Source organism: Exiguobacterium antarcticum DSM 14480 (assembly GCF_000685865.1).
Taxonomy (GTDB): domain Bacteria; phylum Bacillota; class Bacilli; order Exiguobacteriales; family Exiguobacteriaceae; genus Exiguobacterium_A; species Exiguobacterium_A antarcticum.
The window spans coordinates 1-55,999 of the sequence record NZ_JMKS01000006.1 but is presented as its reverse complement, the minus strand read 5'-3'; the positions used below and the strand labels follow the sequence as shown (position 1 = coordinate 55,999).

Here is a 55,999-nt window from a genome sequence, read left to right as displayed (position 1 = left end):
TGGTTGATCATGACATCGCGTCGAACGTCCTGACGTTCGAATTGATCCCGTGCCCGGACGAGATTGCCCAAAACGTCGGTTCATCACCCGGTGAGATGGTCTATTACATCAAACGGATCCGCTACATCGACGGCAATATCCTCTGTCTCGAGGAATCGTATTACCGTCAGGCAATCGTGCCTTACCTGAACCGGGAAATCATCGAACAATCGATCTTCGAGTACCTCGAGACGGCACTCGGACTGAACATCGGCTTCTCCGACATGTACATGCACGTCGGTAAATTAACGGCATCGATCGCCGGGCACTTAAAACTAGAAGCTGGTGATCCCGGACTGACGATCGAGACGGTCTTTCATTTAACGAACGGTCGTCCGTTCGACTACTCCGTCATCACCTATCATTATGAGCACTCGCAATTCGTCGTTCAGGCGAACGGGCTGTATCTCTAACTACATGATCAAAAAGGAGACGAATATGATGCTGAAGACCAGCCGATTACGTCTAATTCCATTCACCGATGAATTGACCGCTCTTGTTGAAGCACAACATTACGATAACGGTCCTGAACTTGATCATCACTTGACCAGACTGGCAGAAAATCCTACCCTTCTCCACTGGGGCAGTTGGCTCGTCATCCACCAAGCCGACGGTAACATCATTGGAGACATCGGCTTTAAAGGACTCCCTTCCGCCAATCGGACAGTTGAGATTGGGTACGGGTTGCTGGATTGTTATCAAAACAAGGGCTATGCAACGGAATCAGTTCGTGCTCTCGTCGATTGGGCATTGTCCCGACCGGACGTTGCGACTGTCTCAGCAAAAACAACGGCAACGAACAGTGCCTCGATTCGCGTTTTGGAGAATATCGGCTTCAAAAAAATAAGGGTATCTGACACCTGGATCCACTGGTCTTGCCGTGATCCTGACTGATTGCATGATGCTCACTCCTCTAAAAAAGGACGTGACTGAATGAATTACGAGATTGCTACCTATTTCGTCATCTTCGTTTTAGGTGTGTTGTTTGTATTACCGGCCTGTTATTTTCTTGTGATTCAATTTGGCAACAAGCAGTATCCGTTCTTCAAAAAGCTCAAATGGACAGTTGTTCTGTTGCTCGGGCTGCTGTGTCTATGGATGACGGTACCCAGTTTCACCACTGAGATGGTTTTCCGCGATTACCGGGTGTCAGAAGGTACGTGTATTCTAAAATCCGTTGAGTCCAAGGGCACGGCAATCGAAATCACCTTATCGGAAACAAACAAAACGTTTTCCTTCCGTAATGCACTGATTTTAAAATCGTCGGTAAAACACACCCGTACTACTGTCGGGTGACGACGACACGAAATCAAGCATTCGAGATCGATTATCAGGTCTATGACAGCAAAACCCAAAAATTGCTTTATGCCAATTGATTACAGCAACAAGCGGTGTCCCTTCTTCCCCGGGACACCGCTTGTTTTAGTGATTCATTCCCGCCTGTGTCGCTGACTTGACCGACAATTCGTCGTCAAACGTCGTCAGATCAATCAGTACGATCTTGTTCGCCGGTGTGATGGTCATCATGATTCCGTTCGCTTCCTTCTTCGGGAAACTCAGCGACACAAAAACCGCTCGCACCGGCTTATTCCCTGACAGCGGTCAGCGTGATCAGCTTCGTCACGTTCTTCTTCAAGAATACATCGAGCAAGGCCTTAAAAGGTTCTCATCCAACCGTCTCGACAGAAAAAGAATTGCACGCCATCGCGAAAAACTGGAAGATGCCTTATGGTGGGCGGAATAATTACATGATTACGCAAAAAAACGGTCCCTTGAATGAGAGACCGTTAATTTTAATTATTCAGAATAACACTTAGTTGAGTTAACAGACAGTAGTTCACCGTATCTTACAATACGATTTCTTCCATCCAAACAGTAGACACTTGAAAGGCGCATTTCACTTTTTGCTTCTTTTTTAATCAAATTGCAAACTATATCTTGAGCATCCTAGCATTCACAGCGACAATAATCGTACTCAAGCTCATCAGTACCGCTCCGATTGCCGGAGACAGAATGATACCATAAGAAGCTAACACACCTGCTGCGAGCGGAATCGTAATAATATTGTATCCAGCAGCCCACCATAAATTTTGAATCATTTTATTATACGTATTTCGCGAGAGATCCAGAATAGAGAGTACATCATTTGGATTACTTCTGACGAGGACGATATCTGCTGTCTCTACTGCTACATCAGTACCGCTTCCGATTGCTATACCTACATCAGCTTGTGCAAGGGCTGGTGCATCGTTAATGCCATCTCCTACCATACCTACTTTTCTTCCTTCGGCCTGGATAGTTTTTACTTGTCTCGATTTATCATCAGGTAATACTTCAGCATAGACTTCATCAATACCAAGCTGTTTAGCGACCCACTGTGCCACTTTTTCATTATCACCCGTGAGCATGATGGAGCGGATGCCTCTATTTTTCAACTCAGTGACTGTATCCTTGGCTTCTTCTCGAACCAAGTCAGCTAATGCAATCATTCCTGATAAACGTTCATTCTTCAAGACAAAAATGACAGTCTTCCCTTCCTCGGACAACTTCTCAAATGTTTCTTCATCGATTGCTAGTTTTTCTTGACGAACATATCGAGGACTCACAACACGAACCGACAGTCCATTCACTTCTCCTTTCAATCCTACTCCTGTCATAGAACTAAAATTTTCAACTGTTGGAAAAGAGAGATCAAGTTCATTTGCCTTTGCAAGTATCCCTTGTGCGAGAGGGTGTTGCGATGATTGCTCTACAGCTGCAGCAAGTCCTAGTAATTCATTCTGAGAGGAATCCTGGACAGGGATGATATCTGTGACCCCGAAGTTTCCCTGCGTTAAAGTTCCGGTCTTATCGAAAATAATCGCATCCAAACGACGTGCCTCCTCAAACTGCGTACGGTTTCGAATTAACAATCCTCGCTTAGCCGATATCGCAGTAGACACAGAAACGACGAGAGGCGCTGCCAATCCTAATGCATGAGGACATGAGATAACCATGACCGTCACCATCCGCTCAATTGCGGTACTGACTGAGTACCCTAGTGCTAACCAGATAATGAACGTCAGAATGCCTGCACCAACTGCAACGTAGAAGAGCATTTTTGCTGCACGATTTGCTAAATTTTGTGTTTTTGATTTTGATTCCTGTGCTTCACTGACTAAATCAATCACCTTTGAAAGGTAAGTACCTTCACCAGTATCATTGGTTTCGACTGTCACACTTCCTTCTTGGTTGATAGAACCAGCAATCACCATGTCACCTTTTTGCTTTTCGATCGGTAACGATTCGCCTGTCAACATCGATTCATCGATCGTCGTCGTCCCCTTTATTATCTTTCCATCTACGGGGACTTGTTCGCCTGGCTTGATGAGAATCGTATCTCCCGTATTTAGTTCGGATACAGGAATATCTTCTACCTCATCTTTATTGATACGATGCGCGATACTGGGGAGTAGCTTCACAAGTTCTTGTAAGGCATTGGAAGCACCCATGATTGACTTCATTTCAATCCAATGTCCTAGTAACATAATATCGATAAGTGTCGCCAGTTCCCAAAAGAAATCATGTCCTTCTCCAAATCCGAGTACGATTGCAACACTGTAAAAATAGGCAACACTGATTGCCAAAGCAATCAACATCATCATGCCAGGATTTTTGTTGCGAAGCTCATCCAAACTACCTTTTAAAAAAGGCCACCCTCCATAAAAATAGACTATCGTAGACAATGTAAGTAACACAAAGTCATCGTATAGAAAATTAATGCTTAGACCGGACCATTCTTGAATCATTTTTGACAATAGCAAAATTGGAATCGTTAAACCTAACGATACAAAAAATCGTTTTTTAAAATCTTCAATCATCCCTTCATGCCCTGCATGTTCATGATGAGAGGAATACGTAGTATTTTCATTATCATGATGCTGATTATGTTCCATGAAGAACCCTCCCTGTAGCTAGTGTATAGAGAAGAAACAGAATCCTGCCTAACGCTTACTACCTTTTTAGACAATCAACCAAAAGACATACAAAATATCTAACAAGATTCTGTGAAGCATCGTTTTATTCTTGGAGAATTTTTTTTCATTCCTCTCCTTCAACCCATCGATATCCACGTCCCCAAATGGTTTTCAGATGACGATCGATTGGATAATTTAAATCTCTCAACTTTTCTCGAATCATCTTAATATGAGAATCTACCGTTCGCGGATCCGATTCTGAAGTATAGGACCAGACAAAGTCATAAAGTTCTAATCGATTAAATAACCGTCCTGGATGTTGGAGAAATAGTCGCAACAACGCATGGGCTTTAGGAGTAAAATCAATCACATTCCCATCGAGTAAAATGAAATCGTTGTTTTCATCCAGTACCAACCCTTCATACATGACATGTTCCTTCGGCTTTCGCCGCATGACCGAACGGACTCTCGCTAATAACACCTCTCCATTAAAAGGCTTCGAAACATAATCTGTCGCTCCCGCGTCTAATCCCTTTACGATGGATTCAGCATCGTCTAAAGCAGTGATCATGATGATTGGAATATCTGGATGGGCATCCGTTATTTTTTTACATACCTCAAAACCATCGTACAAGGGCATCATGACATCAAGTAGAATGAGATCAAATGATTCTTTCTTCACCTTCTCAAGCGCCTCGATGCCATCATGCGCTGTACTACAGTCATAGCCAACCGGTTCTAGGTAAAGCTTTAAGAGTTGTCTCATTCTGATCTCGTCATCAACAATTAAAATTCTATTCATTTTCTAGCCCTCCTCTCAATTCAAAATATAAAATTTTTTCAAAAAAATTTCACATTTTCTTTTTATCATTGACTTAAACGATTAGAAATGGAGTTGAAACCATGAACCTTCTTTCAAAAATTTTGCTCGTCATTTTATATGTATCACTTTTTTCATTCTCAGTAATGTTAGTATATCGAGCCTATGAATTTTTTCATCTTTAAGTCAAACTTCCCTTTTGAATAGAAAAAAATGCCTACACTAATCATATTCTTTTGATTGGTATAGGCAGGTTTTCTATCTTTCTAATCGTCTACGCAAGAATTTTTTGACATTTACTTACACATTCTGTACATGCTTTTGCACATCTTTGGCAGTGTTCATGATCATGTTTTGAACACTCATCCGCACATTTCCTACAAATTTCTACGCAACTTTTAGCGAGAGCACTAAGTTGATTACTATTTCGAGAAATAGCTTGTACCAGTAAGCTGCAGATATCTGCACAATCTCGATTCAATCGTATACAGTCTGTCATCGAAGATACATGAGACTCCTTTAAACAGGCGTCAAAGCATTCATTACAGAATTTTTGAGCGGGAAAGCCCACTCCTTTAGGGGTGGGATGAAAGCTCGGTCGGATACGGAGTGCCCACAAAGAAGCCGAAGGTTCTGGCACTTCATGTATCCGAAAATCTTTTTTTGCGTTGCAGTAAGTTATTTGAAATGATACATTGTAAATATGAAAAACAACTATCGAAGAACCCAGACCACCGTTTCTCTGATCAATTATCATTTCGTTTTTTGCCCTCGATATAGAAGGAAAATATTCCGTCGAAACGATGTAGAAGGACGTTTCAAAGAATTGGTGCATGAGATATGTGAAAGCTTAGAAATCAATACAATCGCCTTAGAATGCGATCAAGATCATACACATCTGTTCCTCAATGCCCCACCAACACTCAGTCCTGCTGATATTATGGCAAAAATCAAAGGCGTGACATCTAAAAAATTAAGAGCGGAATTTCCTCATCTTCAACACTTGCCAAGTCTTTGGACGCGTTCCTACTTCGTTTCGACCGCCGGAAATGTGTCGAGCGAAACAATCAAGCGTTATGTCGAGCAACAAAAAACAAGGGGGTGACACCTTGAATCAGACATTAACGGTGAACATCAAACTTCGTCCTACCAAAGTACAACAATCTATTTTGAAGCGTATGATGGGAACTTATATCCACACGGCCAACCAACTTGTCTCAGATATGGTAGAGGCAGAAACGATGCTTAAGCTGACGAGCAAGAATGTCCAGTCTCATTTGCCTAGCGCCGTCAAGAACCAAGTCATCAAAGACGCCCAAAGCCTCTTCAAGAAAGTCAAGAAATCCAAATTCAAAATCATCCCTATTCTCAAGAAACCCTACTGCACATGGAACAACCAGAACTATTCGTTCGATTTCGAGTCGATTTCTCTCCCGATCATGATGGACGGTAAAGCAAAGAAGATGGCAATCAAAGCAGAAATGGTCGATAAACACAATCGCAATTTCTCACTCCTGAATAATAAGTTGGGAACGCTACGCATCACGAAGAAGTCGAACAAATGGATTGCCCAGATCGCTGTCACGCTTCTCACGACCGAGAAGACCGGCTCCAAGGTTCTCGGTGTGGATCTGGGTTTGAAAGTCCCGGCAGTCGCAACGAATGATGGCGACAAGGCGAGGTTCTTCGGGAACGGACGCGAGAACAAATACATGAAACGCAAGTTTCGTACGAGACGGAAAGAGCTCGGTCAAAAGAAGAAGCTGAACGCAATCAAGAAACTAAATAATCAAGAGCAACGCTGGATGAGAGACAAAGATCACAAGGTAAGTCGTGCGATCGTTTCATTTGCGAAAGAGAATAACGTTTCTGTCATTCGCCTAGAAAGACTGGCGAACATCCGGCAGACGGCAAGAACAAGCCGTAAAAACAATAAGAATCTGCATACATGGTCGTTCTATCGCCTAGCAACATTCATTGAATACAAAGCAAGTCTGGACGGAATCAAGGTCGAGTATGTCAATCCGGCCTATACATCTCAGACATGCCCTTCTTGCGGTAAAAGAAACAAAGCGAAAGATCGAACCTATTTTTGTCCATGTGGATTCAAAAAGCACAGAGATTTAGTCGGTGCGATGAATATTAGATACGCACCTGTGGTTGATGGTAATAGTCAATCAGCCTGAGAACCTTTAGGGTCTGTCTCAGGAGGGGTGATGGCACCCCCTCATCTGAAGGCTTGAGCAAAACAGAAATGGACTGCGCTCGCATAAGCACTTCAGAATCCCACTCATCCCGAAGGGGGAGCTTGCGGCTTTAGCCGTGGGAGTGTCAAATGTTATTATGCATTTTTGTAAGGCTTTAATGATTTCATTGTTTTCATGGGCCATCGCAATTCCCTCCATTTATCCATCTTACTTATTTTGATACACAAGAGTTATTTCCCCCATTTGTGAAAAAAAGATGAAAGTTAGCAAGTGTCACTTCAGACATCTTTAATTTCTTCCTCCATTAATCTACTTTTAATTGTCCCATCATTCCATTTTCCTCATGTTCAAGTATATGACAATGATACATGAACACTCCTTTTTGCTTGAATGTCATTCGAATTTTAACTCGTTCTCCCGGTTTAACAGCTACAGTGTCTTTAAGTCCTCTCTCTTGACTATTGGTTTGCACACCATTTCGTTCTAATACAACAAACTGGACCCCATGTATATGAAATGGGTGAATCATTCCACCCATCATATCTTTTTTGTTGTATATTTCCCATGTCTCCGTCCGATTTTGTTTTACCTTAATATCAATTCGATTTTCATCAAATGTTTTTCCATTTATCTCAACCATTTTCCCCATTCCGAAAAGCGTTAGTCTACGATCAGGTTTTAAATCCGCATCATTCAGTTTTGGCATCTTTTGAATGACATTGGTTATCTCCGAATTTCGGCCTTGCTTTTCTTTTAGTTTAAACTTGGTAATCGTTACTCCATCTGTTATCAGGGATACCTGTTCTCCTATTGAATGTTTTGAAAAATCAAGTAGAATCTCAGTTCTCTCACCTGGGCTTAGCGCAACCGACCGAACTTTTTCAGGCTTGGAAAGATAACCGCCATCACCTGCTATTTTTTCGAAGCTTGCACCATCTGATAACTTCACTACATAGTTACGCGCATTAGATCCGTTTAACAGTCTCACTCTTATTTGAGAGTACTTTACGTCAAAATACGGATTGAGTGTGCCATTCACGACCAACGTATCACCTAAAGCCCCATCCGATTTTTCAATATCATCATAATTCATGCTATTCTCTTTATTAAACTGTCGATCCTGTAAAATTAAGGGGATATCATTTTTACCATATTTTTGAGGAAGATTGGTTTTTAGATTGACCTCTTTTACATATAACAATCCTGCCAATCCTTTATACACTTGACTGGCTGTTTTTCCCATTGGATGGGGATGAAACCAAAGTGTCGATTCATTCTGTTCTACTTTAAAGGTTACGTCTTTTGACTCACCAGGGTTCACGATTTGATGGGGACCACCTTCTACTTGTGAGGGTACGACGAGCCCATGCCAATGAAACGTAGTTGGCTCACCAAGTTGATTTATCGTGCGTATGCTGACAGTTTTTCCTTTTTTCAATTCAATCATAGGACCTAAATAATTTCCGTTGTATCCTAACGTATTTGTTTGATCACCGTTTGCAAAAAAGCGTGTTGTTCCCTCTCGAGCGACGACCGTGTAACGCATCGACTCTTTATCCTCTTGATCGGGTTTTAATACTTTAGGCAAACCTAAAGGATTCTCCTTTTCAGTAGAATTCTTCAACTTTATATTCGTAGCATGCCCCATTCCGCCGTTTTCCATGCCCATCATGGTATCGCTTGAAGATTCATTTGAAGAATTCATCATGGAGCCCATGCCCCCCTGATTCAGATTTCCCACACCTATGCGTGATAGAAAAAAGAAGGAACCTATACTGCCAATCAACAATAATGCCAGCACACTTCCGATTACGATAATCCATTTTCCTTTCATAACACTCATTCCTTCCTGTTTGATATTAGCTTCACTGTAAAGGATGATTGTGAAAAAAATGTGGTTTTTACAGAATGGCATGATGTGTTAAGCGGATGATGATTAAATGAGACAAAAAGATTTTTCGAATGTGCTTTTTTATGACCGTCTGCAAAGTTTCTGCAAATTTTAATGTTACAGTGTATACCAAACACTACAACATTACCGGAGGCGATACTTTATGAAATTCAACAAAAAGCTCTTAACGACAACGATGGTGGCTTCTCTCTCTTTAGCACTCGCAGCATGCGGAAGCAGTGGGGACGATACTAAGTCGAATAGTAACATGGATAAAAATATGGATGGCATGGACCATTCAACAATGGATATGTCCGGTTCTAAAGAAGTTCCAAAAGGGTTAAACGATGCTAAAGATCCAAAGTTCAAAGTTGGAGACATGGCGATGATTAAAGAGGCCCATATGGAAGGGATGAAAGACGCCGAAGCAACCATCGTAGGAGCATACGATACAACGGCATACAGTATTTCTTATGATCCAACAAACGGTGGAAAACGTGTGACAGACCATAAATGGATCATCCAAGAGGAAATTGTAGAAGCGAAGTCAACACCTTATAATGTTGGGGATGAAGTCAAAGTAAGTGCGGATCATATGAAGGGCATGCAAGAGGCTACCGCAACGATTGATTCAGCCAAAGAGACGACTGTTTATATGATTGATTTTGAATCGACGTCGGGTAAACAGGTGACCAATCATAAATGGGTCACAGAAGACGAACTAACCGCTGAATGACACTTTTAGAAACTAAAAAAGCGTGGGCACATGCCTCCGCTTTTTTTAGTATGAAGTCCATTTGTAGCCGATTCCCCAAACTGTCTGGAGGTGTTTCTCAATCGGAAAACCAATTTTTCTAAGTTTTTCCCTTAAGTTTCGAACATGAGAATCTACCGTTCGCTCATCCGTCCATTCACTGGCCGACCATAAACTTGCGAGCAACTCCTCTCTTGAATACACTCTACCAGGATTTTTTAATAGTTTACCCAGTAGAGAAAATTCCTTCGGTGTGACTTTCACTTGACGACCAATATAAGATAATTCATGAGATAATTCATCCCAAACCAAACCGGAACACTCAATTTTGTTATCGATTTCTGCAGATGTCCGCCTAAAAATGGATTGAATTCTAGCTTGTAACTCTTCCTCATCAAATGGTTTAACAATATAATCGTCTGCACCAAGGCGTAATCCTTTTACGATTTTTTCTTTTCCATGGAGAGCCGTCAACAGGATGATCGGTACATTCGAGACCTCGCGGATCTTCCGACATGTCTCAAATCCGTCCATTACGGGCATCATGACATCTAATATGATCAGTTCTGGTTCGTCTGTTTCAATCAAATCCAATACGTCTTTTCCACTGTTAAGTTTGATGCAATTATAGGTTGGTTGGAGATAAAGTTCGATCAATTCTAGCATTCGTTTTTCATCATCCACCAGCGCGATTGTTTTCATACCGGAATCCTCCTTAAATCGATGACAACCTTTAGTCCGTTTTCCACATTAACAGCGGAAATACTCCCATTATGGGCCTCGACTATTTCTTTCGTAATGGCTAATCCAAGACCTGTACCACCCGTTTCACGATTTCTTGAAGAGTCTACTCGTTGAACTACCTCCACCTACGCTTTGCTTAGAGGTGGAGGATTCCTGAGTTATCCGACCTAACGGTCGAAACCTGATCAGGCTAACCCCGTCGTCCCGACGGTTGAAGAAGCTAAGATGCGTTCTGCTTCTTGTTTGAGATTCAGTCCTGCGTTCACATCACGATCGTGGTGGATGCCGCAAATCGGGCATGTCCATTCACGCAAACCAAGATGTTTCACGTCTTTGTGTTGATGTCCGCAACTGGAGCATAGTTGGCTGGAAGCAAAGGTCTTGCCGACTTTCACGACGGTCTTCCCGTACCAGTCTGCCTTGTACTCCAGCATGCGGAAGAACTCCGACCAGCTGACGTCCGAGATGGCCTTGCTCAACTTGCGATTCTTCTGCATGTTCTTCACCTGCAAGGTCTCGATGCCGATGACGTCGTGGTTTTTGACGATCTCGGTCGACACCTTGTGCAGGAAGTCAGTGCGCTTGTTGGCGATCTTCTCGTGGATGCGGGCGACCTTCCGCTTCTGCTTCTGATAGTTCTTTGCCTCGGAAAGTTTTACTTTCTTGTTCAGGGCGATGAGTTGACGACGGGACAACGTTCGTTGTTCACGTGCGAGCTTCTTCTCAAGCGTTCGGAAGTAACGGTCATTCTTGTACACCGTGCCGTCCGACAAGATGGCAAAGTTCTTCAACCCGACATCGACGCCGACGGATGAGCCCTTCTTTGGCATTTCATTGATCTCCTGCTCGACGAGCAGGGAGACGAAGTATTTTCCTGAAGCGTTACGTCGGATCGTGGCGTTCAAGATGCGTCCTACTACCTGCCTCGAGTTGGCGAAACGGATCCACTTCAACTTCGGGAGTTTTAACTTGTTGCGGACAATCGAGACTTCGGGAAGTTGGTTCTTCTTCTCGATATTGGTCTTGTAGGATTGGACGGGATTGCGCTTCGATTTGAAGCGAGGCCGTTCGTTCTGCTTCTTGAAGAAGCGGTCATACGCATCGGTCAGGTGTTTGACGCTCGATTGAAGCGAATGGCTATCGACTTCTTTCAGCCAGTCGAACTCCTGCTTCAGCATCGGGATTTCTTTCGAACAAGAACCGTAAGAGAGTCCTTTACCTGTCGCTTTATACGTCTCATCCCACTTCGCCAAGAAGTGGTTGAAGACGAAGCGCGAACAACCAATCGTCTTCGCGATGAGGATTTTCTGCTCTTTTGTCGGGTAGATTCTGAATTTGTAGGCCTTATGCTTCAACATGATTTTCACCTCCTTGAAAGGTATTATACCCGAAAGGGGGGGGGCGATTCACCTCCCACTTTCACTTCGTTTAGAAGTGGGAGTACTCTCGCCTAATTTAGATAGAACCGATCAAATCAACACTGACGACATCAGTTTCAGTTCATAATTCAGATGCAAAGCCGCCCCTTGACTCAAGGGGCGGCTTACTTGTTAGGATAACTGTTTCAAGACTAGTTTGACTTGCTGAATCTGATAGTTTTCGACATGCAACAGTTCCAAGTCATACGTTTCCGTCGCAAGTCGCTCACCAACTTGATAATCCGTCCCTTGCGCCTGGATGAATCCACCAATCGTATCGATTTCATCCGCATCAGCAAACGACAGATTAAACCGTTCTTCCAGGTCTGACAATAAGACCGTTCCCGCTATACGATATTCCGTCTTCGAAATCGTCTCGATGTCAGCTTGTTCATCTTCGTCGAATTCATCTCGAATTTCACCGACGATTTCTTCAAGCAAATCCTCCATAGCAATCATTCCGGCAGTCCCACCGTACTCATCGATGACAAGTGCGATATGGGAGCGCGTCACTTTCATCTTCAGTAACGTTTCCTGAAGCGGTGTCATCTCAGAAACGGCAGGAATCTCCTTCATATACTTTCGTAAATCGCGTTGCGTATCATTTGCTTGATCGGTCAAGACTTCCTTGACGTTGACGTACCCGATGATATGATCCTTATCAAAATCCTCAATGACCGGATAACGCGTGTATTGATTGTCCGTCATGATTTGTAAGACTTCCGGCCATGTCATGCTGAGCGACAACGTCGTCACGTTCATCCGGGGAACCATGATATCCTTTGTGACATGTTCGTCAAACGCAAAGACGTTTTGCATCAAAGCGAGTTCCGTCTGATTGATCTCACCGCTCTTAAAACTTTGTGACATGATGATCTTCAACTCTTCCTCTGAATGGGCTTGTTCATGCCCGGCCGGCTGAACGCCGAACAGACGAAGGAAGACACGGGCTGAACCGTTCATCACCCAGATAAACGGATACATGATTTTACCGAAGACATACAGCGCTGGTGCGAGGAGCAATGTCATGCGTTCCGCATACTGGATCGCCAGCGTCTTTGGTGCGAGCTCTCCGATGACGACGTGCAGGAATGTGACCGACACGAAGGCAATCGTGTACGACAGAATCGTCGATAGGGCTGCTGCGACACCAAACTCATCAAAGACCGGTCCAAGCAACTTTTCGACGGTCGGCTTCCCGAGCGCCCCAAGTCCCAGTGCCGTGATCGTAATGCCGAGCTGACAGGCTGACAAGTAGTAGTCCAGGTCACTGGCGACTTTTTTTGCCAGGACCGCCCCCTTGTTTCCTTCCTGAATCATTTGATCGAGCCGTGACATCCGAACCTTCACGACCGCAAACTCCGATCCGACGAAAAACGCCGTCAACACGATCAACAATACAAGCAACGCCAAATTCAATACCAACAATATGTCCAATTCATTCCCCTGAAACAGGGGGTCACCTCCGAGTAATATAATTTGAATCGCAAAAATGATTCCACAATCTAAAACCGTACAGTAGAACGTTATAGTTACAATCATAGCGGACGGTTTTCTGAATATCAACTGTTTTGCCTTTGGCAATGACATGATTATTCTGAATAATCTGGTTAAAATAGTAATGAAATGTATAGGCGGAGGTCCTCTCGTGGCCTTTGGCTTTTTTTGTTTGACAATCGTTTTTAATCCGTTAGACTGTTAACTAACGACCGTTAGGAAGGTGAACACATGAAAGCTACATTATTACTCCACACCGCGCTGCGTCATTTTGCCCAACATGGTTATGAAGGAGCATCCCTACAGGAGATTGCGCAAGACGTCGGCATTAAGAAACCATCGATTTATGCCCATTTTCGGGGGAAAGACGAATTATTTCTCTCGGCGATGACGTATGCGCTTGACACGCAAAAAATACATCTTGCCACCTACTTCATCTCAACCCGGCATCTTTCACTCGAGCAGAGTCTGAAAGGTTTTTTTGAGTGGTTTCTTGAAGAAAGCACCCAAAACGATCAGTTGAAATTCATTTTACGAATCTCCTACTTCCCGCCCGTCAAACTCGAACGGGAAGTGACCGACTTGATCAATCCGTTTTTTGATTCGCTGCACCGCCACCTGACTCGGTTACTACGAGAACGGGACCGGACGGAACAGCTTCTTTTTTCAGATGATTATGCTAGTGCCGCCCTTGCCTACTTGACGGTGACGGAAGGCACGATGACGGAGTTCGTCTACAACGGTGTCGAAGCCTATCAACGACGTTTCACCGCCGTCTGGCCAATTTTTTGGCGGGGACTCGTCCGGTAACAAGTCAAATTAGAAACAGAGGATGGTAACATGCAAAATAACAAATTAATCTTAGGTACCTTATTACTCAATCTTTTCATCGCCTTTTTAGGCATCGGGCTCGTCATCCCCGTCACCCCGACGATCATGAACGAACTGGCTATTTCCGGTTCGACCGTCGGCTACATGGTCTCGGCGTTTGCCTTTGCCCAGCTGATTCTCTCGCCGCTTGCCGGTCGCGCCGTCGATAAATACGGTCGGAAACCGATGATCATCATCGGTCTGTTCATCTTCAGCATGTCGGAACTGTTGTTTGGTCTTGGTCAGACGGTCGAAGTATTGTTTGCGTCTCGGATTCTGGGCGGGGTCAGTGCCGCCTTCATCATGCCGGCCGTCACCGCCTTCATTGCCGACATCACGACGAATGAAACGCGACCAAAAGCACTTGGTTATATGTCGGCCGCGATTTCGACCGGTTTCATCATCGGTCCCGGCATCGGCGGATTTTTAGCCGACATCGGCACCCGCGTCCCATTTTTCTTCGCCGCAGCCTTTGGACTCGTCGCGATGATTTTGTCCGTCTTCACGTTACGGGAACCGGAACGCCACTATCATGAAACGTCGACGGTCCAACAGAAAACCGGGTTCCGGAAAGTTTTTTCACCACTCTACTTCATTGCTTTTATGGTCCTGCTGATTTCTTCCTTCGGACTCGCGTCGTTTGAGTCACTGTTTGCGCTGTTCGTCGACCGGAAGTTCGGCTTTACGGCAAAAGACATCGCGCTCGCGATTTCACTCGGCGCGATCGTCGGTGTCATCGTTCAGGTCGGACTGTTTGAACGCCTGACGCGTCGGTTCGGCGAGATTCGTCTGATCCGTTACAGTCTGATTGGCTCGACCCTGCTCGTGCTTGTCATGACCTATGTGACAAGTTACCTCTCGATTATTCTCGTGACGATGGTCGTCTTCGTCGGTTTCGACTTGATGCGCCCTGCCGTCACGACATATTTATCGAAAATCGCCGGAAATGAACAAGGTTTCGTCGGCGGAATGAACTCGATGTTTACGAGTATCGGGAATATTCTCGGACCAATCATCGGCGGAATCCTGTTTGACGTCGATCTCAACTATCCGTTTTACTTTGCGACCGTCATGCTTGCAATCGGCATCGCCTTGACCTTCGTCTGGCGGGAACAAGAGCCGGCTGACGAAGCCATCGAACAAAAAACATCGTAATGAACGAAGCCCGAACGTCTTGTGTATCCTAGTCGGAATACGCGAGAGGTTCGGGCTTTCTAATTTAATCATAAGCGTTAGTCGAAAACTTTTAAAAGCTTCAATTTCATGTTTTGTGAATAACGAGTAGTTTTCCTTCATTATACTAGATGCCCAATGTACCAAATGCACGGTGGACGGATGATATTTCAGTCATAACAGCTCGTCCCTCCTATTGGATTATATCGATTGCTCGCTTAGCCATCGTTCCACCGATTGCAACGCCCCTTCCAAGTGTCCACCGAATGTCGAATCACTTTCTGTCCCGAGCAGCGTGACATGTTCACGCCATGGCTCATCAAGGAGAATCGGTCGATACGCGGGGAAGTCTGTTAATGGATCAGCATCCGCAATCGTCGCGGTCTCCGGTTCATTTGCCCAGTCCTGATAAAAAACGGCAATCGGATGACCGGCTTCCTCTCCGAATAAACGGGTCATCTGCGCCACGGCTTGTTGCTTTAATTCCGCTTCGCTGAAAGCCTTGCGTTCTGATGCCGTCAGACGGAAAAATCCGAATAACGCCCCGGGTCCGGTCAGAGGGGATGCGTCATGGACTTCCTGCAAAACCCCTGACCAGCTGATGGCAAAACCGGACCGACCCGCTTGCCGCCAAAACGGTGTTTCGTAAACGACAACGACTTTCGCCTGTCCGGCCATCCAGGTAGGGGTTTCATCCAGTTGACGATGGACGGATTCCGGCAATTCTGGGAACCATGTGAATTGAGAAGCAATTCGGGGCGGAACGGTCAACAGGACATGATCAAACGACTGTTGCATCTGTCTCCCTTGATGCTCGATCGTCAGTTCGATCTGCTTCTTTTTCAAAATAGTAGTGATGCGGTGTGACAGACGAATCGTATCCGGAGCAAGTTTTCCGGCCAATGCATTCGGCACACTTTCCATTCCATTTACCAGTCGATGCGACAAGACCGTTTGCCCGTCCGGTAACTGATGTTGTTCCACTTGTCCCGGTGATCGTTCGAGCATCATCGTTCCTGCCGTCGCCTGGACGAGTGTCGGAAGTTCTAAATTCTCCACGAGCTTCGTCATCAACGATTCCGATTCCGGCCAATACCAGGTCGGTCCGAGATCAAAAGCATACGCTTGCCCTTCGTAAGACAACGTTTTGGTCAGAATCCGTCCACCAATCCGGTCACGGGCTTCAAAGATGGCCACGTCGTATCCCGATTTCTGCAGACGCCAAGCGGCATACAGACCGGTGATGCCGGCACCGATAATTGCGACTTGTTTCATGATAAGTTCCTTCTTTCCAGTGATTTCCTTCTCAGTGTACCGAAAAACAATTCGACCGCCTACTCTTTAAAATAAGCAAACAAAAAAACAGAGCGTCATCCGACACTCTGCCGCTCCATCTTAAGATGATTGCGCATGCTGCCAATCGTCTTCATCGAAGACCGACTGGACCCATTCTTGGGAGACAAATAATGATTTCGCGATGGCTTCGTCGGATTTCCCGAGTTTACGCAACGTATGGACGATTCGAATCCTTCGCTCCAGTTCACGTTCATCAGGCAACAATTCCGGCATCATATCGGCGCCTCCTTTCTCTCTCTAAGCCAACCATCCTCGTTTTGTGTTAGTTACCCGATTATCGGTTGAATATTCCGAAAATTCAAGGGTTTCGATGATTTTTGATAAATAGTCTAAAAAAAATAACAGTCTCATCACGCCGAAATGTAAAATAAACTTTACAAAATGTAAAACAGACTATACAATCTAAGTATCAATTATTAAAGGAGACCTGCGATGAAGCTGACCAATCGGGTTAAATCGTTGCGCAGCAGCAACGGATGGACACAGGAACAGTTTGCTCAGATGATCGGTGTCACGCGTCAAACGATCATCTCGCTTGAAAAAGGAAGTTACACGCCGTCTCTGTTGCTCGCGATGCAAATTGCACGGGTATTCGAACGACCTGTCGAATCGATTTTTTATCTAGAGGAGGAATCGGAATGAAACGTGTCATCATTCAATCGTGTTTGAACATTTGTATGTATTTTTTGGGAGCTGTTTTCATTAGTTCGATTCATGATCAACTAAATGTTTTTCAAAATGACCCGCTCAACGGCACCGGTTTTAACCTGACACTGGACCTTTCAATTATTCTTCCCGTTTTATTGGTCGCAATCGGTCTTTCAATCACCGGCTACTGGATGCGGACAGATCAGAAAAGTTCTTTTTCCAAGTGGTCGTCGTCGACGACGGAGTTTTCTGATCAAGATGAACGGGAAGAAGTGATTACAGGAAAAGCAACTCGTGCCTCATATGTGACTTTTTTAATCACTTTACCCATATTAATGATTGGCTTTTTATTTGATGTTCCGCTGATGTCGGTATTTCCAAACTTTGCGTTTTATGCCATTGCACTCGTCTTAACAGCAGGAACCTTTTCCTATATGACAGCCTGGGTCTATCATTACCAACGCTAAAAGCTCATAAATACTTGACGAAAAAGTACTGGGTCTGCCCTTCCGCCGGATGATCGGCGAGGCGACCGTACTCTTCAAACCCGAGCTTTTCATAAAATCCCGGTGCCTGAAAATTGAACGTATCGAGTAGAATCTTACTGCATGATTTCTCTTCGGCAATGGATTCGATTTTTTCCATCAACTGTTTTCCAACACCGCCTGTTCGGTTTTCCGGGTCGACCCACAAAAAGTGCACCTGCAGATGATTCCACATATAACTTGCCGTAACACCGCCAAGGAGCTCTTCCTCTTCGTCCCATGCCAAAAAGCAATAGGTTTCCGTTTCTGTATAAACTGACGTCGGAACATGCTGACGATTGTAGGCAATCAGCTGTTCCCGGATCCATTGCCCGTCTTCCGTTGTACCGATAGTAATTTCCATCATCCACCCCCCCCGATTGAAAAATTTTACATTCTCATCTCATGATAACACGTCAATTTGAATATTTTGTCAAAAGAAAAAGAGGAGCCGCTTGGCACCTCTTTTTTTACTTCATGAACTCTTTTTCCGTACCATTGGCAAACTCAATCTCGACTTCAAGCCGGGTCGCATCCTTGATGTCAAATACTTTCTCGATTTCTGCAATCGCGTCATCATTTGACGTATTGGCATCCATGTTGAGTTCGTCGAGCTTCGGATCAAGGATCTTCATCGCTTCATTGCCTTGAGACCGTTCACCGTCCATTTTGTAATCTGCTTCCGTCCCGTCATTGTCCCGGTCGTAACTGATGTCGACCATATCCATCATATCTGCCGTGTCTGCCTCGACCGACAGACTGACGAATCCGTAATCCTTGTCGGCATTTTCCGTCACCATATCTTGATCTTGTGTACCCGACGAATCATCCTTCATCGTGCTGTCATCATTCATCGAATTATCATCCGTCGTGGTCGTTTCTTCAACTTTTTCCGTTTCCTGATTGTCCGAGTTGCCACATCCTGCCGCGAACAAAGCTAACCCAAGAACCGGTACGAGGTACGTTTTTTTCATTTCATGCCCCCTCTCTTTTTTTGACTATCCCCGAATGAAAAAGTTGATAATCGTTTGGATATGCGCGCTGTTTATCCATTGAACAAAAAAATAGGGCTGACTTTTGAGTCAACCCCGATCTTTTCAACCGTAATTTCTTACCAGTCATTCCCTAGAACCCGCATGCTGTCGAATCAGTTTGCCAGACATTTCTTGATGTGTTGGTAATTCTTATTCCCGCCGGATAAGTTACAGACATCCGTAAATCCAAGATTTTTTAAGACGTTTTGAGCGGCGTTTCCGGTCACCCCTTTGTTGCAATAGACGATCGTCGGCAACGTCGGATCAAGTTCCTTCGCCCGTGTCCGCAGTTCACCGAGCGGAATATGAATCGCGCCGTCGACATGATTTTTTTCGAACTGGGCTTTCGAGCGCGTATCGATGATTTGGAACGACTTGCCGCCGGCGACCTGTTCCATCAATTCATTTGGCGTCAGCAAGCGTGCTGTTTTTTTGATCGCATTGTCAAGTGCCATCCCGGTATAGAGAACCGGATCCTTTGTCGTCGAAAATGGCGGCGCATAGGCGAGATCGAGATGGAACAGATCCTCTGCTTTTGCTTTGAAGGTGATTGCCGTCGCGAGGACATCAATCCGCTTGTCGACCCCTTGCGGACCAACAATCTGTGCTCCGAGTACCCGTCCCGTTGCCCGGTCAGCAATCGCTTTGATGACCATCTCTTTTCCACCCATGTATTCCGGGCGATCCGGTTTGATGTTATGGAGAACTTCGATATCATATCCGGCTTCCCGCGCTTCTTTTTCCGTCAAACCGGTCTGTGCGACCGTCAAATCAAACGCTTTGAAGATACCGGTTCCAAGAATCCCGCGGTGTTCCGCTTCTTCTCCGGTGATGACCATACCGGCAATCCGCCCCATCTTGTTGGCGGTCGAGCCAAGCGGACGGTAAATCGCTTCCCCGGTAATGACAGAGAAACTTTCCGCGACGTCACCGACGGCATAAACATCGGTCAGATTCGTCTGCATCTTCCGGTTAACGGCAATTGCACCCGTCTGACCCATCTCAACACCAATCTGTTTTGCGAGTTCGGTATTCGGTTTAACTCCGACGGACAGGATGACGAGGTCTGTTTCAATCGATTTGCCGCTCTCGAGCGCAACTTCCGTGACGCGTGACTCTCCGTTGAATGCCGTCACCGATTCACCCAGTAACAGGGAAACCCCTTTGTCTCTTAAATGATCGGCAACCCGTTCTGCCATGTCACGGTCAAGCGGCGGCATGACTTGCGGCAGACGTTCGACAAGCGTCACCTGAATTCCGCGGTACGTCAACTGCTCGGCCATTTCAAGACCGATGAAGCCGCCGCCGACGATTGTCGCCGTTTTCGGATCATGGGCGTCGATGTACGAACGGATCGCATCGGCATTCCGGACATTCCGGACCGTGAAGACGTTGTCGTGATCGACACCCGGGAACGGCGGAACGATGCTTGACGCACCGGTCGCGAGCACCAGGGTATCGTACGTATCCGTCAATCGCTCGCCTGTCGCTAAATTAACGATGGTCGCCGTTTTCGTCGCATGATCAATCGATTCGACTTCGTGCCGGGTATGAATATCGATGTTATACCGTTTTTTGAAGAACGCGGCATCGCGCGGTGTCAATTCGTCAATGTCGGCAATCTCACCGCCGACGAAGTACGGAATCCCGCAACCGGAATAGGAGATGTCCTGATCGCGGTCGTAGATTGTAATCTGTAAGTCTTCATTATTCCGGCGTGCTTTTGCGCCGACCGATGTCCCGGCGGCGACGGATCCGATGATCAATAATTTCATGTGCATTTCCTCCTAAAAATCAATAAAGTAACAAGCTGATGTATAACCCGAGTAACGTGATGGTCAGTGTCGGAATCGTTAGAATCGTTCCAATTTTAAAGTATTGTCCCCAACCGATTTTGACACCTTTTGAGCGCAAAACGTGCAACCAGAGTAAGGTCGCCAGGCTGCCGATTGGTGTAATTTTTGGTCCAAGATCGGATCCGATGACGTTGGCATAAATCAAGGCTTCCCGAATCGTTCCGGTTGCTTGACTGAGATCAATCGCCAGCGCATCAATCATGACGGTCGGCATATTGTTCATGATTGATGACAGAATGGCGGCGAGGAAGCCCATCCCGAACGTCGCTGCCGCGAGATTCGTCGCGAAACCATCAATGACATCGGCGAGAACTTGCGTCAATCCGGCATTTTGGAGACCGTAGACGACGATATACATCCCAAGCGAGAAGAAAACAATTGCCCATGGTGCGCCGGCGATGACTTTTTTCGTCGGTACACTCGGTGAACGACGTGCCATTAACAGGAAGAATAAGGCGATGACGCCGGCAACCAAACTGACCGGAATCCCGATGAGGTCACTCGTAAAGTAGCCGACGACAAGCAATACAAGCACCAGCCACGATAACTTGAACATCCGGTGATCCTTGATTGCCGCACTCGGCGCGACGAGTTGTGTCACATCATAGGTCTTCGGAATACTTTTCCGGAAGTACAGATACAAGACAAGCAGACTGCCGATGACAGAAAAGACGTTGACGAACACCATCCGTGAGGCGTATTCCGTAAAGCCGATGTCAAAGAAGTCGGCCGAGACGATATTGACAAGGTTTGAGACGACAAACGGTAGACTTGCCGTGTCGGCAATGAAGCCCGAGGCAAAGACATACGCCAAGACAACATAATCCGGTAACTTCAGATGCCGGACCATCGCGAGGACGATCGGCGTCAGAATCAAAGCAGCCCCGTCATTCGCAAACAAGGCGGCAACGACGGCACCAAGCAGTGTCATGTACACAAATAGTTTGACACCGCCGCCTTTGGCGATCCGTGCCATATGGAGTGCTGCCCATTCAAAGAAACCGATCTCATCCAATATCAAGGAGATGATGATCAGGGCGATGAAGGTAAACGTCGCGTTCCAGATGATGCCCCAGACTGTCGAGACATCATCCAGATTGACAACGCCGGTCAGTAAGGCAATCAGTGCCATCCCCATCGCGGAGTAGCCGATGCCGAGACCTTTTGGTTGTTTGATGATTAAAAATAACGTGATCAGGAAAATCCCGATCGCAAGTAGATGTGTGCCGGTCAATGCGTTCACTTCATTTCTGTATTAAATTTCGAATTTCCGTTTAACAATTTGATGCGCCGAGGAGGACGATTTGCGGACCCTGGTCCGTCTCTTCCAGCGCAAGCGTGATGCCATGACTGACATCCGTTAAATTCCCGTCAATCGCAAGTGCCAATCCGTCAAAGTCTTTAACTTGATCACCGGTTTCGCCGGCACCGAATCCAAGTCCGAAGCTCGGTCCGCAACAGCCTTGTCCGGCTTGATAGAGACGAATGCCGGGTTCTTGTTCGTGTTCTACTTGTTCTTTTAGGTACGTGACTGCTTCAGGTGTGATTTGCATAGAATTCATCCTTTCGAAAGTGCGAGTAGGTGGTGATATCCGGAAACCGGTTCGGGTTGCCAGGCTACGACAGCCATCTGTTGGCTCAATCGGTCGACTTCTTCCAACCAAGGGCGTTCCGCTTCCGCTTTATGACCGAGAATCGGATCATGCGTTGCCGTCGCGGCAAACGATTGATTAACAATCCAGGCCATCGGCTCAATCCCGGCACGCCGTAAATCTTCCTGGAGACGACCGGCTTCAAAGACGGGTGTCGCTTCTGCCAGTGTCGTGATGATGACGTGCGTCCGGTTGGCGTCACGCAGTTGCGGCAATAACGTTTTGACCGCTTCCGGTACATCTCCGGTCGCCCGTTCCATTTCCTGATGGTAACTTTCCGTCGCGTCGAGTAACAATAACGTATGACCCGTCGGTGCCGTATCGATGACGACGTATCGGTCGTTTGCCCGGGCAACCGTATCGCCAAAGGCGCGGAAGACGGCAATTTCTTCTGTACAAGGCGATTTTAAGTCTTCTGCGAGTAACGCGTGGGCTTCATCCGTCAGTTCACCCGCTGCTGCGTAGACTTGGTCCGTATAACGGTCAATTTCAACCTTCGGATCAATCCGGCTGATTTCAAGATGCCGGTTTGCGTTCGTCTCAATCGTCAGTTCAAGGTGCGCCGCCGGGTCCGTCGTCGTCAGAACAACGTCGTGTCCCCGTTCCGTCAAAGCAATCGCAATCATCGAGGCCATCGTCGTTTTTCCGACCCCGCCTTTCCCCATCGTCATGATGACACCTGGTCCAGCTGCATCCAGTTGATCAATCAAACGAGATAACGTCGGGACGTCGATTTGCTCCCGCTTCATCGATTCCAACGGATGTTCGGTTACCGTCAACCAGTTGCGGAGCTGATCGACACCAATCAAACTTGTTGGCGCATAAGGTAAACTAAACAACGGGACTTCTCGTAAAAAAACATCCGGTAACGTCGCAAGCGCTGCTTGCTGACGATGCAAAAAGGCCTGGTAATACGTATCGTGACTCGTTGTCACCGGCAATATGCCGTTGACAATCAAACGGGCATTTTGAATCCCGAGCGTACGCAGTTCCTGATAGGCGTGGGCTGCTTCCGTCAATGTGGATGACTCCGCCCGGGCGACCAGAATTAAGGTCGTCTCTGCCGGATCGGCCAGCAGCTCTGTCGCTTCTTTATACTGTGACTTCTTCTCCGTCAACCCTGCCAGCGGACCGAGACAAGACGTGCCGGTCGTGTTCTCATCGAGGTAGACGTTCCAAGCATTTGGCAGACTGAGCAAGCGTAACGTATGTCCCGTCGGTGCCGTATCAAAAATGATATGATCGTATGTCTGTTTGGCGTCAGGTGCTGCCAACAATCCGGTAAATTGATCAAAGGCGGCGATTTCGACGGTACAGGCACCGGACAATTGTTCTTCCATCGACCGGACGGCCGTATCCGGCAAAATCCCCCGGTACGGTCCGACGACCGCTTCCTTATAATCCGCTGCCGCTTGTTCCGGGTCGAAGTTTGCGACGAACAGGTGCTCGACCCCGGGAACAGCAGCCGGTTCTTCTGTCAGTTCCATCTTAAAGACATCCTGGAGATTGCTTGCCGGATCCGTCGAGACAAGCAGTACGTGTTTCCCGAGGTCCGCCAGTTCGATCGCGAGAAGGGATGCGGTCGACGTCTTGCCGACGCCGCCTTTTCCGGTCAAAAACAAGTAACGGGTCAATTGTAGGCCTTCCAGAGTTAACGGTTCCATCTTCGTCACGTCCTTATTTTAGAGTCAGGCGAACTTTCGGTTTTTGACCATCAACGACTGCAAAACTTTTTTCTTCTAATCCTGTCAACTCCGCGATTTCCGCATTCGACAAGTAGCCGCGGCGACGGACGATTGCACCATCCACAAGCGTGATCGGCAAAATGTCGACTCCGTCCGTGATCGCTTCCTTGATCAATGAATTCAAGACGAACGCAGCCGGCTCATTCGCTAAATTAAACCGTTTAATCGGATACCCCTGTTGTTTCAAGGCATGGACGACCGTCGCCATCCGGGTCAGTTCCGGATCAATCGAAGGTCCGCATAAACCGGTCGGGCAACACATCGCCGGATCATAAATCTCAATTTCCTTCATCTTCAATCAGCTCCTTCTCTTTATATAACCAATTCGTTATATATAATATAACCTTATTGTTATGTGGGATGCAAGGGAAACTGTCCCCCATTGCTAAATAACCTCTCAGCAACTTTTGTTCGGAATCGCCGGCAATTCCATTGCGTTCAAAATCGTCAGCAGTAAGTCATGCTGCGGATGATCCGGATTGATTCGAAAATGAATCCATTGCCGTTCACGCCGCTCCAGGATGATCTGCGACTGGCGTAATAGTTTCAAGTGGCGACTGACGGCGGGTTGTGAGATATCAAACATCTCAACAAAATCACAAACACAATGTTCCCGGACGTGCAATCGTCGTAAAATTTCAAGACGTGTGCCATCGCTGAGCAGTTTTAAGAACTGACTCATCTCGTCGACACGGTTCGTTGTCTCGATCATAGATGATCCTCCTTTCAATTTCAGTTACTTGCGTCTTCTTTGGCAAACCGTTGAATTCGTTCCCCGATCTGATCACGGACACGTTGGAAAACAGCCCATTGTTCGGCTTCCGTCCCAGTCGCGCGTGCCGGATCATCGAATCCCCAATGTTCTTGGCGGACATGCGGAGGAATGACAGGACAATTATCACGCGCATCCCCACACAACGTCACGACGATTGTTGCCCGCTTTAAGAGATCCAGATCAATCAAATCGGACGTTTGCTCGGAAATATCAATGTCCTGTTCCTGCATCGCCCGGACGGCTTTCGGATTCAAGCCATGTTGTTCAATCCCGGCTGAATAGACGTCCCAGTCCGGCAAATACTGTTTCGCAAACCCTTCCGCAAGTTGGCTCCGACATGAGTTTCCTGTACAAAGAAAATAGATGACTGGTCGTGTCATAGTTTGCCTCCTTCGCTGTTTATATAACGATTGTATTATATAACCTCTTTGTTATTCAAGTTTTTTGGGGGCTTGTCGCTTGAAAAAGCGTGGATACAGTTGATTGACGATCAAAAAGTACAGGATGAACACGGGAAAGAAAAAATTGATGAAGTCGCTCAACTCATCCGTACTTAACCAAATCGATTCATCATACATCAAACGTCCTGATGCCGTGATTGAGACCGGATGCGTCGCAAGCGTCAAACCAATCAAGACAAACAGACAGACACCGAGATCATTCAGCCAGACTTGGGTACTGCCATTTGAATTACGAAACATGTCCGGTGTCTCCTTGTTGAATCAGCATGGCCCAGTCGGGTTGCAATAAAGAAAAAATCCGCCCGTCGTGCGACGTCTCCCCCTGATAGAGATAGCCGCGCAACACCCCTTCTTCTTCAAATCCAAGCCGAGTCAGCAGCTCGATCGAAGCTCGATTTTGTAGAAACGTCACCGCACCCATGCGGTGTAATGCAAGTGTCTCAAACGCATATTCCAAAACAGCTTGAATCGCTTCTGCTGCATAGCCATACCGCCAGTGAGCAGGGTCAAGCTCAAAGCCGATTTCCGCCTTTTTACTGTACAGACTGAGATGATTTAGACCAAGCGTCCCGATGAACGTACCCGCTTCCCGGATGACCATACCCCAGCGGATTCCTTGACCGCTGTCATACGTCTGTTTAAACGAGTCAATGATGTTCAAGGCATCGGATGTTTCACGTAACGGATCCATCCCGTAAAAGCGGGTGACGTCTTCATTCGACAAGATGTGGAAAATGGCTGGCGCGTGCTCGGGCATTACCTCAATGAGCCGTAAACGTGTCGTGTCTAAAGCGGGAAAAGTCATTGGTATTCCTCCAGTTACTGTGTTGGATTTTTTCGTCTTGAATGCTTCAAAATTTACGTCTAACTTGTGTCTTTTGAACAGGAATCGGCACATTTGCTAACGATTGAGACAACTTGTTCTTGCGTCCATCGCTCTATACTAAACATATAGAAGCGCGTGTTTTGTGTGATGAAGGAGTGAATGTTCATGGAAGAAGTCAATTTACTCGTCCTTGCCACGCAGTATATGTTTTGGGTCGGTTTCGTCGGAATGGCCGCTGGGACACTCTACTTTTTAGTCGAACGGAATTCCCTTGCACCGGAATACCGATCCACCGCCACCGTCGCCGCACTCGTCACCTTTGTCGCTGCCATCCATTATTATTTCATGAAGGACGCCGTCGGAACGTCCGGTCTGTTATCGGAAATCGATGGTTTCCCAACAGAAATCCGCTACATCGACTGGCTCGTCACGACGCCGCTGTTGCTCGTCAAGTTTCCCTTGCTGCTTGGTCTGAAAGGTCGGCTTGGCCGTTCGTTGTTAACGAAACTGATCATCGCCGACATCATCATGATCGTCGGGGGCTATATCGGGGAATCGTCGATCAACATCGCCGGCGGTTTCACACAACTCGGATTATGGTCGTATCTGATCGGTTGTCTCGCCTGGATTTATATCATCTATCTGCTGTTTACGAACGTCACGAAAGCTGCTGAAAACAAACCGGCGCCGATTCGTGATGCGCTGTTGAAGATGCGGTTGTTCATCCTGATCGGTTGGGCGATTTATCCGATTGGCTATGCCGTCACGTTGTTTGCGCCGGGGGTCGAAATCCAGCTCGTCCGTGAACTGATCTACAACTTTGCCGATTTGACGAACAAAGTCGGGTTCGGTTTGATCGCCTTCTTCGCTGTCAAAACGATGTCGACCATGTCATCGCAAAAAGGAAAGACGTTAACGTCTTGACTGAACTTCTGAAACAGTTTCGCCATCAGGCGGGACTGTTTTTTCCGTTGATGACTGGTTTTCCTCCAAGTGCTTAAAACTATCTTGATCATTTTTGGTTGAAAATCCGACGAACTCCACGTTTTCTTTATCATTTACAGCGTATGTATATACGGCATCCGGTTCATTGGCAAAGACGACGTCGATTTTATACGGATTGAGATGCTTATATTGTTCTTCCCAATAAGGAACAGTCATTGTCGTCCAACGTTCACCCGGATAGTTCTTCTCGAGATACATCTCGACCTGCTCAGCATTGCTCGCACTTCGTTGATCAAGATAATACGGATAGATCATCAGGTAAGCTCCATACGCGATACAGATGACACCAGCCAGGCTAAACGTCAGGACGAGTCCTCTCGATTTCGTTTTTAATTTCATGCCCAACACGATGATTGGAATCACGACAGCGAACAACATCATGGCTTCAATGATTTCATATGGTCCCATGTCGATAACCTCCTTTTCACTATTGCTATATATTACGGTTTCGTCTTAAAAACCCCTGCTTTTTCCATAAAAAAACAGGTATCCGCTGGGGATACCTGTCTGACTCCTTACACTTGAAAGCGGCTCGATAACCGTTTTAAATCGTCGGCCATCGTCGCAAGCGATTGCGAAGCAGATGAAATTTCTTCCATCGAGGCCATCTGTTCTTCCGTCGAAGCGGAGATGTTTTCCGTCCCGGCAGCAGTACCTTCCGTAACTGATTGAATCTCACGCATGACGGCAGCAATCTGTTCACTGCCGGCCGCCATTTCCTGAACGGCACCGGAGACTTCTTCGACCTGTCCGGTCACTTCCCCGATTGACTGTTCGATCGCATTGAACGACGCACTGGCTTCCCCGGCGACTTGAATGCCGTTCGTCATCTGTGCCGTCACCTTTTCCATCGAGACAACGGATTGTTCCGTTTCGCGCTGGATGACTTGAATCAAGCTTTCGATTTGTTTCGCAGCAAGGGCCGACTGTTCCGCAAGCGTCTTGACTTCCGCTGCGACAACGGCAAATCCGCGTCCTTGTTCACCGGCCCGGGCCGCTTCGATGGCGGCATTCAGCGCTAATAGATTCGTCTGTGCGGCAATGCCCGTGATCGAGTCCGTGATCTGACCGATTTCTTGCGACCGGTTTCCGAGGCCGACGATGACTTGCCCCAGTTCCGTGAAGTCGGTGTTGATCCGTTCCATCTGCTGACCAAGCTGACTGACGACTTGTCCGCCGTGGGTGACTTTACTCATCGCGTCACTCGTCGCGTCCGTCATCTGTTGGGCGTTTCCGGCGACTTGGCTGACGCCTGCCGTCAAGTCCTGAACGGTCCGTGATGCACCCGAGACTTGGTTTAACTGTTGACTTGCACCACTTGCGATCTCTTCCATCGTCACAGCGACCATTTCTGTTGCTTTGGTCGTCGCTTCCGCATTCGTACTCAATTCGTCCGATGCTGTCGCGACATGTTGTGACGTATCCGTCATCTCGATGATGACTCCATGTAATTGTTCCGTCATCGTGTTGAAGGATGTCGTCAATTGACCAAGCTCGTCTTTCGACACGTAATCGCCGCGAACAGTCAAATCACCTTCACCGGATTGTTTCATCCAGCCTTGGAGTGAACGAATCGGTTGTGTGATCAGACGCGTGATGTAAAGTGCGAGACTTACGAACAATAACAGGGCGATGACAAAAATCCCAAGCATGATGTAAAACGCCGTTTGTTGTTCCTGCTGGTTCAACGCATTGATGTCTTTTGCTTGTTTCGTCATCGTCTTCATCAAACTTTTCGCCGAGTTCGCGACGTTCTCCCGAACTTGCTCCAGGTTCTCTGAATAACTCTTATAGGCATCTTCATTTTCATTTCGTGAGGCAAAGTCTTGAACCATACTCATCCCATTATCATAGGCCAGTACATTATCCTTTAAGATTGCCAATTGTTTGCTTGATTGTTCCGTCAGCTTAGCCGTACGTTCGTATGTATCTAGAGACGACCGGATTTGGGCTTGACGTGTATCAATTTCGCCTCCCAATTCTTCGATGCGTTTCGGATCCGTCGTTAGAATCATTTCGACCAGAAACGAGTCGAGTGCCCGCGTATCGATCCGGATTTGAGCAACTTCCTGGACCGGCAACAGATTTTCCTGATACATCGCTTCCGACGCCTTTGACATCTGATTCAAGAAATAAAGCCCGGCGCTTGCCAGTAAAATCATGGCGATGATCGCTGTCGCGATCAACAGTTGAATCTTTTTTCGTACCGTTAAATTTTTCATCTTCTCATCCCTCCACCTCCTTTATCGGTAACTTATTCAAATTATTCAGTGTTTTTTCATGATTGGTATGAGCAATGTGTTGCTCCAAGCTCTTGGTTACGACAGTCGATGTCCATTTCGATATAATCAGAATCATACAGAAACCAAAGGAGTGAAAGCTGTGCAGTCTGTGTCAAACGAAATCACACAGTTCCGTGGGACCCATTACGAGTTGGGTCGCGAACAAGGCCGTTACGTCAAACGGAACGAACTGCTTCATAACCGCGAAGACAATTGGAAGATTCGTGTTCCACGTTTTCAGGTCGATCCTGTCGAGACAAAAGAGATGTTTTTGCGATATGCCCCCCACATCTGGGACGAATTACTCGGCTTACAGGACGAACTCGAATTATCCCTCGCCGATACGTTGCTCCATTTTGGTCACTACCGGGTCGAAGGACCGAAAAGTGGCTGTTCGATCATGACCGGCGATAATTTCCTCGTCCGAAACTACGATTATCACCCGATGACATACGACGGACGGTTTTCCGTCTTCCAACCGACGGACGGCGGTTCCGCCATTATCGGACCAGCGTCCCGCGTCACCGGACGGATGGACGGGATGAACGAACATGGTCTCGCGATGGGCTATAACTTCATCAACCGCCGTCGTCCGGGAGACGGCTTCGTCAGTTTCATGATCGGGCGCATCATCCTCGAGACATGTACGTCGGTCGAAGACGCGATATCACTTGTCAAAGAGATGCCGCACCGGGGTTCGTTCAGTTATGTCGTCCACGACCAATCGAACCGTTCATTCGTCATCGAAGCCACGGCACGGGACATCGAAGTCCGCGAGACGAACATCTGTACGAATCACTTTGATTTATTGCAACACGAAAATCGTTTCCATCTCGACGACTCGAAACGACGGATGATGGAACTGAAGACCCACCAGCATCTGATCCAGGATGCGGAATCGGCGTTCCGGCTACTGAACGACTCCGATAAAGGTGTCTTTTCCGACTTGTACAGTCACTGGGCAGGTACGATCCATACGTCGGCCTATTTCCCGTCCGACATGAAAGTCTGGTTCGCCCTTGGCGGTGATCAGGAACCGGTTGAGTTTGACTTTAAAGACTGGCTGGCCGGTAACGACTTTACCTCGACGCACGTCCACGGCGAAATCGAGACCGATATCCAGTTCGCGAATACCCTTCAGACATGGCGCTGAAGACAGTAAAACACCTCTACTGGTCCGGAAAACGGATCGCAGAGGTGTTTGTTTGTCAGTTCAATGTTTTGGTCATATGTAAATCCGTCGTAATGAATCCTGTCGTTTCGTAGAGATGAATCGCACGGGCGTTGTGCGCGAAGACATGTAATTTGATTTTTTTGATGTTCATCCGTCGTGCGATCTGTTCGAGCATCTCGATCGCTTGCCGTCCATAGCCTTTTCCTTGATGACCCTCTTCGATGTTGAAATCAAAGATAAAGGCCGTCCGCCCATGCGTCGATTCGCTTACTTGAAACCAGATCATACCGACGGGTGTCTGTTCAGCGTCGTCCAAAATCGAAAACAGATAATGCTGTTTCGTTTGAATCCCATCCGGCAATAGTTGCCCGTACTCCGCTGTCGAGCGGTCAACGGCCTCCACTTCTGCCCATGTTCCTGCCTTGATTTTCTCTTCGGCATATTCTTTGATGGCTTCCGGTAAATACGCTGCGTAGGCCGTTTCCGACATTTTTTCAAATTTAACCATCGTCCCTCTCCCTTTCACGTCAGTTCGAGCGGTGGCTCGTGTGTCGATCCGATACCAAAACATCTGACCAGTCCCGTGCAAGCATCGCGTAAACCGCAATATCATGATACGCCCCGTATAACTTCTCCGCATCCCGGAGGATTCCTTCCTGCTGATACCCGAGGCGTTCCGGAATCATTCGGCTCCGGGTGTTGCCGACCGCACATTCGATGATGACCCGGTTCAAGTCGAGCGTCGTAAAACAATAGTTGGTGATGAAAGCGACGACGGTCGTCATCAACCCTTGCCCGCGCCCGTTCCCGGTCAAATAATACCCGATCGAGGTTTGGCGTAACTTCTGATTGATTTCGTGTAAGGCAATCGTCCCGACGAGTTCTCCTTCAAAGTAAATCCCGCAGGCAAATCCGTTTCCGTTCGCATAGTCCGTTAACCACGCCGGAATGATCTCATCCCGGTATACGTCCGGTCCGGTCGCCGCGTCGACCCAGCCGAGCCATTCCCGTAAGTGTTCCCGGTTGGCGTCGATCAAGGCGTAGAGCACATCGGCGTCCTGACGTTCGATTAATTTCAGACTCAGTTGGTCCGTGATGTGCTGCATGAACATGTTTCGTCACTCCCTATGTACGTCTAAAGCTATACTTTAGACGTTTACACTCAAAATACCTGCTTAAGAATCTGTTGATGGCTCGATTGCGACAAATTTTTATGAATGACTTCTTTTGGTTTTGTCGTTAACGCCTGTTCGAGGAAGTTCGCTTGCGAGCGTTCACCGATGACGATGATCTGTTCCCAACCGAGCGACCGGTTCAGTTTTTCGACCTCACCGGACAGTTCCCGGTAAAACCGTTCCGCCTGTTTTTCGACCCGGTCCCGGAAATCATCGGTTTGACTGCTGCTTGAAGCCCCACTCCGGCTGCTTCGTCCTTGATAACGCCGCCATTGTCCGGTATCGAGATCCAGTTCGTAGTCATGGGTCGCGTCGACCTCACCCAACCGGACGTCAAGGACGGTTGCCGAATCAAGGTTCGTCAACACGATACCGGTTCGTGGGAACTGTTGATCGAGCACTTCGAGCTGATTGAGATTTGGTTTTGGATGATAAGTGATTTCATCCGTCACATCGAGTTGCAGGAAATAGACTTCATGCAATGAATCATCGCTCGAAACAAAAGTAACGATGCTGCGCAGTAAACTCGTCCGCTCGTTATTGATTGCTTGTTCGAGTTTCGTAAAAGCCGATTCAACATCTTTTTTATTCTCCTGCTCCATCAAAAGGCGTTTTTTCTCATTCCGTAAAATCGTTTCCCACTGGTTCCGTTTATCCGGTGCCGTACTGAGATAGACGGACAGCACGTGTGTCGAACCATCAAATCCCTTTAACCGTTTGATATCTTCTCCTAGACCCATCTGAATAACCTCCTGTTAGTAGATGAATGACGCTAAAATACCGGTGATGAAAACGGATGTGATCGTGACCGTCGAGAAGCCGGCAACGACCATCTTTGGTAAAATTTCGTCTTCGATGATCTGGACCTCGTCTTCCGTCTCCCCGATATTTTTAGCCGCTTCTTGACTGAGAATCAATGTACCTGGAAAACCATATAGTGACGTCAAACCGATTGCGATCGCCATCGGGTACGAATAACCGAGGAATTTCCCGGCAAGCATCGCGAACAACACGATCCCGAGTACACCAAGGATGAAGGCGATCAACAGTGGCACAAACAGTTCGACGAGATCCGCAAATGACGTGGTTGCGAGTGGTCCGAAGATGATCAATAGAATCGCGAGCATCATCAAACCATACGCATCAATTCCGTTCAAGACGTTTGGTTTCAAGACGCCGGTCGCCCGTAAGGCAATCCCGAGTAACAAGGCGATGACAAACGTATTGAGCCAGCCATTCGTCAAGCCGCTCAGGAACGACGAGACGATGACGACGACACCGACGACAAACAACGTTCCGGCCGTCGTTTGGAACGGCTCCGGCAAAATCGTTTGTTTTTCCGCTGATTCCGCCGGATCAAGGGCGGCTTTTTTCGTGATGCTGCCATCCCGGACGCCATCCCGGATCCGTAATGCTTCCTTGCGTAGGATGACCGACGTCAGCGGAAAACCAATCAAGCCTTGCAACGCCGCGATCAAGACCGGAAAGACAGCGACCGAGATCAATCCGGCGTTCAACGCTTGTTCCTGAACGATGATGACGGAAATCGTTCCGCCGCTGACCGCGGCAATCGCGCTGAGGACATAGTTCGTATCGAGGAACAGCCGACCGATCGTAAAGAGCAACACACTGATCCCGATCACCGCTGATACCCCGATCAGAAACGTTTTCCACTGCCGTTTAAATTCATCGAGACTGATGAGCGTTCCGAGATGGACGATGATCATCCCGACGACGGTTTGTCCGAGTGGTAGTAAGGACGACGTCGGCAAGAGGTCTTCCGGAAACAGGTTGGTCTTGAAGCCGATCAAGAAAATGATGGAAGCAACAAACAAGGAAGATAATAAGGCCTTCGTTTTTTTCGAGATATAATCACTGACCGTCCAGATGAGCATGATAATCGTAAAGGCGATAATCGGTTGCATACGGTTTCCTCCCTTTTAGACGACCGGTTGGTAGCTAAACCCGAGACCATGAACATCGGCGACATTGTAGACGATGATGAAGGAATGCCGGTCAATCTGGTGAATCGCCCGGATGACCCCTGCGTATTCAGAACGTTTCATGATAACCATCAGCATTTTTTTCTGTTCGCCCGAGTACCCGCCTTCGACTGTAAAAATTGTCATTCCCCGGTCGAGCGACGTCAGCAGATAGTTTCGGATCTCGTCCGTATGCAACTCACTTGTGACGAAGATCGCTTTTTTGCGTTCCAATCCGATTTCGATATACCCCATCACAAACGTCGTGATGACAATCGAGGCGACGGCAAACAAAAATTCTTCCAGACCAAACACAAAGATGTTGAAGACAACAATCGTCGCATCCGTCAAAAAGTAACCGACGGACGTGTTCAGCTTAAAGTATTTGTGGAAAATCAGCGGCGGAATCGTTGTCCCGCCACTTGACGCACCAAACCAGTAAAGCGTCGCGACGCCGATTGCAAAGAGGACACTGCCAAAGGCGACGGAAAAGAACCGGTCCGACATAATCATCGTCTCCGGGATGATACCGAGGGCAAGCGGCAACATCAGACTGCCAAGGACTGATTTCAAGAACACTTCCTTACCTAAAAAGATAAACGCAAATAGTAACATCAACACGTTCAACACCAGTACGACGATGGAGCGGTCAATCCCAAGCACTTCTTCGAGCAGAATCCCGATCCCGGTCACGCCACCCGCTGCGACATGGTGTGGACCTAAAAACAAATTGATCCCGGCGGCGAGAACAAAAATCGCTAAAATAATGAACACGGTTTCACGAAACAGCTTCATCGTTCTTCCCCCTTACGTTGACGGATTCGGGAAGAAAGGCATCTGCCGGACAAGCGCTTCTGCAAACAGCACGGCCTGTTCAAATTCAGCAATCGGGATATATTCGTGGACGGTGTGAATTTCTTCGTAGCCAATCGCGACGTTGACGACAACTTTTCCCTTTTCGTTAAAGACGTTGGCATCCGTCCCGCCGCCACTTCGTTCAAAACGGACGGGACGTCCCAGTCCTTCCAAACACCGTTCTGCATGCACCAGCAACGGATGGGACTCTTCGAATTGATACCCGGTGATCAATGGGACTGCCTTGAAATCGAGTGTCGCGCCGTATCGTGTCACCTCCTCGGTCAGAATCGTTTCCATCTCCTTGACTTGATCGAGACACTTTTGGTGATCAAAGGAACGGACTTCCGCGACGAGCTCGAGGTGTTCCATGACGACATTCATCGCCGTCCCCCCTTTTATCTGACCAATGTTCGCCGTCGTTTCGTGATCAATGCGCCCCAGTTTCATCCGGCTGATCGCTTGGGCCGCGACTTCAATCGCCGAAATCCCTTTTTCCGGCTCAAGTCCGGCATGGGCAGCGCGACCGGTCAGACGGATATCCAAGCGATACATCGACGGGCTCGTCGTGATGATGCCGCCGACCGGTCCCCCGTTATCGAGGACGTATCCATACGTCGCCTGTAAGGTCGACATGTCGACTGCCTTCGCTCCAAGCAACCCGACTTCCTCGCCGGCTGTCAGGATGAATTCGATGGACCCGTGCGGAATCTGCTGTTCCTGCAGGCGTTGAATCAGTTCCAGCATGATGGCGATGCCCGCCTTATCATCCGCGCCTAAAATCGTCGTCTGATCAGACGCGATCCGTCCGTCTTGTTCCTGCGGACGAATGCCCCGTCCCGGTGAGACCGTATCCATATGTGACGAAAAAAAGACCGGTTCAATTGACGGATCACCATCCAACCGGGCAATGAAATTGTTCGCACCGAGTCCCGTCTGTTCTTTCGTCGCGTCCTCGAGGATCGTCAGACCAAGCGTTTGGAACCGCTTCATCAGTTCCTGTTGAAACGGACCTTCCGCATACGATTCTGAATCGATTTGCACGAGCTCCTGAAATGTCTGGATCAGTCGTGTTGTTGACATTCGATTCCCTCCCATTCACTCCGCCCATTTGCGGTTAGCGGTAAAAGCAACGGTCAGCCATTTCGTTTGCGGCAACCAATCAAGCGCCACATCAATCTGTTCACGAATCAAATCTTGTTCGATGATCGAGTCATAGCGATAATTTTTCGGGACAATCAAATCAATTTCGATGAACATCAGACTGCCTGTCTTGGAAATCCGGAGGTACATATCATCAACTTCGTATTCATCGACGATTGTAGCGACACTCTGTTTGATGTCGATCATCAACCGTTCACTTGTCGACATCCCTAACATTTCCCGCATCGCTTGAACCATCTCCTTGACCGGATAACGGATCAAAAACAAGACGATCAGCATCAGCATGACCGGATCGACGTAACGGGCGACGTTTTCAAAAGACAACCAAGTTGCCATTCCGGCGATTCCGTAACCGACGACTGCACCGACGCCCATGATGACGGTCAGACGCCATTGTTCAACTTCCGCTGTCGCTAAAATCGAGCGTGCGGACCGGTTGAGTTGCTTCAGATGGCGGTACACGATAAGCGCAATCAAGGCACTGATCGTCAGATAGCCGATGACAAATCCCAGTTCGACCGGATCACCACCCGACCGAATGGTGTCGATGGCAGCGACAAATGCGTAAATAAGTAGGAGAAAGACGATGAGATATTGAAAGAAAACAAGAATGGGTTCCAATGATTCTTTGCCAAACGGGAAGTGGACATCATCCTTGACGGTGATGAACCGACCACCTCGAAGCGAAAAAACACTTAAGACGACACTCAACAAAGCATAAAGTCCGTCAAACAGAACAAAGGAGGAAGAAAGAAGGAATCCGGCGGCAATGCCAAACACCGATAAGAAAAGAGAACTAAAGATGGAATGTTGCAACAACCGGTCTTCGATGACCGGATCTTTCACTTGCGCCAACCGCTTCACCTCCCTTAACGGAAGTGGCCTTCAGGTTTACTGAACGATGACGGCATGACACATCTCTGAACAATGAATCGAAGTTAATTTATGATTACCCCTTTTTTGAAGCAAATAACAATTAAATGTGAAAAAGCACATATCTTTCAGAATTTTCACGCTATTTACAGCAGTTTCGGGGAAAGGATACAGCATATGGTTCATTTTCGAGGGAGGAGATACTCTTGTCCGGATTGATTTCCAATCGTTCCTTTCGTATCGGTCTGTTCATCCTACTCGTTCTCGGCATCATTTATATGGCGCGACAGGTCGACTTTCTTTTTTATCCGTTACTCGTCCTGTTTACGACGATTTTCACCCCGTTCATCATCGCCGGAATTTTATTTTACCTCTCCGTTGGTTTCGTCGATTCACTCGAACGTCGTCTCCGGTCGCGCAAACTGGCGATTTTTATCGTCTTGCTTTTGTTATTGGCCCTTGTCATTTTATTTCTCTTGACCTTATTCCCGCTGATCACGAAACAGCTTTTTGCCTTCATCAGTGCCGTACCCGGTTTTGCTGAACGGCTCTACCGCCAATCGCTGTCGCTATATGCCAAGTATGGGACGTCGATTCCGTCGCTCGACAATCAGTTTTCAACCGTCGACAGCTCGATGAAAAGCGCGACTGCACTCCTCGGGAACGTCTTTTCCTCGATTGCCGGCTCTGTGCTTTGGCTGATTCAGTTGATTGCCTCGACCGTTTTCACGTTATTCATCGCACTTTTTTTATACGTCTTCATGTTGGTCGACGGAAAAAAATTACCGAATGCGCTTGTCCAGTTCATCCCGATCAGTTACCGCAAGGAAGCCCTGCTGATTCTAAAAGACATGAACGGGACGATCCGCTCTTACGTCCGGGCGCAATTGATCGTCTGTACATTCGTCGGGAGTCTCGCGACACTCGTCCTATGGTGGCTTGATGTCCCGTACTTCTTACCGCTTGGTCTGTTCATCTTCGCGACGAATATCATTCCGTACCTTGGACCGTTCCTTGGCGCTGCGCCGGCTGTCTTGATCGGCTTCTTGGATGAACCAATCAAAGGCTTATATGTCATCATCGGCATCACGATCGTCCAGCAACTTGATGCCAATGTCATCTCCCCGCTCGTTCAGGGAAAATCCTTGAAAGTGCATCCGATTACGATTACGGTCGTCCTGCTCGTTGCCGGTCAACTGGCGGGAATTCTCGGTATGTTGCTGGCCGTCCCGTTTTACGCCGTCGCGAAGGTCACGGTGCTCAACATCATTAAACTCGCACAACTCCGTAAAATGGCGTTACGGACGGACAAACCAGTTCCGGATCGTGTCCCGGAAGATCCAACCTAACAAGCAAGACAGGATTAGTAGTCCCGGCAACAAGATGACACCGCCATGGGTCGCCCACCATGTCGAAAAGCGGTTCAACAGACCATAGGCACCGAGCCGGTTAACGAGAATCGTCCACAGCAACGCATAGACGCCGGTTCCGGCAAACGTCACGAGCACGTAGGGGCGAAACGGATAGGCGAGCAGTCCTGCCATATAATGAATCGGACGCCGGACACCCGGCAGGAAAAACGACATGGCGATGGCGACCGTTCCTTTCTCCTGCAGAATCACTTCGGCTTTCGCAAGATGTTTATTGGTCAATAACTTTTGAAAGAAGGGAAGTTCGCGAAAAATACGGGGAATGCCGTAAAACAGATTAAAACACACGAAACAGGCGGACCAGACGGATAAAAAAATCAGGATGAGTGCTTGATCCTGGCGTAACCAGCTGCTGATTTGGCGGATGACCAACAAATCATCCGAAATCGGGATGAACAAGATACTCGAGATGAACCGGATCCATTCCGACAACATGCTGCCTTCCCTCCCATCGAAGTCATTCTTTCTGAAAACGAGGTGTTCGTATTGATGGACTATACCCTAATCTTGCCGGTTTTGCTCTATGTTGTCCTGTTTGCCAACGTTGCTGCGGCAATCGCCATCCTGTTTTTCGAACGGCGTGACGTCAGTGCCACCTGGGCCTGGCTGATGATTCTCTTTTTCTTACCCGTCATCGGCTTTTTGATTTACTTATTGTTTGGCCGGTCGTTGAAACAAGAGACGTTTTATCATGTCCCGGAAGCACGCCGATTGGCGCGCGAAGAAGAGCTTGTGGCACAAGCGAACAACGAAGTCTCCCGCGAAGCAACTCTTTACCCGTATCGGAAGTTGATTCAAGCGAACCGCTCGTCAGGAGCCCTGTTGACGGAAGCGACCGATGTCCGGACGCTGTTCGACGGTCATCAAAAATTTGATACGTTGCTTGCTGACATACAGAGCGCCCAAGTCGAAATCAACATTCAATACTTCATTTTAAAACGCGATCCGCTCGGCGATCGGCTACTGAACGCTTTGTTCGAACAGGCAAAACGTGGCGTCAAAGTCCGGATTCTGTATGATGCTGTCGGCTCGTGGAAACTAAAAGCGAAGGACTTCGCGGCGTTCAAACAAGACAGCGGTGAAGTCCGTTCCTTCTTCTCTTCGCCGCTCGGTATCTTAAACCTGCGGATCAACAACCGGAATCACCGGAAACTCTGTACGATTGACCGGCAAATCGGGTATATCGGCGGTTTTAACGTCGGATCGGAATACCTCGGAGAAGACGAACATTTCGGCTACTGGCGTGATACACACCTCCGTGTTCTTGGACCTGTCGTCGAAGAACTCGAATTTCATTTTGAACAGGACTGGGACGCCGCAAGCAACGAGCGGACGGACTGGTCGACCGCCCCGATTCCACCGCTTGAAGTTGCGACCGATCAGGTACCGGTTCAAATCGTGACGTCCGGTCCAACGTCGGAAACGGAATACTTGAAAAACATGCTGATTCAGATGATTCATACGGCAGAAAAATCGATCTACATCCAATCACCCTACTTTATTCCCGATGCCAGCTTCATGGATGCCTGCCGGATTGCCTTAGCTTCCGGTGTCTCCCTCAAAATCATGATTCCGAACCAGCCGGATCATCCCTTTGTCTACTGGGCGACGTATGCGGCGGTCGGCGAATTGATTCAACACGGGGCCGAAGTCTACACGTATGAGATCGGCTTCATGCATGCGAAGACAATTGTCGTCGACGGGAAAATCGCCTCGGTCGGAACGACGAACATCGATGCCCGGAGTTTCCGGTTGAACTTCGAAATGAATGCGATTTTGTACGATGCGACGATTGCGGAAGAACTGGAACTGCTCTTTTTGTCCGACGTTGCCGACAGTACCTTGCTGACCCGGGAAAAATACGCCGCCCGTCCACGGATGATCCGCTTTAAGGAGAGTATCTCGCGGCTATTGTCACCGATTTTATAAAATTTGCTCGGTTATGAATTAAAGAACTTCACTTAAAAGGAGAACTTGTAAAAATAGTCAAAATTATGAAATAATATTTTTGAACTTATTTTATTTCTTGGCTATTTAGCAACAAATAGGAGGATGGATATGGGAATTTTACTGATTGTTACAGTAGCGTTTTTGCCGATTTTTTATAATATGCACAGACGGTTGCGGATTTCAGAGGACAAACTTCGTGAATATGAACGGTAACGAGTCAAAGGAATTTCACTTATTAATTAACTCATTTATCGCTAAACATACTCATTTTGATTGATTTTGAGTATGTTTAGCGTTTTTGACTATGTTTAATAAGTTCATTTTCCTGTTAAATATGTTCATTTGCTATAAAAATGAACATATTTAATGGAAAGAATCATGAACATCTTAAACGAAGAAGAACAACCTTTTTATGTCGCTTTTTAAGAATCGCTTTCACCTCACAGTTCCGACAGGACAGCATGAAAATGCAAAACGCATTCCAACAAAGAGCATCAATCGTCCCGGAAACCTCCGCCCGAAAGTCGGTATTTCTTTTTTTGAATTCGTTTTAGACTGTCTCATCGATAATCTTTTTTATACTTGAAACGTTATTTTATAATAAATTCAAACATGATTCATGATATGTAACTCTATACTAACTACAGACTACTCAAATCCATTTAGAGGTGAACTTAAAAGTGCAGGATTTTTTTGAACTATTGAATTATGTAAATAAAATCATTTATGAACCAAATCGTTTACCACTAGATATGGTACAAGAAGAACCACAAAATTCGAACTATGGTGCTGGAACTTTTAAAATATTTTCCAAAACAGTTCGTTTTCGGGTAGCACATGTAACGCCTACAAAACTAGGACAGTTTGTTGTCTTTTGGGAAAAAGACAACAACAATAAGAATCAGCCCTATCCATATGACGAAGCCCCTGATTTATTAGTCATCACGACTTTTAAAAATGATACTGAATTCGGGCAATTTATTTTTCCAAAAGAAGTGCTTCTTAAACAAAATATCCTTGCATCTGATTCAACACAAGGGAAGATGGCGATGCGCGTATATCCGAGCTGGGATACACCAACTAGTAAACAAGCAATAGCAACTCAAAAATGGCAGGTACCTTACTTTATTGATATGCGTGACGCTGGTGATTTGTTGAACGATGAAATAGTTAAACGTTATTCGCTTTAATTTCCAAACAAACTTGAAGCACTCACCTATACGTATTTGTAATGCGTTTATTTCACAAAAAAATACGTTAGCAAATCGACAGGTAGGTCAAACCCAGTCTAATTGCTAACGCCGTTAAAATTATGCTTCAGTCAGTAGTGCTTGTGCCTGTTCGAGGACCAAGTCCCCTTTCATCAGACCATACGCCATCTGATTGATGATCGCGACGCGAACCCCTTTTGGTTCTGCTACTTGGCGAATCTTCGTTTCTAAATACCGGACTTGTGGTCCGATTAAAATCACATCCGTCTGATCCAGATGGTGCGATAATTCACTTTCGGGAATCGCTTCGATCGTCACATCAAGAGCTTGTGCCTCAGCTTGTTCACGCATTTTCCGGACTAAGATGGATGTCGACATGCCGGCCGAGCAAACGAGTAAAATGTTCATGATTTTTCCTCCAGTCGTGTGAGTCGCGTATACAGTTCGACCATCTCGACAGCTAAATCTCTGACGGTCATCGCTGTCATCAAATGGTCTTGCGCATGAATCAATAGAATCGATAACGGCGTCTCAAGACCTTTCGCTTCGTCCTGCAGTAAGGTCGTTTGGGCACGATGCGCCTGTAGACTTTCTTGATTGGCTTCTTCCAGTTTGGTTTGTGCCAACGAGAGGTTTCCTTTTTTAGCAGCCTGAATGGATTCCATTGCTGCCGAACGGGCATTGCCTGCATGAAGAATCATCGTAAACGATAGGATTTGCAGTTCTTCTGTCATCAGCTCGCCATCTTCCCTTCTGTTTGTTTTTTCATTGCTCGGACGCCAGCTGCGACGAACGGGACATAAATCGCTGTCGCGAGCGTCAAGTTGACGACTTGCAGTGCGATTCCACGCCAACTTCCGCCTGTCACGAGATAGCCGCTGATTAAAGGCGGTGTCGTCCATGGTAAAATCGCGACGGTTTTTGGCACCAGTCCGGTCGACAGCGCGACATAGGACACGATCGTCAATGTGACGGGCACTAAGATGAATGGAATCAACATGATCGGGTTCAAGACGATCGGTAAGCCGAAAATCACCGGTTCGTTGATATTAAACAATCCAGCGGGTGTCGATAACTTGGCGACTTCGCGGTAGGGATGATTTTTCTGTTCACGGATGACAAAGAAAATGGCAAAGAGAAGAGCCAGTGTCGTACCGGAACCCCCTATGAATACGAAGGAGTCGAGGAAAGGTTTCGTCACCGTATTCGGGACGTCGTAAGCCGAAGTCCCGGCCTGGAATGCTTCCAGGTTCTGCTGAATCAACGGCAGATAAATCGGTTCGATGACGGCTCCGATGATGTTCGTCCCATGCAAGCCGAAGAACCAAAGGATATGATTTAAAAAGGCAATCGCAATCGCAGCCGGAAGTGTGTCTCCAAACCCTTGTAACGGTTTTTGAATACTGTTGAAGATGATTTCAAACAGGCTCGATTCAATGGCAAGTGTCATGAATAATTGGAATCCGCCGACGAGAATCAAAATCAATGTGGCCGGAATCAAGGCTTGGAACGAGCGGACGACACCATCCGGAACACCATCCGGCATCGAAATCGTCAACCGTGTCTTCAGTAGGGTGCGGAACAGCTCGGTCGTCAAAAGAGAGAGAATGATAGCGACGAATAGTCCTTGCGCGCCGAGCCAGGCAAAACTGAGTCCCCAGTCTTTCGTGACCGGGACAAGAATGATATAGGAGGCGACGGAAATCAACCCTGCCGACAACGGGTCGACGTCGTAACTTTTAGCCAGGCTGTAAGCGATCGAAAACGCCACCAGCAATCCTAAAATCGCAAACGATCCGTTCCAAATATTCCCACCTAACCCTTGCCAGTTTCCTTCCCCGAACAACCCGTTCATCCAACCGACGAAATCAAGACTGCCGATGGCGGGGAAGTTATTGATCAGTATCGCGAGCGACCCGACGATGATCAATGGCATAATGGCGACGAATCCATCCCGTATCGCGACGAGATGGCGTTGGGCCCCGATTCTTCCTGCGATTTCAATGAATTTATTCATGTCCGTTGCGCCTCCTTGGATTGAAATTGTGGTAACCATGCTGCGTGCGCAAGCAACATCTCCTCAAGTAGCGGTTGCGCTCGCTTTTCATCTTGAATCAACGGATTCATCAAAAAGGCTAAGTAAGCGTCTTTGGTTGATCCGCTTAACGCGGCTTGAATCGTCAGTTCTTCCATCTGCTTCATCTGCACAATCAATCCTTTGACGGATAATGGTAATGGTCCGACCGCAATCGGGAGCGGACCTTCTTTCGTAATGACGGCGTTGACTTCGATGACGGCATCGACCGGTAAGTCGGGAATCGCTCCTCGATTCAACGTGTTGACCGTCTGAACGTCTCCCCGGTTGTTGTGAATCGAATCCATCAAGGAACAGGCGGCATCACTGTAATACGCGCCACCGCGTAATTCGAGTTCAGCTGGTTTTTCATCCAACTGTTCATCCTGATAGGCTTCGAACAATGTCCGTTCGACTTCCTGGACAATCTCGGCCCGTGTGCCATTCGTGTTGTAGGCGGCGAGGTCCTTCTCGAGCGTCTCGGTGGTTTGGAAATAGTACTGGTGGTACGGATTCGGCAACATGTTGACGGCTTGCAAGAAGGCATCGGACCAACCGAGGCTGACGATATTCGCGGGTGAAAAATCGAGTTGTTTGGTCATCAATCGCTGCATCACCTCTTCTGTCTGGTCGCTTCCGTCGACAAAGACCCGGCGTCCAAAGACGAAATGATTTAAACCGATAAACTCGATTGAGACGCGCTGGACATCGACGTGTAAGACTTCGGCCGTCGAGTTCCGCATGTTAAACGGAATGTTGCAGACGCCGATGACTTTTTGGTGCGGACCGTGCTTCAATAGCGCTTCCGTCACGATGCCTGCTGGATTCGTAAAGTTAATCAGCCAGGCATGGGGACAGATTTCGTGCATCTCTTTTGACAGCTCGAGCAGGACGGGGATCGTCCGGAATGCTTTGAAAATCCCGCCCGCGCCATTCGTTTCCTGACCGATAAATCCGTGTTTCAACGGAATCCGTTCATCGAGTGCCCGTGCCTCCAACCCTCCGACGCGAATTTGCGTCGACACGAAGTCTGCTCCTTCCAGGGCATGACGACGATTTAATGTTGAACTGACACGAATCGGCAAACCGGACCGGTGAATCATCCGCTCTGCAAGTCGGGTAATGATGGCTAACTTGGCTGTTCCGGATTCGATGTCACATAAGATGATTTCAGAAACGGGAAGGGATTCATACCGTTTGATGAATCCTTCGATTAATTCAGGTGTATAACTTGATCCACCTCCGATAATGACAACTTTGATGCCCATGATAAAAACCTCCTCCTGTTTGTAAACGCTTTCTCTTTTTCTTGATTGTAATGTATCATACAAAAAGAACAAATGTAAATACAAATATCAAATGTATTAATACAAATTTTCATAACTTGTTATAACATTTGCATTCAGTTGTCTTTTATCGCTACAATAAAAGAAAAATCGTGAAGGAAGGTCCGTCATGGAAACCAACCAATCGTTACACTCCTATATCAAAGAAGAGTTGTTAGAACGGATTAAATCCGGACTCTATCAAGCCGGCCAACAATTACCGACCGAATATGAGCTCTGTGAAGATTTTGATGTCAGCCGGACGACCGTCCGCGCCGCCTTGAACCAATTGACGCTCGAAGGGTACCTGATTCGCCAGCAAGGCAAAGGGACATTCGTCGCCGATCAAAAAGTACGGCAAACGTTATCGGATACACCGAACACCTATACCGAGCAGCTCGCCGTCCAAGGCAAACGGGGTCATGTCGCCGCCGTCGATTTAACAGTCGTTCCGGCAAATGCGGCCATCGTCGCAAAATTGCATGTCACGCTGAATGATCCGATTCAACGGATCGAGCGGATTCGCCGGGCCAATGACGAACCGACCCAATATGAGATTTCCTATATCCCCTGGCACATTGCGCCCGGCATCACGAAAAAACAAGCGGAACATTCCCTCTACACGACGCTCCGCGAGACATTTGCGATCTCCGTCGCCAAAACGACCGAATCACTTGAAATCACGTTGGCAGACGAACGCATCAGTGCCCATTTGGATTGTGAACTCGGCATGCCTTGTTTTTATATTGAAACCGTCGCGGAAAACAAGGACGGTGAGCCGATCGAATATTCCCGCTCCTATTTCAGAGGCGACAAGACGAACTTCGTCATTGAACGCCATTATGCCGCGGGTGACGCCTTATGAACATTTTCATTAATGCCGATGATTTTGGTTTGACACGTGGTGTGACAGACGGCATCATTCAGGCATATCAAAACGGAATCGTTCATGCGACGACGCTGATGATGAATGGACGGGCCGTCCCGTATGCCGTGCAACAAGCAAAACGTTTTCCACAGTTACAGGTTGGTATTCACCTCGTCTTGTCTTACGGACGTCCATTGACGACGACGACCACGACATTAACGAACGCGTCCGGTCACTTCCGCTTTACTAACCAATATGCGGAACAGGTCCCCCCTTCTCAAGAAGACGTCTTGACGGAATGGACGGCACAAATCGAAGCTTTTTTAGCAACCGGTCTGCCGTTACATCATCTCGACAGTCATCACCATATTCACGGGTGGGAACCGCTGCAGGAAGTCGTGTTAGAGTTGGCCCGTCGTTACGGGGTGCCTGTCCGTTTTGCCCCGACGCTTGCCGCTCATCCGGACTATCTGTTGACGGACACGCTGTATACCGGTTTTTATGGCGAAGGGATTTATCGTGACCTATGGGAAGAACTTCGTCTACTCGATAGCAATTCGATTGAGGTCATGGTCCACCCGGCGTATGTCGATGCGGATCTTCGAGACGTCAGTTCGTATACGACACAACGGGAAGAAGAACTCGCGTTATTAACAAGACTTGCATTGCCCGACGACATGACCTTCATGAGCAGATGACAAACCCCGCTGTTGAAAATATGCCAAGGTTTTCGATCAAATCGATTACCTTGGCGTATTTTTTGTATAGAAATCTTTTAAACCATTTGCCATTTGTGTCCTCGCTTGCTACACTCAACCCGAGTACTTATTAAAATATTTTAAGAAGTATAAGGAAGGTGCCTGATGGCTGGTATGAACACGTATTTATTAACCCTGGTGCGGCAAGCACTTTTATTTGAACGGCTTCACACGATTCCGGAACTGAGCCGTACTCTTTCGACCAGTTTCCCGACGATCAAAAAACATTTGGACATTTTAATCGAGCATGGTGAGGTCGACGAACAGGACTCGGATGTATCGAGCGGCGGACGTCCGGCCAAACGATACCGGTACCGGGCCGATCACACCCACGGACTGGCACTTTATCTCGAACTCGATGCCATCGGTTACCGGATATTCGACGCAGTCGGCACGTTGCTAACGAACGGAACGGTATCCGTTCCCCGTCAGCAGCCGCATGTTCCGGCTCTCGTCCGCCTGATTCACCGGTTGCTTGCGCAAGACCCGCGCATCACTTTTTTAAGTATCGGGGTGGCGGCATCGGTCGAAGACGGAAAAGTCTTTTTTGCACCGGACTATCCGTCCCTGCAACAGGTCGATCTGAAACAGACGCTCGAGTCCGAGTTCCGGTTACCGGTCGTCATCGAAAACGACATGAATTCGGCTGTGGTCGGATTCCACGAAGCAGATCAGAACCGTCAACAATCGTTGATCTATTTGTACTTAGGAAAAAACGGTCCCGGTTCCGGGATCTTGATCAACGGACAACTCGTCCGCGGAAGCAGTCATTTTGCCGGTGAAATCTCCGTCGTCCCGCAATACGACAAGATGACATTCGGACAGGCAATCGCCAAGCGGAGAGCTACCTTAGACGCCCAGACGATTGATGCGATCAGCCGCTTGACGGCGACGTTTGCCGCGACATTGAATCCGCGTCTGTTGATCTTTAACGGGGAGGAACTGACGGAGCACGATTTGGAACAAATCCGGTTCAAGACAACCGAATACATCCCGGAAGCACATATCCCGCTCTTGATCCGGAGTAACTGGGAAACCGATTACCTGAACGGTTTGACCCGAATCGGATTACAGCTTCTGACCGAACAACCTTTATCAGCGAACAGGAGGAGTTCTTCATGAGTGGTGTCTTATTACTCAGCATCATCTATCTGGCATTCATCAGTTTAGGGTTACCGGATTCGTTGCTCGGGGTCGCCTGGCCCGTCATGCGGACGGAGTTCGGGGCCGATCTCGAAGTCGCCGGCTGGTTGTTCATGACGATTGCCGGCGGAACGATCATCTCGAGTCTGTTCAGCGGCAAGATTCTCAACCGGTTCGAGACGAGTCATGTCACAGCGTTTTGCGCGGCGATCACAGCGAGTAGCCTGCTCGGTTTTTATGTCGCCCCGTCGTTGATCTGGCTGTTTCTACTTGCGATCCCGCTTGGACTCGGAGCCGGCGTCGTTGACGCGGCCCTGAATCATTTTGTTGCGACGCGCTACAAAGCCCATCATATGAACTGGCTCCATTGTTTTTGGGGCGTTGGTGAGCGAATCCGGAGACTGGCGCAGCGGGTATTTGACCGTCGCCTTGACCCAGTTCGGTCTTGCCCTCCTGCTTCTTCTCAGTTTGCCGCTTTGGAAACAGGCACCGGTTGCTGTCTCGGATGCACCAGACAATTTGGCGTTAACCGATACTCCGTCGAAACGGTTAGTCGGACTACCGTTTGCGTTAGCTTCATTTGTCCTCTATTGCGGTGCCGAAGCCTTGATTGGTTTATGGGGCAGCAGTTATCTTGTTCAAGTACAGTCGTTTTCGGTCCAGACGGCAGCGACCTGGATTTCCGTCTATTACGGCAGCATCACGGTCGGGCGGTTCTTAAGCGGTTTCTTATCGCTACGGATGACGAACCGTCAGTTGATCCGGACGGGACAAGGCACCGCCCTGCTCGGCAGCCTGTTGTTCTTTATTCCGGTCAACGGTCTGATGTTCACCGGTTTCATCCTGATTGGTCTTGGACTCGCTCCGATTTATCCGGCGATGCTACATGAAACACCGGTCCGGTTCGGACGGGATGCGGCGAAACGCTTGATGGGGATCCAGATGGCATTTGCCTACAGCGGCAGTACGTTTTTACCGCCCTTGTTTGGTGTTCTCGCCTCGCTCTTGACGTTGCAGTTGTTCCCCGTCACAGGATTCCTGATGATTTTGTTCCTGTTGCTTTGTTCCGAACGTCTCAATCGTGTCCTCGCCAAACGGGCGTTGTCGCGCGCTTCCTAATTCATCAGAAAAGGAGTTTTCTATCATGAAAATTGAACATATCGCCATCTGGGTCAAGGATCTCGAACGAATGAGAACCTTTTATGAAACGTATTTTGAGGCTCAGGCCAATGCGTTGTACCACAATCCGGCAAAAGGGTTTTCGTCTTATTTCCTGCACTTTAAATCAGGAGCCCGGCTTGAATTGATGCACCGGACGGATATCGGTCACGAAGCCCCGCGCGACCGGTTCGGTTATGCCCACATCGCCTTTTCACTTGGGAGCCGCTTCGCTGTCGATCAGTTGACGAACCGACTCGAACAGGACGGCTATACCCGGCTCGACGGTCCGCGTCTGACAGGAGACGGCTATTATGAAAGTGTTTTTCTCGATCCGGAAGGTCTGACGATTGAACTGACCGTCTGACGACAAACAAAAACACCATTGGTCTTCATGCCCTTCTCGCAGAAGCGGCCATGCAGACGGATGGTGTTTTTAGATCGTAAGTCCATGCGGTCAGGTCTCTTGTTGTGCGTTAAACCATTTGTACCTGTTCTTACCGGACGACTTGGCCTCGTATAACGCGATATCTGCCTGCCGCAGGAGATTTTTTAAACTGGTTTCCTTCGCAGCAGTATACGAGACGATTCCGATACTCGCCGTCAGGTCATACGCATCCCACTTACTCAGACAGGAAAGGATTTCGTCTGCTTGCCGGACCAACGTTTCCTGACTGTCGCAACAGGCAAAATGGAGCACGAACTCATCTCCGCCCAAGCGAACGGCGCAAACTGATGTTCGTCCCGCAATCAGCGATTGAAGCCGTCTTGCCACTTCTTGTAATACCGTGTCACCCGCGTCATGTCCATAAACATCGTTGATTTTCTTGAAACCGTCCAAATCGAGGAAAAAGAGTGCTCCCGCTTCGTGAGGTTGCGTATCGAAGCGGTTCATCAAATACCGTCTGTTGTAGAGATCGGTCAACGTATCGCGCCAGACGAACCGTTCCAGTTCCAGATAATACGAGAACAGACGGACAATTCGTTGCAGTAACTCGATACTCTTGCTCTCAAACAGACTGGCTTCATCATTGATAGCACACAAAGTACCGAACTTTTCTCCATTCGTCAGTGAAATCGGAATCCCTAAATAGGACCGGACGTTAGCCTGCTCGAGCAATTCTTTCATTCCATCGAGACCCGGTTCTTTTGTGACGTCCTCATACACTAACGGTTGTTTCGTTTGAAAATCGATTCGCTGGCAAAGCGAATAATTCAAATCAATGACCATCCCTTCTGCGACCGGCATACGGGTCTGCTCGTCGGACAGTTTAATGATCAATTGCTCGGATTCATTGATTACCGATAAATAAAACAGTTGTTCCGGCAGAATTTCTTTAGCCAGATTAAGTAAATCCTCGGCTAAATCATCAAATTTCGTATACATCTTCAATTCTTCAAATTGTATATTCATCCGGCACCTCGATACGTCATAGTTTTAGAGATTTCGTTTGCCTATTTCTATTCATCCTCATCGTAAGAATTCCATTTTACCATATCCTCAATAGAGAAATGAGACCAAACCGGAACATGAGAACCGAGAAAACAGAACCGGTTCCAACCGAGCAAAACGATGGGAATTTACATATACTAGTTTTTGGACAGATTGTGCGATAATGAAAAGACGAAAAAGGAGGAATTCCCGTTGTCATCACTCATAAAAGAGATTGCCGTCCGGATCAAGTATCCACTCGGACACGTCATCTCGTTTGACGATTTACCCGCGTTACTCGAAGCGTTTGCCTACCATCTCCCGTTTGATAACCAGGCGGTCCTGTCAAAACGAACTGCCCCATTTAACCAGAGTCGTCTTGAACAGACATTCGTGACGGATCAGACCGGGGGCGTCTGCTACGACTTGAATTATCTACTATACGAAGTCTTGCGGATCAAAGGGTTTGATGTCTCCCTCGTCAAAGCGACCGTCTTCGATCAGGAAAATGAAGTCTGGTCCGCGACGGGTCCGACACACGTCGCTGTTTTGCTCCAGCATCAAGGAGACACGTACGTTGTCGACACCGGGTTTGGTGTTAATCTCGCCTTACGTCCGATTCCGTTGACTGGAGAAACAATCAGTTCAGCAAGCGGCAGCTTCCGGATTGCCCCAAACGGCGCCGGTTACCAGCTCGAGATGTTACGGACCGGTCAGGACGAGGAGTTCGTCATCGGTTACCACTTCTACACGCAACAGACATTACGGCCAGAACAATTGGCAGAAATCGAACACGTCATCCAGGACCATCCGGCGTCTCCGTTTAACAAACGCAGCCTGCTTGCCATCCGGACACCGGACGGTCATCGAATTTTGACCCAACAGGCGTTGACGACGTGGACGGACGGAAAGAAAACAATTCGACCGGTCACGTCCGACGACCAGTATGCTGTGTGGAAACACGAATTCTTTTAAGGATGTGATAGCGCTTGTATCGATATACACTATGTTTAATCCGAAAAGCGGATCAGTGGTTGTTACTGAACCGCCAAAAACAGCCGGCGATGGGCATGTGGAACGGCGTCGGCGGGAAAATCGAAGCCGGCGAGTCACCGGCGGACTCTGTCATCCGGGAGACGTTCGAAGAGACTGGGCTTACAATACCAGATGTCCAGTTCGCCGGAACAATCCTCTTACGGGCGGAGGAGACGGCCGGGATTTATCTGTTCCTTGCCGATTTGCCGTCAGATCAGCAACTGACGACACCCTTCGCGACCCGCGAAGGAATTCTTGACTGGAAACGGCTCGACTGGATCCTTGAGTCGGACAACATCGGTGTCATCAGTAATCTGAAAGCGTACTTGCCACGTGTCCTGGAACAGACAACACTACAGCAACATACGTTTGAGTATGACGGACACCGGTTACTTGATTATCATGTTGTCCCTTTAGAACAGGAAATCCGTTAAAAAAAGACGTCTCTCCGCTTGCTGACGAAAAAGGTCAACCGAGCGGAGAGACGTCTTTTTTAGTTAAAACCAAACAGTTCCAAGCCGGTCACAATCAAACCGACCATCACGATACCAGGCAACAGATTAGCAACCCGGATTTTCGTAATGCCGGCAAGATTCAAGCCGATGGCTAAAATCATCACGCCACCCGTCGCCGTCATCTCAACGATGAACTGTTGCAAGATGGCGTCCGGAACGAACTGAGTGATCGCGACGGCGCCAAGCGCAATCGCCCCTTGGTAGACGAGAACCGGAATCGCCGAAAAGATGACACCGATCCCGAGTGTCGAACTGAGGACGAGCGCCGTAAAACCGTCAATCAGACCTTTGGTATAAAGCACGTCATGATCCTGACGTAAGCCGCCGTCGAGCGCCCCGAGCACGCCCATCGCTCCGATGACGAAAATCAAGGTTGCCGTGACGAACCCTTCGGCAATATTTGACGGACGGCCCCGACCGATCTTCAGTTCGAGCCATTCGCCGACCCGGTTCAGTTTTTCGGCAATCCGTAACCATTCACCGATTGCCCCGCCTAAGACGAGACTACCGATGACGATCAGAAAGTTTTCACTCTTCAATCCCATCTGGACACCGAGCACGACGACGGCGAGACCAATTGCCTGGACGACCGTCTCCTTCATCCGTTCGGGGATTTTATGAAACAGTAATCCGAGTAATGTACCAATAATGATTAATCCTGTGTTGACGAGTGTGCCGGTTAAGACCATACTGTTGTCCTCTTTTCTAAGTAAATACATTTATATTCGGTAATTGAAATAATTATAGTTCAAGTTCTGGTACTCGTTTGGACTGGGCCTGTTTGACACTGTGAATGGTCATACCAAGCATGACGAGCAGCATGCCAACTAAGGCGAGCCCGGTCGGAAAGACCGTATGTAAAAAAAGCATCTCTCCGAGCACGGTAAACAAAATTTCAAACGACTGGGTCGCTTCGACAGCCGCCAACCGAATCGGTTCGGTCCGGACGAGTGTCGTCGCATAAAAGAACAATGATGTCGCGATGACGCCGGAAAATAAGGCAACCAGTCCCGACTGCCCGACTTGCCCTGCGGACGGTAAACCAACCTGCACGTATGCGAGGCCCGATAAAACCAGCCAAAACGGCAGACTGGCCACCGTCATCCCGAGAATCCGGTCAAAGACATCGAGTTCGTCCCCGTATCGTTCCATCATCTTCCGGTTGCCGAGTGGATACGCGATCGCGGCACAGAGGACCGGAAGGACACCAAGCAGCAATGCCGAAATGGACACCCCTTGTGCGACCGACAGTTGCATCAGGCAGACACCGGCGACGATTAACAACGAATAGCGCAGTGACGCCCAGGGAATCGATTGCTTAAAGAGTGGCGCCAGCAACGGTCCGGCGAGAATCGTCACTTGCCACGTCCCGGCAATCAGCCAGCCGGGTGAATAGTCAGCAGCAAGACAAATCCCGCTGTAAAAAATCCCGAAGCCGATCGTCCCGTAGGTCAGCCAAAAGCGCGGCGCTTCCCGGAGTGCCGACCAGACACGACCGAGCCGGCGCCGGTAGGCGACAATCAGTATTAATAACGGCAACATCAGGTAAAAGCGTAAGGCCGCACTGTAGATCCAGTGCCCCCCGCTCCCTTGCATCGACTGGTTCAAGATGAAGGTGACGGCAAAAAACAGCGCCGCGAATATCCCGATCAGGATGGGTCGCATGGTAATTCCTCCTCTAAGGCCGCGATCAGATGTCGTCCGAGCCCGTTCCAGTTGTGTTCCGTCGCACGGACGAGTGCTTCGATATTCGCGCTTTGACAGGCTTCGATGATCGTTTGATGATCCGTGACCGAATCATGACCGTGACGGCTGAACTGGGCATACTCGAGCCGACGGATCAGCGGCGTCAACCGGTTCAGTGTTTCCGTCAGTTGACCGTTTTGACTCCGTTCGAGGAACAGACCATGAAAGGCATCATCGAGTTGTAACGCCGACTCCGCGTCTTCGCGTGTTATCGCGTCCTGAAACGATTGATTGATTTTAATTAAGCGGATGATGTCCGTTTCCGATAAGGGAAATGCGACACGCGCCGCTAACGCATGCAGTGTCGCGACAATCGGAAACGTCTGCCGGGCCTGCGTCGCATCCAGCATCGTGACGTTCGTCCGTGATCCCCGTTTCGTGACGACGAGTCCCTCCTCTTCCAATTTTTTCAACGCTTCGCGGACCGGCGTCCGGCTGACGCCAAACGTTTCCGCGAGTTGCTGATCGTTCAGTTTTTGACCCGGTGCCAAGGTTAAGGTGATGATTTGCTGTTGCAGTCGTTGATACACTTCTTCACTTAAGGAAGTTCGTTGAATCGGTTGAGTTTTCATACAACTAATATATTACATATCAATTATTACTGTACAGTATTTTTTTCCAGCAAAAGAAGCATCCCGTCATGAGATGCTTCATTTTTTTTCCTATGTTACACATTCGGTGTCAACGGTCCTTTTAAGTGACTGAGATCATGCTGCTTCAGCAAAATCAGTTGTACAAGAATCGCAATCGCGACAAACACTTGGGTGATCAAGGTCGGAATGGCGAGATCGACATTCAAGACGTCGGCTGCGATGTTCGAAAAATCCCATAAGGCGTGAAAAATGATCAATGGCCACAGATTGTTGAGTTTCAGCGCAATCAGGGCAAAAAACAGACCAAACAAAAAGGTATTCGCTAGCTGAACAATCATCGACGTCAATGGAACCAAAGCAATCAAATTAATGAGATGGAAGGAGGAAAACAAGGCGGCACTGATCAGAATCGCCCGGTACGGATGCTGTTCCGGATGGAGATTGCGCAAGATGATGCCACGGAACAACACTTCCTCGTTAAAGCCGACGAACAAGGTCGTCACGAAGACGATGGCGACAAGCTGAATCGTTGCGGCAGACAGATTGTCATAGGAAGCAACCAACGCATTGACGACGAGGACGACTTGATACAGGACGATCAACAGAATCGGCAGGTACCAGACGAGTCCCCGAATTTTTAATGTGGAAAAACCGATTGCTTCAAACGAACTGTTGCGGCGGATAAACCACACTAAGAAAATTGCTGTCAGGACTTCTCCAAAAATCGCAATGCGTAACAACTCCGGTTCTCCATACGAAATCCCAAAGCCGTAGGCGGAGACGACCATGACGATTGCCATAATCAGGACGACAACAGCAGCTGAAATGATGATCATACGTTTCTCCATACGAATTCCCTCCTCAGAATTCGGCTGACCTTACTTTTACATGTTATTTACCGCGTTTCCGATAAAAATAATCATGATTTTCCTATACTACCTTGTTTTGCAAGATAGCATGAGATACACTTACCTTGTATTACATGATAGTGAAACGAGGAATCGCGATGTCATCCACCCAAATGTTAAAAGGCATTCTTGACGGTTGTCTCCTCGCCTTGATTGCAGAGGAAGAAGTATACGGTTATGAACTGGCAACTAAACTCGCCGCCCACGGTTTTGCCGACGTCAGTGAAGGGACGGTCTATCCGTTGTTGATGCGGATGCAAAAACTAGGCTGGATCGAAGCGACACAACGAGTCTCACCGAGCGGACCGAAAAGGAAGTATTATGCCATTACACCAAACGGTCGCAAAGAACTCGCGGCATTCACGGCACGATGGCGTCAATTATCGGCAAGCGTTCATCATATATTAAAGGAGGAGTCTTAAATGCAGACGTTATCCGACGAATCAAGACGATTTCTAGAAGACTTAAAGGTCTACTTGCTTGCGTCCGGAAAAAATGAAAAGGCGACGCAGGACATCGTGACCGAACTTGAGAATCATTTACAGGAAGCCGAGTCGGACGGCAAATCGGTTGCAGCCATCACCGGTGACAGTCCGGCCGCCTATATTCAATCGATCGCCACGGAAATGACGACCGATTACCACGAATCGTTTTGGCTGCTGTTTCAAATTCTCGCAGGTGTGTTCAGTTTTCTGTTGTTTCAAGACTTGCTCGACGGACCGCTGTCCTACAGTCTGTACTTTTTAGTCGGCTTTATCCTCTTGATCAGTTCTTTACTGATCGTTTTGAGTCGATGTTTACGTTACAGCGCGACGCACGCCCCTTCGAAACGTCCATTCCTGTTGTTTGGTCTATCCACGGGTGTGATTTTCTTGTTGTTAATGGGACTGTTTTTAACCGATTCGCAGATCACGTCGCCGACAATCCATTTTTCCTGGTTGACCAGTTCGATCATCGGACTTATCGCCTTCCTCCTCATCGGATACAGTGCGTACCGGGCGAAGACCTGGGTCTTGCCGCTCGGACTGCTGGCTTACCTGTTGCCGCAAGTCGTGATCCGGTACGGATTTGACGGCTCACCACTCATCGCTGTGCTC

63 protein-coding genes and 2 pseudogenes (1 of these 65 cut by a window edge) are annotated in these 55,999 nt (G+C 47.9%); 25 read left to right on the top strand and 40 right to left on the bottom strand.

Going from position 1 to position 55,999, the window contains the following annotated elements:
- The 4 genes from P404_RS0115865 to P404_RS0115845 all read left to right on the top strand — a co-directional run.
- Positions 1-452, top strand: partial view of a GntR family transcriptional regulator gene (locus P404_RS0115865; protein ID WP_026831301.1) — the 3' portion only. Its footprint begins 259 nt before the window's first position; the window shows 452 of its 711 coding nt (coding positions 260-711); the start codon falls outside the window, past its left edge; the stop codon is at positions 450-452.
- Between the two features lie 28 nt (positions 453-480).
- Entirely contained in the window at positions 481-933 is a 453-nt protein-coding gene (locus P404_RS0115860; RefSeq protein ID WP_236624436.1) for a GNAT family N-acetyltransferase, read from the top strand.
- Between the two features lie 39 nt (positions 934-972).
- Positions 973-1,335: a hypothetical protein gene (locus P404_RS0115855; RefSeq protein WP_026831300.1), complete on the top strand. Its 363-nt coding sequence runs from the start codon at positions 973-975 to the stop codon at positions 1,333-1,335.
- Positions 1,336-1,555: 220 nt separating this feature from the next.
- The gene (locus P404_RS0115845; RefSeq protein WP_209548547.1) at positions 1,556-1,783 is read left to right on the top strand and encodes a hypothetical protein; all 228 of its coding nucleotides are present in this window, start codon (positions 1,556-1,558) and stop codon (positions 1,781-1,783) included.
- A 187-nt stretch (positions 1,784-1,970) separates the two neighbouring features.
- On the opposite strand, the gene P404_RS0115840 is transcribed toward P404_RS0115845, so the two are convergent.
- From P404_RS0115840 to P404_RS19195, 3 genes are all read right to left on the bottom strand, one after another.
- Positions 1,971-3,974, bottom strand: coding sequence for a heavy metal translocating P-type ATPase (locus tag P404_RS0115840; protein ID WP_026831298.1), 2,004 nt, complete (start codon positions 3,972-3,974; stop codon positions 1,971-1,973).
- A 145-nt stretch (positions 3,975-4,119) separates the two neighbouring features.
- Positions 4,120-4,797 (bottom strand): response regulator transcription factor, encoded by a 678-nt coding sequence (locus P404_RS0115835; RefSeq protein ID WP_026831297.1) that lies wholly within the window; start codon positions 4,795-4,797, stop codon positions 4,120-4,122.
- A gap of 292 nt (positions 4,798-5,089) precedes the next feature.
- Entirely contained in the window at positions 5,090-5,572 is a 483-nt protein-coding gene (locus P404_RS19195) for a four-helix bundle copper-binding protein (protein ID WP_477190159.1), read from the bottom strand.
- On the opposite strand from P404_RS19195, the gene tnpA reads away from it, so the two are divergent.
- Together tnpA and P404_RS0115825 are read left to right on the top strand one after the other, a co-directional pair.
- A complete protein-coding gene (gene tnpA / locus P404_RS0115830; protein ID WP_026830365.1) occupies positions 5,519-5,920 on the top strand; it encodes an IS200/IS605 family transposase in 402 nt (133 codons plus the stop codon). The two genes, P404_RS19195 and tnpA, sit on opposite strands and share 54 nt — an antisense overlap.
- A gap of 4 nt (positions 5,921-5,924) precedes the next feature.
- Complete coding sequence (locus P404_RS0115825) at positions 5,925-7,001, top strand: RNA-guided endonuclease InsQ/TnpB family protein (protein WP_026830366.1); 1,077 nt, start codon at positions 5,925-5,927, stop codon at positions 6,999-7,001.
- Positions 7,002-7,326: 325 nt separating this feature from the next.
- Here the strand turns inward: P404_RS0115825 and P404_RS0115820 are convergent, their stop codons facing one another.
- Positions 7,327-8,856 (bottom strand): multicopper oxidase family protein, encoded by a 1,530-nt coding sequence (locus P404_RS0115820; RefSeq protein ID WP_026831296.1) that lies wholly within the window; start codon positions 8,854-8,856, stop codon positions 7,327-7,329.
- Positions 8,857-9,076: 220 nt separating this feature from the next.
- Here P404_RS0115820 and P404_RS0115815 point away from each other — a divergent pair, with 220 nt between their 5' ends.
- Entirely contained in the window at positions 9,077-9,649 is a 573-nt protein-coding gene (locus P404_RS0115815; RefSeq protein WP_026831295.1) for a YdhK family protein, read from the top strand.
- Between the two features lie 45 nt (positions 9,650-9,694).
- Here P404_RS0115815 and P404_RS0115810 read toward each other — a convergent pair whose 3' ends face one another.
- The 4 genes and pseudogenes from P404_RS0115810 to P404_RS0115800 all read right to left on the bottom strand — a co-directional run bounded on the left by P404_RS0115810 (position 9,695) and on the right by P404_RS0115800 (position 13,266).
- On the bottom strand, positions 9,695-10,369 hold the full coding sequence (locus tag P404_RS0115810; protein WP_026831294.1) for a response regulator transcription factor: 675 nt from the start codon (positions 10,367-10,369) through the stop codon (positions 9,695-9,697).
- A pseudogene (locus tag P404_RS18315) lies at positions 10,366-10,533 on the bottom strand (ATP-binding protein); the annotation flags it as partial. The gene P404_RS0115810 and the pseudogene P404_RS18315, both read right to left, overlap by 4 nt.
- 63 nt (positions 10,534-10,596) lie before the next feature.
- Entirely contained in the window at positions 10,597-11,769 is a 1,173-nt protein-coding gene (gene tnpB / locus P404_RS0115805) for an IS200/IS605 family element RNA-guided endonuclease TnpB (RefSeq protein WP_026831293.1), read from the bottom strand.
- Positions 11,770-11,961: 192 nt separating this feature from the next.
- Positions 11,962-13,266, bottom strand: coding sequence for a hemolysin family protein (locus P404_RS0115800; protein WP_026831292.1), 1,305 nt, complete (start codon positions 13,264-13,266; stop codon positions 11,962-11,964).
- Between the two features lie 291 nt (positions 13,267-13,557).
- On the opposite strand from P404_RS0115800, the gene P404_RS0115795 reads away from it, so the two are divergent.
- Together P404_RS0115795 and P404_RS0115790 are read left to right on the top strand one after the other, a co-directional pair.
- On the top strand, positions 13,558-14,136 hold the full coding sequence (locus tag P404_RS0115795; RefSeq protein WP_026831291.1) for a TetR/AcrR family transcriptional regulator: 579 nt from the start codon (positions 13,558-13,560) through the stop codon (positions 14,134-14,136).
- Positions 14,137-14,166: 30 nt separating this feature from the next.
- Positions 14,167-15,351: an MFS transporter gene (locus P404_RS0115790; protein ID WP_026831290.1), complete on the top strand. Its 1,185-nt coding sequence runs from the start codon at positions 14,167-14,169 to the stop codon at positions 15,349-15,351.
- 219 nt (positions 15,352-15,570) lie between these two features.
- Here P404_RS0115790 and P404_RS0115785 read toward each other — a convergent pair whose 3' ends face one another.
- Both P404_RS0115785 and P404_RS18625 read right to left on the bottom strand, forming a co-directional pair.
- Positions 15,571-16,644, bottom strand: coding sequence for a flavin monoamine oxidase family protein (locus tag P404_RS0115785; RefSeq protein WP_034774708.1), 1,074 nt, complete (start codon positions 16,642-16,644; stop codon positions 15,571-15,573).
- 120 nt (positions 16,645-16,764) lie between these two features.
- Positions 16,765-16,941, bottom strand: a complete 177-nt coding sequence (locus tag P404_RS18625; RefSeq protein WP_162833765.1) for a hypothetical protein — start codon at positions 16,939-16,941, stop codon at positions 16,765-16,767.
- A 216-nt stretch (positions 16,942-17,157) separates the two neighbouring features.
- Between P404_RS18625 and P404_RS0115775 the strand changes: the two genes are divergently transcribed.
- Entirely contained in the window at positions 17,158-17,367 is a 210-nt protein-coding gene (locus P404_RS0115775) for a helix-turn-helix transcriptional regulator (protein ID WP_014970328.1), read from the top strand.
- Positions 17,364-17,840, top strand: a complete 477-nt coding sequence (locus P404_RS0115770) for a DUF2178 domain-containing protein (RefSeq protein WP_014970327.1) — start codon at positions 17,364-17,366, stop codon at positions 17,838-17,840. The genes P404_RS0115775 and P404_RS0115770 overlap by 4 nt, the downstream gene beginning before the upstream one ends.
- A gap of 4 nt (positions 17,841-17,844) precedes the next feature.
- On the opposite strand, the gene P404_RS0115765 is transcribed toward P404_RS0115770, so the two are convergent.
- The 11 genes from P404_RS0115765 to P404_RS0115715 all read right to left on the bottom strand — a co-directional run bounded on the left by P404_RS0115765 (position 17,845) and on the right by P404_RS0115715 (position 26,225).
- On the bottom strand, positions 17,845-18,261 hold the full coding sequence (locus P404_RS0115765; protein WP_236624435.1) for a GNAT family N-acetyltransferase: 417 nt from the start codon (positions 18,259-18,261) through the stop codon (positions 17,845-17,847).
- A gap of 106 nt (positions 18,262-18,367) precedes the next feature.
- Positions 18,368-18,871, bottom strand: coding sequence for a YusW family protein (locus tag P404_RS0115760; protein ID WP_051004055.1), 504 nt, complete (start codon positions 18,869-18,871; stop codon positions 18,368-18,370).
- 173 nt (positions 18,872-19,044) lie between these two features.
- The gene (locus tag P404_RS0115755) at positions 19,045-20,706 is read right to left on the bottom strand and encodes an FAD-dependent oxidoreductase (protein WP_026831288.1); all 1,662 of its coding nucleotides are present in this window, start codon (positions 20,704-20,706) and stop codon (positions 19,045-19,047) included.
- A gap of 19 nt (positions 20,707-20,725) precedes the next feature.
- The gene (locus P404_RS0115750) at positions 20,726-22,030 is read right to left on the bottom strand and encodes an arsenic transporter (protein ID WP_026831287.1); all 1,305 of its coding nucleotides are present in this window, start codon (positions 22,028-22,030) and stop codon (positions 20,726-20,728) included.
- Between the two features lie 31 nt (positions 22,031-22,061).
- The gene (locus P404_RS0115745; protein WP_026831286.1) at positions 22,062-22,340 is read right to left on the bottom strand and encodes a hypothetical protein; all 279 of its coding nucleotides are present in this window, start codon (positions 22,338-22,340) and stop codon (positions 22,062-22,064) included.
- Between the two features lie 5 nt (positions 22,341-22,345).
- A complete protein-coding gene (gene arsA / locus P404_RS0115740; protein WP_034774704.1) occupies positions 22,346-24,103 on the bottom strand; it encodes an arsenical pump-driving ATPase in 1,758 nt (585 codons plus the stop codon).
- Between the two features lie 13 nt (positions 24,104-24,116).
- Positions 24,117-24,476, bottom strand: coding sequence for an arsenite efflux transporter metallochaperone ArsD (gene arsD, locus P404_RS0115735; RefSeq protein ID WP_026831284.1), 360 nt, complete (start codon positions 24,474-24,476; stop codon positions 24,117-24,119).
- A gap of 105 nt (positions 24,477-24,581) precedes the next feature.
- Entirely contained in the window at positions 24,582-24,896 is a 315-nt protein-coding gene (locus tag P404_RS0115730) for an ArsR/SmtB family transcription factor (RefSeq protein ID WP_026831283.1), read from the bottom strand.
- A gap of 20 nt (positions 24,897-24,916) precedes the next feature.
- Positions 24,917-25,339 (bottom strand): arsenate reductase (thioredoxin), encoded by a 423-nt coding sequence (arsC, locus tag P404_RS0115725; protein ID WP_026831282.1) that lies wholly within the window; start codon positions 25,337-25,339, stop codon positions 24,917-24,919.
- Positions 25,340-25,390: 51 nt separating this feature from the next.
- A complete protein-coding gene (locus P404_RS17810) occupies positions 25,391-25,660 on the bottom strand; it encodes a hypothetical protein (RefSeq protein ID WP_236624434.1) in 270 nt (89 codons plus the stop codon).
- A complete protein-coding gene (locus tag P404_RS0115715) occupies positions 25,650-26,225 on the bottom strand; it encodes a GNAT family N-acetyltransferase (RefSeq protein ID WP_026831281.1) in 576 nt (191 codons plus the stop codon). Before P404_RS0115715 ends, P404_RS17810 begins: the two co-directional genes overlap by 11 nt.
- Positions 26,226-26,411: 186 nt before the next feature.
- Between P404_RS0115715 and P404_RS0115710 the strand changes: the two genes are divergently transcribed.
- The gene (locus tag P404_RS0115710) at positions 26,412-27,170 is read left to right on the top strand and encodes a bacteriorhodopsin-like (RefSeq protein ID WP_026831280.1); all 759 of its coding nucleotides are present in this window, start codon (positions 26,412-26,414) and stop codon (positions 27,168-27,170) included.
- Here the strand turns inward: P404_RS0115710 and P404_RS0115705 are convergent.
- Together P404_RS0115705 and P404_RS0115700 are read right to left on the bottom strand one after the other, a co-directional pair.
- Positions 27,159-27,659: a hypothetical protein gene (locus P404_RS0115705; protein WP_026831279.1), complete on the bottom strand. Its 501-nt coding sequence runs from the start codon at positions 27,657-27,659 to the stop codon at positions 27,159-27,161. The genes P404_RS0115710 and P404_RS0115705 overlap by 12 nt on opposite strands.
- Positions 27,660-27,766: 107 nt before the next feature.
- Positions 27,767-29,473, bottom strand: coding sequence for a methyl-accepting chemotaxis protein (locus P404_RS0115700; protein ID WP_026831278.1), 1,707 nt, complete (start codon positions 29,471-29,473; stop codon positions 27,767-27,769).
- 160 nt (positions 29,474-29,633) lie between these two features.
- On the opposite strand from P404_RS0115700, the gene P404_RS0115695 reads away from it, so the two are divergent.
- On the top strand, positions 29,634-30,686 hold the full coding sequence (locus tag P404_RS0115695; protein ID WP_026831277.1) for a C45 family autoproteolytic acyltransferase/hydrolase: 1,053 nt from the start codon (positions 29,634-29,636) through the stop codon (positions 30,684-30,686).
- 55 nt (positions 30,687-30,741) lie between these two features.
- Here the strand turns inward: P404_RS0115695 and P404_RS0115690 are convergent, their stop codons facing one another.
- The 7 genes from P404_RS0115690 to P404_RS0115660 are packed head-to-tail and all read right to left on the bottom strand — an operon-like array spanning position 30,742 to position 36,729.
- A complete protein-coding gene (locus P404_RS0115690; RefSeq protein ID WP_026831276.1) occupies positions 30,742-31,215 on the bottom strand; it encodes a GNAT family N-acetyltransferase in 474 nt (157 codons plus the stop codon).
- A 19-nt stretch (positions 31,216-31,234) separates the two neighbouring features.
- Positions 31,235-31,819: a GNAT family N-acetyltransferase gene (locus P404_RS17805; protein WP_034774698.1), complete on the bottom strand. Its 585-nt coding sequence runs from the start codon at positions 31,817-31,819 to the stop codon at positions 31,235-31,237.
- 50 nt (positions 31,820-31,869) lie between these two features.
- Complete coding sequence (locus tag P404_RS0115680) at positions 31,870-32,622, bottom strand: VLRF1 family aeRF1-type release factor (RefSeq protein WP_026831275.1); 753 nt, start codon at positions 32,620-32,622, stop codon at positions 31,870-31,872.
- 15 nt (positions 32,623-32,637) lie between these two features.
- Complete coding sequence (locus tag P404_RS0115675) at positions 32,638-33,807, bottom strand: hypothetical protein (RefSeq protein ID WP_026831274.1); 1,170 nt, start codon at positions 33,805-33,807, stop codon at positions 32,638-32,640.
- Positions 33,808-33,822: 15 nt separating this feature from the next.
- Complete coding sequence (locus P404_RS0115670; RefSeq protein ID WP_026831273.1) at positions 33,823-34,659, bottom strand: YitT family protein; 837 nt, start codon at positions 34,657-34,659, stop codon at positions 33,823-33,825.
- Positions 34,660-34,671: 12 nt separating this feature from the next.
- A complete protein-coding gene (locus P404_RS0115665) occupies positions 34,672-35,802 on the bottom strand; it encodes a M20/M25/M40 family metallo-hydrolase (protein ID WP_026831272.1) in 1,131 nt (376 codons plus the stop codon).
- Positions 35,803-35,817: 15 nt separating this feature from the next.
- Complete coding sequence (locus P404_RS0115660; protein ID WP_236624455.1) at positions 35,818-36,729, bottom strand: cation efflux transmembrane domain-containing protein; 912 nt, start codon at positions 36,727-36,729, stop codon at positions 35,818-35,820.
- Positions 36,730-36,962: 233 nt separating this feature from the next.
- On the opposite strand from P404_RS0115660, the gene P404_RS17800 reads away from it, so the two are divergent.
- On the top strand, positions 36,963-38,105 hold the full coding sequence (locus tag P404_RS17800) for an AI-2E family transporter (RefSeq protein ID WP_034774695.1): 1,143 nt from the start codon (positions 36,963-36,965) through the stop codon (positions 38,103-38,105).
- On the opposite strand, the gene P404_RS0115650 is transcribed toward P404_RS17800, so the two are convergent.
- Positions 38,055-38,621: a DedA family protein gene (locus P404_RS0115650; protein ID WP_026831269.1), complete on the bottom strand. Its 567-nt coding sequence runs from the start codon at positions 38,619-38,621 to the stop codon at positions 38,055-38,057. The two genes, P404_RS17800 and P404_RS0115650, sit on opposite strands and share 51 nt — an antisense overlap.
- A 54-nt stretch (positions 38,622-38,675) precedes the next feature.
- Between P404_RS0115650 and cls the strand changes: the two genes are divergently transcribed.
- Together cls and P404_RS0115630 are read left to right on the top strand one after the other, a co-directional pair.
- Positions 38,676-40,115: a cardiolipin synthase gene (cls, locus tag P404_RS0115645; RefSeq protein WP_026831268.1), complete on the top strand. Its 1,440-nt coding sequence runs from the start codon at positions 38,676-38,678 to the stop codon at positions 40,113-40,115.
- Positions 40,116-40,816: 701 nt separating this feature from the next.
- Entirely contained in the window at positions 40,817-41,326 is a 510-nt protein-coding gene (locus P404_RS0115630) for a MepB family protein (protein ID WP_026831267.1), read from the top strand.
- A gap of 120 nt (positions 41,327-41,446) precedes the next feature.
- On the opposite strand, the gene P404_RS0115625 is transcribed toward P404_RS0115630, so the two are convergent.
- The 4 genes from P404_RS0115625 to P404_RS0115610 are packed head-to-tail and all read right to left on the bottom strand — an operon-like array spanning position 41,447 to position 44,689.
- Positions 41,447-41,755, bottom strand: a complete 309-nt coding sequence (locus P404_RS0115625; protein WP_026828455.1) for a PTS sugar transporter subunit IIB — start codon at positions 41,753-41,755, stop codon at positions 41,447-41,449.
- Positions 41,752-42,081, bottom strand: coding sequence for a PTS sugar transporter subunit IIA (locus P404_RS0115620; protein WP_034774692.1), 330 nt, complete (start codon positions 42,079-42,081; stop codon positions 41,752-41,754). The genes P404_RS0115625 and P404_RS0115620 overlap by 4 nt, the downstream gene beginning before the upstream one ends.
- Entirely contained in the window at positions 42,081-43,364 is a 1,284-nt protein-coding gene (locus P404_RS0115615) for a PTS sugar transporter subunit IIC (protein WP_026831265.1), read from the bottom strand. The genes P404_RS0115620 and P404_RS0115615 overlap by 1 nt, the downstream gene beginning before the upstream one ends.
- Positions 43,361-44,689: a 6-phospho-beta-glucosidase gene (locus P404_RS0115610; RefSeq protein ID WP_026831264.1), complete on the bottom strand. Its 1,329-nt coding sequence runs from the start codon at positions 44,687-44,689 to the stop codon at positions 43,361-43,363. The genes P404_RS0115615 and P404_RS0115610 overlap by 4 nt, the downstream gene beginning before the upstream one ends.
- A gap of 187 nt (positions 44,690-44,876) precedes the next feature.
- Between P404_RS0115610 and P404_RS0115605 the strand changes: the two genes are divergently transcribed.
- From P404_RS0115605 to P404_RS0115585, 5 genes and pseudogenes are all read left to right on the top strand, one after another.
- The gene (locus tag P404_RS0115605; protein WP_026831263.1) at positions 44,877-45,611 is read left to right on the top strand and encodes a GntR family transcriptional regulator; all 735 of its coding nucleotides are present in this window, start codon (positions 44,877-44,879) and stop codon (positions 45,609-45,611) included.
- On the top strand, positions 45,608-46,312 hold the full coding sequence (gene chbG, locus P404_RS0115600) for a chitin disaccharide deacetylase (protein WP_026831262.1): 705 nt from the start codon (positions 45,608-45,610) through the stop codon (positions 46,310-46,312). Before P404_RS0115605 ends, chbG begins: the two co-directional genes overlap by 4 nt.
- A gap of 165 nt (positions 46,313-46,477) precedes the next feature.
- The gene (locus tag P404_RS0115595; protein ID WP_026831261.1) at positions 46,478-47,494 is read left to right on the top strand and encodes an ROK family transcriptional regulator; all 1,017 of its coding nucleotides are present in this window, start codon (positions 46,478-46,480) and stop codon (positions 47,492-47,494) included.
- A pseudogene (locus tag P404_RS17795) lies at positions 47,491-48,634 on the top strand (MFS transporter). The gene P404_RS0115595 and the pseudogene P404_RS17795 overlap by 4 nt, the downstream one beginning before the upstream one ends.
- 25 nt (positions 48,635-48,659) lie before the next feature.
- Positions 48,660-49,040 (top strand): VOC family protein, encoded by a 381-nt coding sequence (locus tag P404_RS0115585; RefSeq protein ID WP_026831260.1) that lies wholly within the window; start codon positions 48,660-48,662, stop codon positions 49,038-49,040.
- 90 nt (positions 49,041-49,130) lie between these two features.
- On the opposite strand, the gene P404_RS0115580 is transcribed toward P404_RS0115585, so the two are convergent.
- Complete coding sequence (locus tag P404_RS0115580) at positions 49,131-50,087, bottom strand: sensor domain-containing diguanylate cyclase (protein WP_026831259.1); 957 nt, start codon at positions 50,085-50,087, stop codon at positions 49,131-49,133.
- Positions 50,088-50,318: 231 nt separating this feature from the next.
- Here P404_RS0115580 and P404_RS17790 point away from each other — a divergent pair, with 231 nt between their 5' ends.
- Complete coding sequence (locus P404_RS17790) at positions 50,319-51,080, top strand: arylamine N-acetyltransferase family protein (RefSeq protein WP_034774688.1); 762 nt, start codon at positions 50,319-50,321, stop codon at positions 51,078-51,080.
- A 14-nt stretch (positions 51,081-51,094) separates the two neighbouring features.
- Complete coding sequence (locus P404_RS0115570) at positions 51,095-51,574, top strand: NUDIX hydrolase (protein ID WP_026831258.1); 480 nt, start codon at positions 51,095-51,097, stop codon at positions 51,572-51,574.
- A gap of 59 nt (positions 51,575-51,633) precedes the next feature.
- Here the strand turns inward: P404_RS0115570 and P404_RS0115565 are convergent, their stop codons facing one another.
- From P404_RS0115565 to P404_RS0115550, 4 genes are all read right to left on the bottom strand, one after another.
- A complete protein-coding gene (locus tag P404_RS0115565; RefSeq protein ID WP_026831257.1) occupies positions 51,634-52,344 on the bottom strand; it encodes a DUF554 domain-containing protein in 711 nt (236 codons plus the stop codon).
- Between the two features lie 52 nt (positions 52,345-52,396).
- Positions 52,397-53,320, bottom strand: a complete 924-nt coding sequence (locus tag P404_RS0115560) for a DMT family transporter (protein ID WP_026831256.1) — start codon at positions 53,318-53,320, stop codon at positions 52,397-52,399.
- Positions 53,305-53,973, bottom strand: a complete 669-nt coding sequence (locus P404_RS0115555; protein ID WP_026831255.1) for a GntR family transcriptional regulator — start codon at positions 53,971-53,973, stop codon at positions 53,305-53,307. The genes P404_RS0115560 and P404_RS0115555 overlap by 16 nt, the downstream gene beginning before the upstream one ends.
- Before the next feature lie 95 nt (positions 53,974-54,068).
- Positions 54,069-54,842 (bottom strand): CPBP family intramembrane glutamic endopeptidase, encoded by a 774-nt coding sequence (locus P404_RS0115550; RefSeq protein ID WP_026831254.1) that lies wholly within the window; start codon positions 54,840-54,842, stop codon positions 54,069-54,071.
- 158 nt (positions 54,843-55,000) lie between these two features.
- Here P404_RS0115550 and P404_RS0115545 point away from each other — a divergent pair, with 158 nt between their 5' ends.
- Complete coding sequence (locus P404_RS0115545) at positions 55,001-55,324, top strand: PadR family transcriptional regulator (protein WP_026831253.1); 324 nt, start codon at positions 55,001-55,003, stop codon at positions 55,322-55,324.
- Positions 55,325-55,999, top strand: a 675-nt coding sequence (locus tag P404_RS18110) for an HAAS domain-containing protein (RefSeq protein ID WP_026831252.1), incomplete at its 3' end; no start/stop codon positions are given. It abuts the gene before it with no gap.

Excerpts from the sequence above, each read along its gene's own strand:
- P404_RS0115860 (WP_236624436.1), top strand. The coding sequence starts at position 481 with ATGCTGAAGACCAGCCGATTACGTCTAATTCCATTCACCGATGAATTG.
- P404_RS0115855 (WP_026831300.1), top strand. The coding sequence starts at position 973 with ATGAATTACGAGATTGCTACCTATTTCGTCATCTTCGTTTTAGGTGTG.
- P404_RS0115845 (WP_209548547.1), top strand. The coding sequence starts at position 1,556 with ATGGTCATCATGATTCCGTTCGCTTCCTTCTTCGGGAAACTCAGCGAC.
- P404_RS0115840 (WP_026831298.1), bottom strand. The coding sequence starts at position 3,974 with ATGGAACATAATCAGCATCATGATAATGAAAATACTACGTATTCCTCT.
- P404_RS0115835 (WP_026831297.1), bottom strand. The coding sequence starts at position 4,797 with ATGAATAGAATTTTAATTGTTGATGACGAGATCAGAATGAGACAACTC.
- tnpA (WP_026830365.1), top strand. The coding sequence starts at position 5,519 with ATGAAAAACAACTATCGAAGAACCCAGACCACCGTTTCTCTGATCAAT.
- P404_RS19195 (WP_477190159.1), bottom strand. The coding sequence starts at position 5,572 with ATGATAATTGATCAGAGAAACGGTGGTCTGGGTTCTTCGATAGTTGTT.
- P404_RS0115820 (WP_026831296.1), bottom strand. The coding sequence starts at position 8,856 with ATGAAAGGAAAATGGATTATCGTAATCGGAAGTGTGCTGGCATTATTG.
- P404_RS0115815 (WP_026831295.1), top strand. The coding sequence starts at position 9,077 with ATGAAATTCAACAAAAAGCTCTTAACGACAACGATGGTGGCTTCTCTC.
- P404_RS0115810 (WP_026831294.1), bottom strand. The coding sequence starts at position 10,369 with ATGAAAACAATCGCGCTGGTGGATGATGAAAAACGAATGCTAGAATTG.
- tnpB (WP_026831293.1), bottom strand. The coding sequence starts at position 11,769 with ATGTTGAAGCATAAGGCCTACAAATTCAGAATCTACCCGACAAAAGAG.
- P404_RS0115795 (WP_026831291.1), top strand. The coding sequence starts at position 13,558 with ATGAAAGCTACATTATTACTCCACACCGCGCTGCGTCATTTTGCCCAA.
- P404_RS0115790 (WP_026831290.1), top strand. The coding sequence starts at position 14,167 with ATGCAAAATAACAAATTAATCTTAGGTACCTTATTACTCAATCTTTTC.
- P404_RS0115785 (WP_034774708.1), bottom strand. The coding sequence starts at position 16,644 with ATGAAACAAGTCGCAATTATCGGTGCCGGCATCACCGGTCTGTATGCC.
- P404_RS18625 (WP_162833765.1), bottom strand. The coding sequence starts at position 16,941 with ATGATGCCGGAATTGTTGCCTGATGAACGTGAACTGGAGCGAAGGATT.
- P404_RS0115775 (WP_014970328.1), top strand. The coding sequence starts at position 17,158 with ATGAAGCTGACCAATCGGGTTAAATCGTTGCGCAGCAGCAACGGATGG.
- P404_RS0115770 (WP_014970327.1), top strand. The coding sequence starts at position 17,364 with ATGAAACGTGTCATCATTCAATCGTGTTTGAACATTTGTATGTATTTT.
- P404_RS0115765 (WP_236624435.1), bottom strand. The coding sequence starts at position 18,261 with ATGGAAATTACTATCGGTACAACGGAAGACGGGCAATGGATCCGGGAA.
- P404_RS0115760 (WP_051004055.1), bottom strand. The coding sequence starts at position 18,871 with ATGAAAAAAACGTACCTCGTACCGGTTCTTGGGTTAGCTTTGTTCGCG.
- P404_RS0115755 (WP_026831288.1), bottom strand. The coding sequence starts at position 20,706 with ATGAAATTATTGATCATCGGATCCGTCGCCGCCGGGACATCGGTCGGC.
- P404_RS0115745 (WP_026831286.1), bottom strand. The coding sequence starts at position 22,340 with ATGCAAATCACACCTGAAGCAGTCACGTACCTAAAAGAACAAGTAGAA.
- arsA (WP_034774704.1), bottom strand. The coding sequence starts at position 24,103 with ATGGAACCGTTAACTCTGGAAGGCCTACAATTGACCCGTTACTTGTTT.
- arsD (WP_026831284.1), bottom strand. The coding sequence starts at position 24,476 with ATGAAGGAAATTGAGATTTATGATCCGGCGATGTGTTGCCCGACCGGT.
- P404_RS0115730 (WP_026831283.1), bottom strand. The coding sequence starts at position 24,896 with ATGATCGAGACAACGAACCGTGTCGACGAGATGAGTCAGTTCTTAAAA.
- arsC (WP_026831282.1), bottom strand. The coding sequence starts at position 25,339 with ATGACACGACCAGTCATCTATTTTCTTTGTACAGGAAACTCATGTCGG.
- P404_RS17810 (WP_236624434.1), bottom strand. The coding sequence starts at position 25,660 with ATGTTTCGTAATTCAAATGGCAGTACCCAAGTCTGGCTGAATGATCTC.
- P404_RS0115715 (WP_026831281.1), bottom strand. The coding sequence starts at position 26,225 with ATGACTTTTCCCGCTTTAGACACGACACGTTTACGGCTCATTGAGGTA.
- P404_RS0115710 (WP_026831280.1), top strand. The coding sequence starts at position 26,412 with ATGGAAGAAGTCAATTTACTCGTCCTTGCCACGCAGTATATGTTTTGG.
- P404_RS0115705 (WP_026831279.1), bottom strand. The coding sequence starts at position 27,659 with ATGGGACCATATGAAATCATTGAAGCCATGATGTTGTTCGCTGTCGTG.
- P404_RS0115700 (WP_026831278.1), bottom strand. The coding sequence starts at position 29,473 with ATGAAAAATTTAACGGTACGAAAAAAGATTCAACTGTTGATCGCGACA.
- P404_RS0115690 (WP_026831276.1), bottom strand. The coding sequence starts at position 31,215 with ATGGTTAAATTTGAAAAAATGTCGGAAACGGCCTACGCAGCGTATTTA.
- P404_RS17805 (WP_034774698.1), bottom strand. The coding sequence starts at position 31,819 with ATGTTCATGCAGCACATCACGGACCAACTGAGTCTGAAATTAATCGAA.
- P404_RS0115680 (WP_026831275.1), bottom strand. The coding sequence starts at position 32,622 with ATGGGTCTAGGAGAAGATATCAAACGGTTAAAGGGATTTGATGGTTCG.
- P404_RS0115675 (WP_026831274.1), bottom strand. The coding sequence starts at position 33,807 with ATGCAACCGATTATCGCCTTTACGATTATCATGCTCATCTGGACGGTC.
- P404_RS0115670 (WP_026831273.1), bottom strand. The coding sequence starts at position 34,659 with ATGAAGCTGTTTCGTGAAACCGTGTTCATTATTTTAGCGATTTTTGTT.
- P404_RS0115665 (WP_026831272.1), bottom strand. The coding sequence starts at position 35,802 with ATGTCAACAACACGACTGATCCAGACATTTCAGGAGCTCGTGCAAATC.
- P404_RS0115650 (WP_026831269.1), bottom strand. The coding sequence starts at position 38,621 with ATGTTGTCGGAATGGATCCGGTTCATCTCGAGTATCTTGTTCATCCCG.
- cls (WP_026831268.1), top strand. The coding sequence starts at position 38,676 with ATGGACTATACCCTAATCTTGCCGGTTTTGCTCTATGTTGTCCTGTTT.
- P404_RS0115625 (WP_026828455.1), bottom strand. The coding sequence starts at position 41,755 with ATGAACATTTTACTCGTTTGCTCGGCCGGCATGTCGACATCCATCTTA.
- P404_RS0115620 (WP_034774692.1), bottom strand. The coding sequence starts at position 42,081 with ATGACAGAAGAACTGCAAATCCTATCGTTTACGATGATTCTTCATGCA.
- P404_RS0115615 (WP_026831265.1), bottom strand. The coding sequence starts at position 43,364 with ATGAATAAATTCATTGAAATCGCAGGAAGAATCGGGGCCCAACGCCAT.
- P404_RS0115610 (WP_026831264.1), bottom strand. The coding sequence starts at position 44,689 with ATGGGCATCAAAGTTGTCATTATCGGAGGTGGATCAAGTTATACACCT.
- P404_RS0115605 (WP_026831263.1), top strand. The coding sequence starts at position 44,877 with ATGGAAACCAACCAATCGTTACACTCCTATATCAAAGAAGAGTTGTTA.
- chbG (WP_026831262.1), top strand. The coding sequence starts at position 45,608 with ATGAACATTTTCATTAATGCCGATGATTTTGGTTTGACACGTGGTGTG.
- P404_RS0115595 (WP_026831261.1), top strand. The coding sequence starts at position 46,478 with ATGGCTGGTATGAACACGTATTTATTAACCCTGGTGCGGCAAGCACTT.
- P404_RS0115585 (WP_026831260.1), top strand. The coding sequence starts at position 48,660 with ATGAAAATTGAACATATCGCCATCTGGGTCAAGGATCTCGAACGAATG.
- P404_RS0115580 (WP_026831259.1), bottom strand. The coding sequence starts at position 50,087 with ATGAATATACAATTTGAAGAATTGAAGATGTATACGAAATTTGATGAT.
- P404_RS0115565 (WP_026831257.1), bottom strand. The coding sequence starts at position 52,344 with ATGGTCTTAACCGGCACACTCGTCAACACAGGATTAATCATTATTGGT.
- P404_RS0115560 (WP_026831256.1), bottom strand. The coding sequence starts at position 53,320 with ATGCGACCCATCCTGATCGGGATATTCGCGGCGCTGTTTTTTGCCGTC.
- P404_RS0115555 (WP_026831255.1), bottom strand. The coding sequence starts at position 53,973 with ATGAAAACTCAACCGATTCAACGAACTTCCTTAAGTGAAGAAGTGTAT.
- P404_RS0115550 (WP_026831254.1), bottom strand. The coding sequence starts at position 54,842 with ATGGAGAAACGTATGATCATCATTTCAGCTGCTGTTGTCGTCCTGATT.
- P404_RS0115545 (WP_026831253.1), top strand. The coding sequence starts at position 55,001 with ATGTCATCCACCCAAATGTTAAAAGGCATTCTTGACGGTTGTCTCCTC.